We start from the raw sequence: 57,671 nt of genomic DNA, 5'->3' as shown, positions 1-57,671 counted from the left end.
GGCCCCCATCGCGGTGCCCAGGCGGGTGATCTCCGCCAGGCCGCGGGCGATCACCATCGCGCTGGTGTTGACCCCGACCCCGAGGCCGTCGGCCATGCCGGCGGCGATGGCGATCACGTTCTTCAGCACCCCGCCGAGCTCGCAGCCGAGGACGTCGGTGTTCGTGTACACGCGGAAGCGGCCGCGGGCGAAGATCGGCTGGAGGGACGTGGCGATGTCGAGGTCGGGGGTGGCGAGCGCCGCGGCCGCCGCCTTGCCCTCGATGATCTCGCTCGCGATGTTCGGGCCGGCGAGCAGCCCGACGGGGTGGCCCGGCAGGCACTCGCTGATCACCTCGGTCGGTCGCATCCGGGTGTCCCGCTCGAGGCCCTTGGCCAGGGAGATGACGGGGATCCACGGGCGGACGTGCGGGGCGGCGTCGGCCAGGACCCCCCTGATCCCCTGGGAGGGGACCGCGACGACCAGCACGTCGGCCGCGGCGACGGCCTGCTCCAGGTCCGCGGTCGCCTCCAGCTTGGCCGGCAGGGCCACGTCGCCGAGGTACGCCCGGTTGGTCCGCTCGGCCGTGATCTCGTCGGCCACCTCCTGATCGCGAGCCCAGATGGTGGTCGGCGCGTTCGCGGTGATGAGGGAGGCCAGCGTCGTCCCCCACGACCCCGCACCGAGGACGGTGACGTGGATGGGTCGACTCATGTCCTCGGTCCTGTCCGGCGGTCCGCGGGCGGTGGCGCCAGACCATAGCCCGTCCCCCGGAGACGACGGGCGGTTGTTCCGGATGTTACGGAATGCGCAGCGACCTGACAGATGGTGTATACACAGAGCGCTGCTCTTGGTGGGGGGTGGTTCAGGAAAGGTCGCCTGGTGTCACGTCCACGTCCCCGGAGGGCCATCGTCGCCCTCATGGCCGCCATCGCCCTGCTGCTGCCGGTGCTGCCCGCCGGCGCGGCGAACACCGTCCGCACCGCGGAGTCGGCGTTCGCCTACCCCGACCTCGACCGCCACCTGGCGGCGAAGGCGCCGGTGGAGTGCCTCGACGGAGGCGATTGGGAGGACGTCCCCACTCCCGTGGACTGCATCGGCGACCCGAAGGTCAACCAGGCGTACGCCTGGGGCATGACCCAGATCGGCGACTCGCTCTGGTGGGGCACCGCCCCGAACTACCACTGCCTGGTGTTCGCCGACGTGGGCGACGTGCTCGCCGGCGGGATCAGCCTGCCCAGCACGAACTCGTGGGAGTGCGACGGGGACGACACGAGCCCGCGGTACGACCAGGTGCGGCCCCGGATCTTCCAGATGGACATCCACACGGGCGCGGTGGTCGAGCGGACGCCGCAGGACGGCGACCTCGGGTGGGACGAGATCCAGGGCACCGTCGGGCTCCGCGCGGCTGGCGCGATCGGCGACATCGTCTTCCTGTCCGGTCCGACGATCGGCGACCCGTCGCTCGGCACGGGCTCGCCGATCACGATGTTCGCCTACCGCAACAGCACCGGCGAGCTGCTGGGGGCCACGACGTTCGACGGTGTCGATGAGCCCGGCAACTACAGCAACATCCGCGCCTTCGCGACCGCGGGCGGAGCGCTGTACGCGGGGTTCACGACGCCGACGGCCGGGGGGCCGTTCCCGTTGCCGATGACGGGTGGCGACGGGGTCCTGGCCCGCTGGACCGGGTCGTTCGCCGATCCCTTCGCCTTCGAGGTCGTCGGGACCACGCCCGGGACGGGCATCGCCGAGCTCGTCGAGCACGAGGGCCGCCTCTACGCCACGACCTGGCCGACGCGCCTCGGGGCGGCCGCCGATGCCAGCCCCGTCGGGCTGTGGATGAGTCCGCCCACCGGCAGCCTGAGCACCGCCGCGCCGGTGGACCTCACCCAGGTCTGGTCGATCTCGGACTACGAGCCGGACCCCGCCATCGCCGCGGCCACTGCCGTCGGGGCGCTGGCGTCCTACGACGGCCAGCTCCACTGGGGCACGATGATGGTCCCGCTGACCGGCTTCCTCGCGCACCTGCAGGGATCCGGCGTGTTCGATGGCCTGGCGGGACCGCCCGACATCATCGAGTCGGCGCTCAACTCCCACCGCGCCATCTCGGTCTTCCGCGGCGACGGGTTCGACCAGCTCGCAGGGGCCCACTGCACCGACGACGTCGGCTGCGACCTGCTCTACGGCGAGTCGGAGCTCCCCGCATACGACGGCTACGGGACCCTGGATCCACCAGCCCTGCCGGTCCCCGGTGACTGGACCTGGACCGACACCGGGTGGGACCCGTTGTACGGTAGCTCCGGGCTCGAGAACCCGTTCAACACCTACACCTGGACGATGGAGCCCTTCGACGGCCAGCTCTACCTGGGCACGTTCGACTGGAGCTACCTGCTCTACTCGATGCTCGAGTCCCTGGTGACCGGGACCCTGGCGTTCACCGCCGATGCGCCCGCCGACGACCTCTCGACGCAACAGGTCGCGGGGGTCCCGTGGGTGGACGTCCTCGAAGCCCTCGAGGAGGACCTGTCGGAGCAGACCGAGGACCAGCTCTTACCCGAGCAGACCTACAGCCAGATCGTCCCCGGCGTGGACCTCGACTGGCACCAGTTCTTCGGCGCCGACCTGTTCCGGTTCCCGTCCGGTGACCGCAGGGCGATCCCGGACTCCTACGCCGGCGTCGGCAACCACCTCAACTACGGCATCCGGACCATGGAGTCCTTCGGCGACGACACCCTGTTCCTCGGCACTGCCAACCCGATGAACCTCGAGACGGGTGTCCCGACCCTCGGAGCGGACTGCCGTCCGTGGCTCGCACCCGACCCGGTCGACGGCCTGTGCCCCCAGGGCGGCTTCGAGATCCTCGCCCTCGGCACCTGGCCGACACCGGTGCCGCCCACCCCGTCCGGTGGCGGTGGCGGCGGCCCCGCGTACGCTCTCGCGCTCGACCCCGCCGGGGCCGAGGCGTCGGTCGGCGAGGTCCACGAGGTCACGGCCACGCTCACCCTCGGGGGCGCGCCCGCCGGGGACGAGCACCTCACCTTCGACGTCACCGGCGCGAACGACGTCAGCGACATCATCCGCACCGACGCCGACGGCCGGGCCGTCCTGACCTACACCGGTACCGAGGATGGGACCGACACGGTCACGGTGTTCCGCGATGTCGACACCGATGGGGTCCTCGATGCGGGTGAGACCCGGGCGACCGCCACGGTCGACTGGACCGAGTTGGTCCCGGCTGGGGTGGCGTTCGACCGGCTGGCTGGTGATGACCGGATCGCGACCGCGATCGCGGTCAGCCAGGACAGCTACGACGACGGTGCCGCCGGCGCGGTCGTGCTCGCGACCGCCGATGACTTCCCCGACGCCCTGGCCGGCACCCCCCTCGCGGTGGCGTTGGACGCCCCGATGCTGCTCACCCACCCGACGGTGCTGCCACCCGCGGTGGCCGAGGAGATCAGCCGGGTCCTGCCCACCGGTGGGCGGGTCGTGATCCTCGGCGGCGACGGCGCGGTCGACCAGACGGTGGCCGACGCGCTGACCGGGCTCGGCTACACCGTCGATCGGATCGCCGGGCCGACCCGGTATGAGACCGCGCTGGCGATCGCCGGTGAGTTGGGCGACCCCGAGGTGGTGATGATCACGACCGGGGAGGACTTCGCTGACGCGTTGTCCGCCGGCGTGGCCGCCGCGGTGGCCGATGCCGCGGTGCTGCTCACCCCGTCCGAGGTGCGCCACGCCACCGTGGAGGGGTACCTGACCGACACGACGACCGCCTACGCCGTCGGGGGGCCGGCCGCCCGCCCCTACGGCGAGGCGACCGCGCTGGTCGGGGCGGACCGGACCGAGACCGCCACGATGGTGGCCGAGGCGTTCTTCGACGCCCCGACCACCGTGGGGATCGCGCGGGCGGATGTGTTCGCCGACGCGCTGTCCGGCGGACCGCACATCGCACGTGCGGGTGGGCCGATGCTGCTCACCGCACCCACCACCGCGTCGGTGGCGACCACCAGCTACCTGACCGGGCTGGCCGGCAGCCTCACCGACCTGGTCGTCTACGGCGGCGAGACCGCCATCACCACCGCGGTCGTCGATGCGCTGATCACCGCCGCCACGGGCTGACCCGCACGTCGTCGGGTCAGCGGGCACCTCCACCTGCACGTCGTCCCGGAGGGTGCGGGACGACGTGCAGGTCACCCGCGACGAGCACCGGATGACGTGCAGTGCGGCGGCACTCGGACACCCTCTGCACGTCGATCACCACGCTGTGGTACACCGAAGGGCATCGTCCCCCTGCGGCGCATCGATTCCTCACCTCAGGTAGTCGAACTGCACCTCAGGTGACACGGTTGGTGATCGCAGTCGCTCAACCGCCTGCTGACCGGGACGATCCTCTCCGTGATGCCCGCTCCCACCCCCGCCCGATCGCAGGACGCCGTGTGCGTCCTGCTGGTCGAGGACGACCCGGTGATGGCGGCGCTGATCACCGAGCTGCTGGCCGACCACCCCGTCGAGGTGGCGCGCGCCGGCCCCCTCCGCGAGGCGCTCGAGCACCTCGACGCCTTCGACATCGACTGCGCGGTCATCGACCTCGGCCTGCCCGACGCGCACGGCAGCGAGTCGGTCGCAGCGATCCACCGGGCGTTCCCCTCGGTGCCGATGCTCGTGCTGAGCGGCGTCGACGGGCACGAGCTCGCGCGGGTGTCGGTGGAGCACGGCGCCCAGGCCGGGTTGTCGAAGGACGACATCGACGGGCCGCTGCTGTGGCGCGGCATCTCCGCGGCGATGACCCACCACCGCGGTGACGAGCGCCAGGTGCAGGACGAGCGGCTCGCCGCGCTGCTCCAGATCGCCGCGGTGCACATGCCGCTCCACGACCGGCTGTCGCAGGCGCTCGCGGCGGCCCGCACCGCCCTCGACGCTGACGTGGCGGTCCTCTCGTCGGTGATCGGCGACCGGCCGCTCGTCACCCACGCCGCGGGCGACGTCGACGTCATGCCAGGCGATGCGGTCCCGGTCCTCGCCCCCGGCGGCTGCCTCAGCGCCGCGGTGGTGATCGACGGCGAGGTGGCGGGGAGCGTCGACGTCGGCTCCTCCCACCCCACGGTCCGCCGCTGGAGCCGGCACGACCGGGAGTACCTGCGCCTGCTCGCGAACGTGGTCAGCGGCTGGCTGACGGACCGCCACCACGTCGAGCAGCTCGAAGATGCGCGAGCCCGCTTCCAGCTGGCCTTCGACCGGGCCCCCATCGGCATGGCGCTCGTCGACCTCGACGGGCGGTTCCTCGAGATCAACGACGCCTTCGTCGCCCAGGCGGGTCACGCGGTCGCGGCCCTGACCGCGGGCGGTCTCGCCGACGTCATCCACCCCGACGATGCCGAGGACACCCAGCGGTTCGTCGCCGACGTCCACGACCCCCGGACGCCCGACCACGCCGTGGCCGAGCGTCGCTTCCTGCGCGCCGACCGGACCGAGTGGTGGGGCAGCGTGCACGCCAGCCTCCTCCGCAACGAGTCCGGGGAGCCCCAGTACTTCATCGCCCAGGTCATCGACGTCACCGAGCGCCGCCAGGCGCACTCGGAGCTGACGCACCTGGCCCTGCACGACGCCCTCACGGGGCTGCCCAACCGGACCCTGCTGGAGGACCGCATCGACCAGGAGCTCGCTGGCGCGCACCGCACCGGGGCCACGACCGCGCTCCTCTTCCTCGATCTCGACGGCTTCAAGGCGGTCAACGACCGGCTCGGCCACGCCGCTGGAGACGAGCTGCTCCGCGTCGTCGGCCGTCGGATCGGTGAGGTCATCCGGCCGCGAGACACCGTCGCGCGGCTGGGCGGCGACGAGTTCGTCGTCCTCTGCGGCGGCATCGACGACGAGTCCCACGTCGACGTCATCGTCGACCGCATCGCCACCGCCGTCGAGGACCCCGTCCGCGTCGACGGCACGGACGTCCGGGTCGGCGTCAGCATCGGCGTGACGATGGCAGCAGCCCGCGTCCGGACCACCGCCGCGGACCTGCTCCGCGAGGCCGACACGGCCATGTACCGCGCCAAGGCGCGCGGCCGCGCCACGCAGGCATCCTGAGCGGCTATCGTCGCGGGCCCAGCCCACGGAGCGAGCGGAGGCGACCATGCTGTTCGGCCAAGAGCACGTCGAGAGGTACCGCGAGACCGACGGCGAGGTCGGTCACGAGTGGCAGCCGGGGGTCTTCACCCTCCTCCTCACCACCACGGGTCGCACCAGCGGGCAGCCCTTCACCACCCCGCTGATCTACCGCGAGGACGGTGCGGACTACGTCGTCATCGCCTCCAAGGGCGGCGCAGACGACCACCCCGACTGGTACCTGAACCTGGAGGCGAACCCCCAGGTCATCATCCAGGTCGGCAGCGAGGTCATGACCGCGACCGCCGAGACCGTCGACGGCGAGCGTCGCCAGGCGCTCTGGTCGTCGATGGCCGAGGTCTGGCCGCAGTACGACGAGTACGCGCAGAAGACCGACCGCGACATCCCCGTCGTCGTCCTCCACCCCGCCGGCTGAGCCGCCGGTGGCCGAGCCGGCGCTCGTCGCCCGGGCCCGCGGGCACGGCCCCCGACCGGCCGTCCACGCCGACGACGGGTCCGCCACCCACGCCGACCTGGTGGCCGGCGCCGAGCGCGTCGCCGCCGGGCTGCTGGCCCACGAGCCGTCCGCCCCCACCTCCCTGGACGGCGCCCGCATCGCCCACCTCGTCGCACCGGGGGTCCCCAGCACCACCGCGCTGTGGGGCACCTGGCTCGCGGGCGGGGTGGCGGTGCCGCTCGCGCTGTCCCACCCCCGGCCGGAGCTGCGCCGCACCCTCGCCGACAGCGGCGCGTCGGCGCTGCTCGTGGACCGGGACCGGCGCGACGACGTCGCCGCCCTCGCAGACGACCTCGGGGTGCGGCTGCTGGTGGTCGAGGACCTGCCGCCCGCGGGGGAGGGCTGGGCCGGCGCCGACGTCCCGGGCAGCGCCCCGGCGCTGATCGTCTACACCAGCGGCTCGACCGGGCCACCGAAGGGCGCGGTGTGGACCCACGACGCCCTCATCCAGGAGGTCAGGACGCTCGAGTCGGCGTGGCGGTACGAGCCGGACGACGTGTGCCTGCTGGTCCTCCCCCTCCACCACATGCACGGGCTCGTCAACGTCGTGACGACCACCCTGTGGGCCGGCGGCGCGGTGCGGGTCATGCCGCGGTTCGACCCGGTGGCGGTGTGGGACGCCATGGCCGACCTCACGGTGGTCATGGCGGTCCCGACCATCTACCACCGGCTGATCGCCGCGGTCGAGGAGGCGCCGGCGGCGTGGCGCGAGCGGGTCTGCGCCGACGCCGCCCGCCTGCGACTCATGGTCTCGGGATCGGCCGCCCTGCCGGTCGGCGTCCTCGAGCGGTGGGAGGAGCTCACCGGGCACGTCCTCCTCGAGCGGTACGGCATGACCGAGATCGGCATGGCCCTCTCGAACCCCCACGACGGCCTGCGCCGGGCGGGGACCGTCGGCAGGCCCCTCCCCGGTGTCGAGGTCCGCGTCGTCGACGACATCGGTCGGGACGTCCCCGACGGGGAGGCCGGCGGGCTGCTCGTCCGCGGCGACGGGATGTTCCGCGGGTACTGGGGCCGACCGGATGCCACCGCCGAGGCCTTCCGGGACGGCTGGTTCGTCACCGGCGACGTCGTGGTCCGCGACCACGACGGGGTGTTCACCATCAGGGGGCGCGAGAGCGTCGACATCATCAAGACCGGTGGGTTCAAGGTCTCGGCCCTCGAGATCGAGGAGGTCCTGCGCGACCACCCGGCGGTGACCGACTGCGCGGTCGTGGGGCTCGCCGACGACGAGTGGGGACAGGTCGTCGGCGCCGCACTGGTCGCCCCCGCGGACGGGGAGCCACCCGACGGCGGCGCGGTGGTCACCTGGGTCGGCGAGCGGCTCGCACCCTACAAGGTGCCCCGCCGCGTCGTCGTCGTGGACGACCTCCCCCGCAACGCCCTCGGGAAGGTCGTCAAGCCGCGTGTGGTCGCCGAGCTGTTCGGGCGTCCCTGACCCCGTCCGCGTCCACGCCCGCCTGCAACGACCGGGCGACCAGCGCGGCGCCGGCCAACGCGGCCGCGCACATCAGCCACAGCCACGGATAGCCCAGCGCGTCCGCGACGAGGCCGCCGACAGCCGGGCCGGCCCCCGCCCCGACGTACACGCCGGTCTGGGTGACGCCGGTGGCGGCCGCCGGCGCCGACGGGTTGCGCTGCACGACGGACAGGTTGAACAGCCCCGGCCACGCCCACCCGCAGGCGAACGCCGGCACCACCCCGACCAGGTAGCCCCAGGTGGTGTCGACCGCCAGGACGGCGAGCCCTGCCGCCCCGAGCGCCAGCAGCCCCGTCGCCCGGGGCAGCGGCACGAGCCGGCCCCGATCGGCGAGCTGGCCGTGGGCCCGCCGCGACACGATGCCGAGGAGGGCGCCGCCGGTGAGCAGCAACCCGGCGGCGGACTCGCTGAGCCCCGCGTCCTCCGCCGCGGAGACGAGGAACGTCACCAACCCGGCGGCGGCGGTCGCGCCCAGCAGGCCTGCCAGGGCATAGCGCCGCAGCACCCAGGGGGGCAGGTCCGGTCGTGGGCGGACCCGCCCTGCCGCAGCGCGGACGCCGGGGTCGCGCGGCACCACGAGCAGGACCGCGACGGCCAGCACCGCCCCGGCGGCGTACGCCGCCTGCCAGCCGATCGTCAGCGCGAGGGCCGGCACCGCAACCCCGCCGAGCAGCGACGCGAGCGGCATCCCCGACTGCTTGAGCGCGAAGGCCAGCCCGAGCCGTCGTGCGGGCAGCCGGCCGGCGAGCAGCAGGTTCGCCGCCGGCTGGGTCAGCGCGTTGGCGCAGCCGCCGACCAGCAGGACGGCGGACAGCGCCACGGCGTCGGACACGGCGGTCGCGACCGCGACCTGGGCGATGATCGTGATCACCAACCCGGACCGCATCGCGGTGGCCGGGCCGATCCGCTCCGCCGCGCGGCCGAGGAGGGCCGAGGCGAGCGAGGCGCTCGCGTAGAAGGCCCCGATGGCCAGCCCGATGCCGGCGTTGCCGATGCCGAGGTCGGCGCCGAGCTGCACGGCGACCGCACCGGTGAGGAACGCGGGCAGCACGCTCGCGGTCGTACCGACGACCGTGACGGCCACGGCGCGTCGGGTCGGGGTCACGCGCAGGATCGTAGGTCTGCGTCGGAGGCGGACCCAACCCAGAGCCGGCTCGACTGGGGCGTCGGGGTGGCGGCGGCATAGCCTGTCGCCATGCCCGCGTACCGCTCCCGCACCACCACCCACGGACGCAACATGGCCGGAGCCCGCGCGCTCTGGCGGGCGACCGGGATGACCGACGAGGACTTCGAGAAGCCGATCATCGCGATCGCGAACTCCTTCACCCAGTTCGTGCCGGGCCACGTGCACCTGAAGGACCTCGGTCAGCTGGTCGCCCGCGAGATCGAGGCGGCCGGCGGGGTCGCGAAGGAGTTCAACACGATCGCCGTCGACGACGGCATCGCGATGGGCCACGGCGGGATGCTGTACAGCCTGCCCAGCCGCGACCTGATCGCCGACTCCGTCGAGTACATGGTCAACGCCCACTGCGCCGACGCGCTGGTGTGCATCTCGAACTGCGACAAGATCACCCCCGGGATGCTGAACGCGGCGTTGCGCCTGAACGTCCCGACGGTGTTCGTGAGCGGTGGGCCGATGGAGGCCGGGAAGACCCAGCTGGCCGGCGCGGAGGTCAAGCTCGACCTGATCGACGCGATGATGAAGGCGGGCGACGCCCGGGTCAGCGACGCCGACGTCGCCGCGGTCGAGCGGTCCGCCTGCCCGACGTGCGGGTCCTGCTCGGGGATGTTCACCGCCAACTCGATGAACTGCCTCACCGAGGCGCTGGGGCTGAGCCTGCCGGGGAACGGCTCGACGCTGGCCACCCACGCCGACCGGCGTGAGCTGTTCCTGGCCGCCGGCCGCACGATCGTCGACCTGGCCCGCCGCCACTACGAGAAGGACGACGCGTCGGTCCTGCCGCGCGCGATCGCGAACCGGACCGCGTTCGAGAACGCGATGGCGCTCGACATCGCGATGGGCGGGTCGACCAACACCGTCCTCCACATCCTGGCCGCCGCCCAGGAGGGCGGGATCGACTTCACCATGGCCGACATCGACGCGATCAGCCGGCGCGTCCCGAACCTGTGCAAGGTCGCCCCGAGCACCCCGCAGTACCACATGGAGGACGTCCACCGGGCCGGCGGGATCATGGGGATCCTCGGCGAGCTCGACCGCGGCGGCCTGATCGACACGTCGGTGCAGACCGTGCACGCCGACACCCTGGCGGCCGCCCTGGACCAGTGGGACGTCGTGCGGCCCACCGCGACCGCGGAGGCCCACCGGCTGTTCAGCGCGGGCCCCGGTGGCATCCCCACCCAGGAGGCGTTCAGCCAGGACACCCGCTGGCCCTCGCTCGACCTCGACCGGGAGGGGGGCTGCATCCGCGACGTCGCGCACGCCTACACCGCGGAGGGCGGGCTGGCCGTGCTGTACGGCAACATCGCCGAGCGCGGCTGCATCGTGAAGACCGCCGGTGTCGACGAGTCGAACTTCACCTTCAGCGGGACCGCCAAGGTCTACGAGAGCCAGGACGACGCGGTCGCGGGCATCCTCGGCGAGGAGGTGCAGGCCGGCGACGTGGTCATCGTCCGCTACGAGGGCCCGAAGGGCGGCCCGGGGATGCAGGAGATGCTGTACCCCACCACGTACATCAAGAGCCGGGGGTTGGGCACGCAGTGCGCGCTGCTGACCGAAGGCCGGTTCTCCGGCGGCACCTCCGGGCTGTCGATCGGCCACGCCTCGCCGGAGGCCGCCGCCGGCGGGGCCATCGCGCTCGTCCGCGACGGCGACGTGATCGACATCGACATCCCCGCCCGCTCGATCCAGCTGCGGGTGGACGACGACGAGCTGGCCCGCCGCCGCGCGGAGGAGGAGGCACGCGGCGACGCGGCCTACACCCCGCGCGACCGCACGCGCGTGGTCAGCCAGGCCCTGCGGGCCTACGCCCGGATGGTGACCAGCGCCGACACCGGCGCGGTGCGCTCGCTCGACTAGGGCCGTCGCCCGCTGGCTGCCGGCGGGGACGTGAGACCGCGGAGGCGTGAGCCCCGGAGGGGTCTGTCACCTTCGTTCCGGTCTGCGCAACGAACCCGACAGACCTCCGGGGGCGACAGCGCGCGACGGCCAAGGCCTGTCACCTTCGTTCCGGCCTGCGCAACGAACCTGACAGACCACCACCGTGGTGCGGGCACGACCTCGTGGTGACGAGCGACATCGGGGACCTGCGGAGAACTTGGTAGCCAATCGCTTACCGTTCGTGCTAGCTTACGGATATGGACGGTTGGAGCGCGTTGGCGGACCCGACGCGGCGACACATCTTCGAGCTCGTGGTCGCTCGCCCCCGGGCGGTCGGCGAGATCGCCGACGTGATGCCGATCAGCCGCCCCGCGGTCTCCCAGCACCTGAAGGCGCTGAAGACCGCCGGCCTGGTGCAGGACCGGCCCGAGGGCACCCGGCGGATCTACACGCCGGACCCCGAGGGGCTGCGCGCGCTCCGTGAGCAACTCGACCGCTTCTGGGACCAGGCGCTCACCACCTACGCCACGCTCGTCGAGGACCCCGAGGAGGACACATGACCCCCCAGACCACCGCCACCACCGTGCGCCACGACATCGTCGTCGACGCCCCCATCGACCGGGCCTTCCGGGTCTTCGTCGAACGCTTCGACGCGATCAAGCCGCGGGAGCACAACCTGCTCGCCGTCGACATCGCCGAGTCCGTGCTCGAACCCCGCGAGGACGGCCGGGTCTACGACCGCGGGGTCGACGGGTCGGAGTGCGCCTGGGGTCGCGTGCTGGCCTACGAGCCGCCGGACCGGCTGGTGTTCACCTGGGACATCTCCCCGCGCTGGCAGCTCGAGACCGACCTGGCGAAGGCCAGCGAGGTGGAGGTCCGCTTCGTCGCCGAGTCACCCGACCGGACCCGGGTCGAGCTCGAGCACCGCCACCTCGACCGCCACGGCGACGGCTGGACCGACCTGGCGGACGGTGTCCGCGACACCGAGGGCTGGCCGCTGTACCTCGAGCGGTTCCGTAGCGCGGCGGTCCGGGCCTAGCCAGCAGCCGCCGACTCGCGGGCGGCCAGCCCGAGGTTCTCCCCGGTGTCGGCGTCGAAGACCAGGACCTTCGAGGTGTCGAGGACGAGGTCGGTGCGATCGCCCTCCTCGACCTCGGCCGCGGCGTCCAGCCGGGCGACGACGGTCATCCCCTCCTCGTCACCCATGTCCTCGAGCTCGAGCTCCTCGGCGAGCTCGCGCAGCTCGCTGGTCATCTGGCCCTCGGTCTGGAAGTGGATGTAGAGCTCGGAGCCGAGCCACTCGACGACGTCGACGGTCGCGCTGAACGCCATCCCCCGGTCCCCCTCCACCTGGGAGGCGTGCTCGACGTGCTCGGGCCGGAACCCGACGATCAGCGTCCCGGAGGCGCTCGCCACCGGGTCCCGGAGGTCCTCGGGCAGGTCCATCGTCCCGAGGGCGGTCTCGACCTTGCCCTCGCCGGCTGGTTCGGCGGGCAGGAAGTTCATCGACGGGGACCCGATGAACCCGGCGACGAACAGGTTCTTCGGTCGCGTGTACAGCTCCCGGGGCGAGGCGACCTGCTGCACCTCGCCCTTGCGGAGCACCGCGACGCGATCACCCAGCGTCATCGCCTCGACCTGGTCGTGGGTGACGTACACCGTGGTGGTGCCGAGCCGGTTCTGGATCCGCGAGATCTCGGTGCGCATCTGCACCCGCAGCTTCGCGTCGAGGTTGCTCAGCGGCTCGTCCATGAGGAACGCCTGGGGCTCGCGGACGATCGCCCGCCCCATCGCGACGCGCTGCCGCTGACCGCCCGACAGGGCGGCCGGCTTGCGGTCGAGCAGCTCGGTGAGCTCCAGGGACTCGGCGGCCTCCTCGACCCGCCGGTCGATCTCGGACTGCTCCACCTCGGCCAGCTCGAGGGGGAAGGCCATGTTCCGGCGGACCGTCATGTGCGGGTAGATGGCGTAGGACTGGAAGACCATCGCCATGTCCCGGTCCTTCGGGTCCACGTCGTTCATCTTCTTGTCGCCGACCGTCAGGGTCCCCGAGGAGATGTCCTCCAGCCCGACGATCATGTTGAGCAGCGTCGACTTCCCGCAGCCCGAGGGGCCGACGAGGATGAAGAACTCGCCGTCCTCGATCGTGAAGCTCGCGTCGGACACCGCGACGGTGCCGTCGGCGAACTGCTTGGTGACGCCGTCCAGCTCGATGCTTGCCATGTCTGCTCCTATCCCTTGACGGCGCCGGAGGTCAACCCCGACACGATGCGGCGCTGGAAGAGCAGCACCATGATGATGATCGGGACCGTCACGACGACCGATGCGGCCGCCACCGATCCGGTGGGCTGCTCGAACTGGCTCGACCCGGTGAAGAACGCGATCGCGGCGGGCACGGTCCGCGCGCTGTTCGTGGACGTCAGCGAGGTCGCGAAGAGGAAGTCGTTCCAGGCGAAGATGAACACGAGGATCGCCGAGGTGAACACGCCGGGGGCAGCGAGCGGGGCGATGACGCGCCGGAAGGCCTGGAACGGCGTCGCGCCGTCCACGCGGGCGGCCTTGTCGAGGTCCCAGGGGATCTCCCTGAAGAACGCCGACAGCGTCCAGATCGCGAGCGGCAGCGTGAACGTCATGTACGGGATCACCAGGCCCGCCCAGGTGTCGAACAGCCCCAGCGACCGCCACATGTTGAACAGCGGACCGATGACCGACACCGGCGGGAACATCGCGATCGCCAGCGCCCCGCCGAGGACCAGGCGCCGGCCCGGGAAGTCGAGCCGGACGATCGCGTAGGCGGCGAACATGGCGAGGATGACCGCCAGCACCGTGGAGATCAGCGCGATGCCGATGGAGTTGCGCAGCGCCGCGGGGAACTGCGGGTCCTCGAAGATCGCCGCGTAGTTGTCGAAGCTGACCGTGGCGGGGATGAACCGGCCGTCGGTCAGCTCGCTGTTCGGCTTGAGCGACAGCGACACGATCCAGGCGACCGGGATCATCGCGTAGACGATCACCGCCACCGAACCGATCGCCCACAGCACCTTCTCGCGCGTGCTCGCGTTCCGGTCGTCCACGTCAGATCTCCCCTCGCTGCTGGTCCAGGTTGGCGCCGAAGCCCTTGACGAAGAGGAACGCGATGAGCAGGACCATCAGGAACATGAGCACCGAGATCGCTGATCCGAGCCCCAGGTTCAACCGGATGACGAGGGTCTCGTAACCGGTCACCGACACCGTTTCGGTCCCCCTCGCCCCGCGGGTCATGACGTAGACCGCGTCGAAGATCCGGAAGGCGTCGAGGGTCCGGAACAGCAGCGCCACCAGCACCGCGGGCTTCATCATCGGGAGGGTGATCCGCGTGAACCGCTTCCAGGCGGTGGCGCCGTCGACCTGGGCCGCCTTCAGCAGGTCGGCGGGCACCAGCGTCAGGCCGGCCAGCAGCAGCAGCGCCATGAACGGCGTCGTCTTCCAGATCTCGGTGAGGATGATGACGAAGAACGCCGACCAGGTCTCGCCGAACCAGATCTGGTCGATGCCGAGGAGCGGGTTGACGAACCCGGTGGAGGGATCGAAGGCGAACTTCCACGCCAGCGCCGCGACGACGGTGATGATGCCGTACGGGATCAGGATCGAGGCGCGCACGACTCCTCGGCCGAACAGCGCCCGGTGCATCACGAACGCGAGGGCGAACCCGAGGATCAGCTCCACGGTGACCGACGCGACGGTGATGATCACCGTGGCCAGGACGACGTCCCACCACGTCGACGAGGTCAGCACCGAGATGTAGTTCGCGAACCCGACGAACGACGCCTCGTCGGGGAAGCGCAGGTCGTACTCCTGCAGGCTCAGCCAGCCCGCGTAGAGGATCGGGTAGCCGGTCACCAGCACCATGACGAAGACCGCGGGGGCGCACAGCATCCACCCGAGCTTGCGCTCGGCCTTCTGGCGATCAGACCTCCCCCCTCCTCCTCCCGAGGACGTGGCGGTGTCGACCTCCGCGTCAGCCGTGCTCGTGCTCGTGCTCGTGCTCACAGGAGCCCCTCTCCCTGGAGGGCGCGCTCGACGGCCTGCACCAGCTGGTCGTAGGTGTCGTCGTCGATCTGCGCCATCGGGTGCAGGCTGCCGGAGATCGCCAGCGACACGTCGTTGTAGCGGGGGCTCTTGGGCCGCACCGCGGCGTTCTGGAGCGTCTCGAGCACCGTCCCGATGAACGGGTACGCCTCCTGGATCTCCTCGTCCTCGTACAGCGCCTCGGACGTGGGCGGCAGCCCGCCCTCGAGGTTGGCGACCTTCTGGTTCTCCTCGCTGGCGATGCAGTTCGCCGCCTCGAACGCCCGCTCGGGGTCGGCGGTCTGGGCGCCGACGCCGACGTTGATGCCGCCGATCGTGACCTGCGCCGGCTCGCCCTCGACGACGGAGGGGAACACCGCGTACTCCATGTCCTCGAAGATGTCGGGCGCGTTCTCCTCCGCGGAGGGGTAGACGAACGGGTAGTTCAGCATGAACGCCGATTCGCCGGCCTCGAACTCGAGTCGTCCGGTGTCCTCGAGCGACGTCGACAGGGTGTCGGCGGCGGCGACGGAGTTGGCGAAGCGCGCCATCGTGTCCAGCGCGGCCCTGGTGGGTTCCTCCTCGAGGACGACCTCCTCGCCGTCCTCGCCGAGCACCTCGGTGCCGGCCGACTGGATCATGGTGTTCGCGAAGACCGTCAGCCCCTCGTAGCGCTGCCCCTGCGCTTGGATGAGGTGCGGCTCACCCTCCTCGGCCAGCCGCTCCGCCTCGTCGAGCATCTCGTCCCACGTCTCCGGGGCCTCGTCGACCAGGTCGCTGCGGTACCACAGCAGCTGGGTGTTCGAGGTGAACGGCGCGCCCCAGATCTGGTCCTCGTACGTCGCGGTCTGGACCGGCGCCTCGAGCCGGCCCTCCGTCGCGGTCTCCGCCGCCTCGCCCTCGAACGGCAGGATCCACTCGGCACCGGCGAACTCGGCGGTCCAGATGACGTCCATGCCGATGAGGTCGATGGAGGTGTCGCCGGCGGCGAGCCGGCGGACCAGCTGCTCGCGCTGCTGGTCGGCGTCGGAGGGGAGCGTCTCGACGTTGATCGTGTAGTCGTCGCCGCTGCACGCCTCCGCGGCCGCCTCGAAGGAGCCGGACGGCTCGTCGAAGATGTAGAAGTTGAGCTGGTCGCCCTCACCTCCCGAGGAGCCGCAGGCAGCCAGGAGCAGGGCCAGCACCGACACCGTGGCGACCACCCGCCCAGGTCGGTTCCGCCGTCCACCCGGATGCGCCATGGGCCCTCCCGAACCCCCACCCGCGGCTCGTCCAGCGGAGCGGCCGTCGGGTGGGACCGGCCGCTCCTACCGGGCCCACGTACCCCCTCGTCAAGAGGGGGAAACGGACAGTGGTCTGACGGCCCGACGGGGCTCAGCCGTCGTCGGCCACCCGAGGGTCCTCGTCACGCCCGACGTGCGGGTGCGACAGGCCCAGGGTGGCCGCCGCCACGTCCGACATGTCCCGGACGATGCCGAAGCTGCCGAACGCGTAGCGGATCACCGCCAGGGCGAGCTCCTGCTCGGCGAAGACCGCACGGCCCACCCCGAGGGCCTCGAGATCTCTGCGGCCCTCGTCGGTGTGGGTCCGGACGACGACGTCGATGTCGGGGTTGACCGTGCGGGCGTGGTCCACGATGCGCCGCGCCTCGAAGGCGTCGGGGGTGGTGACGATCAGCAGGCGGGCACGTTCGAGGTGGAGGTGCCCGAGGATCGCCGGCCGGGTCGCGTCGCCGTAGACGATCGGCACGCCCTCGTCGCGCAGGGCCTCGACCACCTCCCGGTTCCGCTCGACGACGAGGTAGGTGATGCCCTCGGCCTGCAGGGCCGCGGCCACCGGCTGGCCCACGCGGCCGTGCCCCACCAGGACGGCGTGGTCGTCGAGCGGCGCCCGCCCGACCGCCTCCGGCAGCGCGGAGAGGCTGCCCGAGGGCCGTTCGAGCAGGTCCGCCAGCCTGGGCCGCGCCCGGATCCACCTGGCGATCGGGTCGACGGTGCTGAAGATCACCGGGTTGGCGGTGATCGACAGGAGCGCGCCGGCCAGGATGAGGCTCTCGCCGCCCTCGGGGAGCAGGTCCAGGGAGGCACCCAACCCCGCGAGGATGAACGAGAACTCGCCGATCTGCGCCAGGCTCGCGGCCACGATGAGGGCGGTCCGGACGGGGTACCGGAAGGTGAGCACCAGCACGAGCGCGGCGAGGGACTTGCCGACCAGGATGATCACGAGGACGCCGAGGACCCGCAGCGGCTGCTCGACCAGGATCGCCGGGTCGAAGAGCATGCCGACGGCCACGAAGAAGAGGACCGCGAAGGCGTCCTGGAACGGCAGCGCATCCGCCGCGGCCTGGTGGCTCAGGTCCGACTCGCTGATCACGACCCCGGCGAAGAACGCCCCCAGGGCGAACGACACGTCGAACAGGGCGGCCGCGCCGACTGCGATCCCGACGGCGGCGGCGAGGACGGCGAGGGTGAACAGCTCCCGGGAGCCGGTGCGGGCCACGTTGCCGAGGAGCCACGGCACGACCCTGCGGCCCGCGACGAACATGATGGCGAGGAACGCGACGACCTGGGCCAGCATCCACGCGACGGCGGGCCCGATGGCGGTGGGACCGTCTGCCATCGGGGTGCCGCCGAGCGGGAGGGCGAGGGTCGGCAGCAGGACGAGGGCGAGCACCATCGCCAGGTCCTCGACGATCAACCAGCCGACGGCGATGCGCCCGTCGACGGAGTCGACCAGGCCGCGCGCGTCGAGTGCCCGGAGCAGCACGACGGTGCTGGCGACCGACAGGGAGACGCCCAGGACCAGCCCCTCCCCCCACGTCCAGCCCCACGTGCGGGCCATGACCGCACCCATCGCGGTCGCCGAGACGATCTGCACGATGGCGCCCGGGAGGGAGATCCGGCGGACGGCCAGCAGGTCCTCGACGGAGAAGTGCAGACCGACCCCGAACATGAGCAGGATGACGCCGATCTCGGCGAACTGGCCGGCGATCTCGGCGTCGGCGACGAAGCCCGGCGTGAAGGGACCGACCGCGACGCCCGCGAGGAGGTAGCCGACGAGCGGCGGCATGCGGAGGCGCTGGGCGATCAGCCCGAGCAGGAACGCGATCCCGAAGCCGACCGCCAGGAGCGCGATGACCTCGGTCTCGTGCGGCATCCGGGGCCCTCAGCCGCGCAGGTCCTCGACGATCCGCACGGCGTCGGGCGCACGGGCGGCGACCACCACCCGGTCGCCCGGCTGTGCCCGGTACCGGGTCTCGTCCTCGACGATCTCCGGGGTGGACCCCGAGAGCACCGCGAGGACCACGGCCTCGGCGTGCAGGCCCGCGATCTCGGTCTGGGTGAGGCCCACCGCCGAGGACGTCGGGCCGAGCGCCACGATGTCCACGACCGCCTCGTCACCCTCGTGGCGGGCGTCGTGGCGGGTGTCCAGGGAGAAGCGCGCGCCCAGCAGCAGCGACGCGACGACCACGGCCTCGTCGGGGTCGAGGGAGACCTGCTGGACCGGCTCGTCGTCCGGCCCCGGCACCCCGATCGAGCGGCGCCCGTCACGGTCGACGATGACGTAGAGCCGGCCACCGTCCGGGCCGTGCAGGTCGTAGCGGACCCCGACCCCCGGGAGGGACTGCTCGTGCACGTCGATCCTCATGGCCTGAGCGTAGCGACGCGGTCCCCGCGCACCTACCCGTGAACGGGGAGCCCGGCCGATCGGGGTCCGGTCAGTCCCGCAGCGCGCGGGCGAGCAGCTCCGCCGGGTGGTGGATCTCCCAGCCGGCCCGGGCGATCTGCATCGCACAGCCGGCGTTGCCGGACACGACGCCGTCCGCGCCGGCCCGCCCGATCGCGGCGTCCTTCGCGGCCAGCAGCGCGTCGCCGAACTCCGGCTGCTCCATCGAGTAGATGCCGCCGGATCCGCAGCAGCGCTGCTCGTCGTCCGGCTCGATCAGCTCGAGCTCGGGGATGGCCCGGAGCAGCGCGAGGGGCCGATCGGCGATCCGCTGCCACAGGCTGGCGAGCGTCACGCGCCTGGCCGGGCGCAGCCGAGATCCGAGCACCCGGTCCAGGCGGAGCAGCTGGGCCAGCGACAGGCCGGTCACCGCGGCGCGGAGCCAGGCCGGGCGGGCGAGCACCCAGAAGCCGACCCGGTGGGCCAGCCCGCGCAGCCCGGTCGGCGGCTCGCGGCGGGTCAGCTCGGTGCGGGCGGTCTCGATGAGGGACCCGTACTCGACCAGGGAGGGGCAGACCGCCTCGCAGGCCCGGCACTGGATGCAGGTCTGCAGCGAGTCGGCGACGGCCGGGTCGGTCAGCTCCACCTCGCCGGCGGCCACCAGCCGCATGGCCAGGATCCGGCCTCGCGGGCCGTGCTCCTCGAGGTGGGTCTCCTCGTAGGTCGGACAGGACGACAGGCAGAACCCGCACTGGACGCACTGGGCCAGCTGGTCGGCGTCGAAGATCGAGGCGGCGGGGTCGCAGGCGCTCGGGTCGATGGCGGTCATCGGCGGTCAGCCTCTCATCGGGTCCAGCGGTGGGGCGCCAGGACGCCGTCGGGGTCCAGGGCGGCGCCGATGCGGTCGGCGATCACGTTGCGGCGCGGGCCGCCGAAGGCGGGAAGGCCGAGGGACGGGACGAGGACCACCAGGCGGCCGCCGCGGTGCTCGCCCGCCGCCCGGGCCGCGGCCAGCTGCTCCGCGTCGCCGTCGAGGTGGCACACGCCGACGCCGTCCTGGGCGGCCCAGCGCAGGCCGAGCTCGCCGAGCTCCGCGGCGAGGGACGGCAGCGCGGCCGGGTCGACGGCGGCGCGGGCTGTGCCGGGCAGGTCGGGGGGATCACCCGCCTCGAGGCCGACGGCGGCGGCCTGGTCGGCGGCGTCGTCGGGGTGTCCCTCCAGCAGCACGTGCGTGCGCGTGGGGGTGGTGGTGCAGGCGGACGGCCGGTACAGGTGCCGGTCGAGGGCGTGGCGGGGTCCGTCGCTGACGTACCAGCCGCGGTGGCGTGCGAGGGGGCGGACCTTCAGCGTCACCTCGGTGATGACGGCGAGCGTGCCCCACGACCCGGTCAGGAGCCGGCAGATGTCGTAGCCGCTGACGTCCTTGACCGTGACCCCTCCGGCGGCCGCGACGTGGCCCGCCCCGGTGACGAACGCGACGCGGAGCACCCAGTCGCGGACACGTCCGGCGCCGAGCTGGCGCGGACCGGCCAGACCGGTGGCGATCCGGCCGCCGACAGTGCCGGCCGATGCGGCGCCCGCCGGGCCCGCGGGCTCGATCGGGCACTCCTGGCCGACCTCGGCCAGCACGGCCGCGAGCTCGGCCAGGGGCGTCCCGGCGCGGACCGTGATCGTCAGGTCGTCCGCGGCGTGGGAGACCACGCCGGTCATGCCGGCCACGGAGAGGACCTGCTCGCCGCCGGTCGGGAGCCGGTCGAGGACCGATCCGCCGCCGCGAACGTCGAGGGGCGTGCCGGCGTGGCGCGCGTCGGCGATGACGTCCCGGAGCTCCTCGGCGGTGGTGATCGACGTGGTGACGGCGCTCATACCCATGCTCCCTCGGGGACCATGCGGACCTCCTGGCAGCCGACGGTGCTGGGGAGCACCTTGTCGGGGTTCGCGAGGCCGCTCGGCTCGACCGCGTCGCGGACCAGCCGCTGCACGGCCAGGTCGTCGGCGGTGAACACGTGGGACAGGAAGTCCCGCTTCTCGATGCCGACGCCGTGCTCGCCGGTCACGGTGCCGTCCAGGCGCAGGGCGGTGGCCACGATGTCACGTCCGGCGGCGAACACGCGGTCGAGCACGCCCTCCTCGCGGCGGTCGAACAGGACGAAGGGGTGCAGGTTCCCGTCGCCGGCGTGCACGGCGTTGAGGATCACCAGGTCCTCTCGCTCGCCGATGGCGACGACCTCGTCGAGCATCTCCCCGAGCCGGGAGCGGGGGACGACGACGTCCTGGAGGAAGTAGTCGGGGCTGTGCTTGGCGATGGCCCCCGCCACCGCCTTGCGGCCCTTCCAGATGCGGGCGCGCTGCGCCTCGTCCGCCGCGGGTGGTGGAGGTGGCGCCGTTGCGCTCGGCCAGCCGGACCGCGGCGGCGTCGACGGGGTAGCCGGCGCCCGCGTACCCCTCCACCAGCTGGACGGCTCGCGCGTCCATCAGCTCGACGGCGTCGGGCAGCCGGTCGGAGGTCACCAGGTCGCCGACGGTCGCCGCGGCCTCCCGGAGCGAGCCGAAGCCGGCCAGCACGGTGCCGACGGCCGGCGGGATCGGCAGCAGCCGCAGGCAGGCGCCGGTGACGATGCCGAGCGTCCCCTCCCCGCCGACGGAGAGCCCGCGGACGTCGAGGCCGGCCAGGTCGGGGGCGCGGCCGTCCAGCAGGTGGGTGACCCCGTCGGCGTCGGTGAGCTCGACGGCCAGCACGTGCTGGCTCATCACGCCGTAGGTGAGGACGTGGATGCCGCCGGCGTTGGTGGCGACGTTGCCGCCGAGGGTCGCGGCGATCTGGCTGGCGGGGTCGGGCGCGAACCGCAGGCCGTGCGCCGCCCCCGCGCGGCCGAGGCGGGCGTTCACGAGCCCCGGCTCGACCCAGGCGCGACGGTTGGCCACGTCGAGCTCGCGCAGGGCGTCCATCCGGGCGACGCTGACGACGAGGGGCCGCACCCCTCCCTCCCCCGTCGGCGTGGCACCCCAGCCAGGCCGGTGCCGGCCGCCCGGGGGGTGAAGGGGACCCCGTAGTCCCGGCAGGCCCGCAGCACCGCTGCGGTCTGCCCCACGGTGCGGGGCAGCGCGACCGCCAGCGGGTCGGCGTTCAGGAACGACGCGTCCCGCCGGTAGGTGGCGCGGCCCAGGTGGCCCGCGCGGAGCCCGTCGTCGCCGAGGAGGGCGTGGAGGTCGGCCAGCAGCCGGTCCTCGCGACCGGTCAGCTGGCGGGAGGGGTCGTGCCAGGCCGGGACGGCGGGCGGGCGCCGCCCCGCCCCACCCCTCCGGGACAGCCTCACGCCGCCACCTCGACGCGCTCGTCGATGCCGAAGCGCTCGCGGCGGGCCCGGTCGACGGTCCACGCGCCCGCGGCGGCGAGGAGGACCAGGCCGATGGTGCCGGGGTTGAACCCGACGCCCCACACCATCACGTACGTGAGGGTGCCCGCGAAGGTGATGTAGTAGAGGAACGGGATCGCGACCTTGCGCATCAGGTCGCCCTCCCGGCCGATCAGGCCCACGGTCGCGGCGGCCGCGACGACGTTGTGCACGGCGATCATGTTGCCGCCTGCGCCGCCGACGGCCTGGGCGGCCACGATCGGGATCGTCGCGACGCCGATGCCCTCGGCCGTGGCGAACTGGAACTGGGCGAACATCAGGTTCGGGGATGCGGGTGATGACCAGGACGCTGGCCAGCAGGACGTAGGGCGCCCACGCCCGTGTGGTGCCGATGACCTGGCGGGGGGCCGCGGTGTCGGGCTCCAGGTCGCCCATCCAGGTGTCGAGCCAGCTGTCGCGGGGGGCGAAGGTCCACGGCTCGCGGGGCATGAGGATGCCTCGGCGTGCGGCGGTGATGACGACGGCCAGCCCGATGAGGGCGCCGAACAGCGACGGGAACTCCGGTCCGAGCAGGGCGGCGGTGGTCCAGTACGGGACGATCATGGCGAGCGCCGCGAAGATCGCGAAGCGCCAGATCGCCAGGCCCTCGCTGAACCGCTTCCGCTCCCCGAAGAACCGGGCGAGCAGGCACACCATGAACAGCGGGATGAGCGTGCCGACGATGCCGTGGACGGTCGCCGCGCCGACGGCGAGGTCGCCCAGGTAGCCGGGGAGGGTCCCGCCGGCGGCTTCGATGCTGGACTGCGCCGCGGTGTTCGACAGCCCGCCGTTGACGCCGATGAGGAGCGGGGTGCCGAGCGCACCGAAGGTGACGGGCGTCGACTGGATGATGAGGCCGCACATGACCGCGGCCATGGCCGGGAACCCGAGGGCGAGCAGGAGCGGGGCGACGACCGCGGCGGGGGTGCCGAAACCCGATGCGCCCTCGATGAAGGAGCCGAAGAGCCAGGCGATGATGATGGCCTGGATCCGCGGGTCCGGGCTATGCGGGTGAACGCCGCCCGGATGCTCGACATGGCCCCCGATGCCGTCAGCGTCGCGAGCAGCAGCAGCGCCCCGAACACGATGTAGAGGATCTGCACCGAGAGGCCGACGAGCAGCACGCCGATGACCAGCACCGGGAGGAAGGCCAGAAGGCTGAGAACGGCAAGGTTGTCCAAGGGGATCCCCTCCTCGAAAGGGTCCCGGCGGGCCGGCCTCGCACCGGCCACGGGTCACGTCGGCTGAGAGTCGCTCGGGGTGACCGTTCGGACTCCCGATGGACGCAGCATGGCTGCCCGCGGTGGCCCTCCGGAGGTGCCGAAGGTCCCGGTCGGCGCGGGTCCTCGTCTCCGGGTCCGTCCCGCTCGCCGCGACGTGCGGCGGCCCGCCTCCCTGCGGCTGCGGGGGTCCCGGGACCGTCCCGGACCGGCCGGGGACGGACTGGCCGGGCGGTCAGGATCCCGCGGCGCTCCGCGGCCGCACCACTGCGGTCGCCCAGGCTGCGGTGGCCCCGGCTGGTGATGCGCTGGTGAGGGCGATCAGGCCTGGTCGACGCGGGTCGGCACGCGGAGCACCGCGATGATCCCGATGGCGCACAGGACCGCGAGCACCCCACGGGCCACCGGCGTGGTCAGCCCGAACACGGCCCCGGCACCGCCGAAGACCACGATGCTGGTGATCGCGATCACCTTCGCCCGGCGCGGCATGCCCCGTCCGGCCCGGAAGTCCGCGACCGTCTGACCGACGCCGGGGAGGTTGAGGACCCAGGCCTCGAGGCGTGGGCTCGAGCGGGTGAAGCACGCTGCCGCACCGATGAAGAACACGGTCGACGGGAGGCCGGGCACCACGACGCCGATGCCCCCCACCGCCACGCAGAGCAGGCCGAGGGCGATCCACAGGCCACGCACCAGCGGTGATCGCCCGCGGTCGACGTCCGGGTCTGCGGGACCTTGGAGTTGCACGACCACCCACGGTACGCCCTCGTGCCGTCCGGCCCCCAGCGCGCAGCGCTCCACCGCGCCCGCCATCGCTCCACGGGCGCACGACGAGCGTCCCCCACACCCCCGACCACCCGCCAGCGCCCCACGGGCGCACGACGGCACCGGCCACGGTCACCCCCACCGGGAAGCGACGGGACCCCCGAGCGGTTGCACCCCCGACCACGCACCCGCACGAGAGGAGCCCGCCATGCCGACCGCCACCTGGAACGGGAGGGTCATCGCCCGCTCCGACGACACGATCGTCGTCGAGGGCAACCACTACTTCCCGCCCGACAGCGTCGACGCCTCGGTCCTGCGGGACAGCGACACCACGAGCCGGTGCCCGTGGAAGGGCCTCGCCAGCTACAAGGACGTCGTGGTCGACGGAGACGTCAACGCCGACGCGGCCTGGTACTACCCCGAACCGAGCGAGGCCGCGTCCCAGATCGCCGGCTACCTCGCGTTCTGGAAGGGCGTCCAGGTCAGCACATGACGCGGTGCGCCGGCGGGTAGACGTGGCACATGGTCGACCACCGACCCGTCGCCCACCTGCGGCCCGAGACGGGGTGGATGAACGACCCCATCGGCCCGATCCGCTGGCGCGGCCGGACCCACCTGTTCCACCAGGCCAACCCGGCCGGCGGGTTCTGGGACCGGCCGCACTGGGGGCACTTCGCCACCGCGGACCTGGTCCACTGGGAGCGCCGGCCGCTGGCCCTCTCCCCCGATGCGGACGGTCCCGACGCCGACGGGTGCTACTCCGGTTGCGTCGTGGACGACGACGGCGTGGCCACGATGCTCTACACGGGCGCGCGTGGCCCGCTGGGGCACTCCCAGGCCCAGACCACCTGCGTCGCCCGGAGCACCGACGACGACCTCGACACCTGGACCAAGGACCCCGAGAACCCGGTCGCCGAGCCCCCGCCGGACCTGGACCTGCTGGGCTACCGCGACCCGTTCGTCTGGTCCGACGGCGGACGCTGGCACCAGCTCATCGGCGCCGGCATCGTCGGGCAGGGTGGTGCGGTCCTGCACCTGACCTCCGACGACCTGCGGTCCTGGACCGACGAGGGTCCGCTGCTCACCGGCGCGACCCTCGATGCAGCCGACGTCGACGGGGCCGCCTGGACCGGGACGATGTGGGAGTGCCCGGCATTGCTGCGCGGCCCCGACGCCGACGCCCTGATCGTCAACGTCCACGACGACACGACCGCGAGCCCCAAGCCGACCCACCACCCGGTGGCCGTCATCGGGCGGCTCGCCGACGGGGCGTTCACCCCCCGGCGGCTGCAGCGCGTCGATGCCGGGCCCGACCTGTACGCGCCCTGCCTGCTCGTCGAGCCGTCCGGGGCCGTCATGTGGGGGTGGTCGTGGGAGGCGCTGCCGGTCGAGGCCCAGCGGGCAGCCGGCTGGTCCGGCGTCCTGTCCCTCCCCCGGGCCGTCCAGGTGGTCGATGGCCAGCTGGTCGTCACCCCGCTGCCCGAGCTCGACGACCTCCGGACCGATGCCCGGCGCATCACGCGGGTGGCCCGCGACGGGGGGTGGCGCGCCGAGGGGGCGGTGGGGGACGTCGTCGCCCTCGTCCTCCGCGTGGCCGTCGACCGCGGCCCGGTGGAGCTGGCCGTCCGCTGCGCCCCGGACCGCGCCGAGGTCACCACGATCGGGTTCGACCCGCAGGCCGGGCGGCTGTGGCTGGACCGGGACCGGTCGAGCCTCGACCCGGCCGCGACGGGCGGGACGCACACGGCCGCGGCCACCGTCCCCGACGAGGTGGTGGAGCTCCGCTGCGTGGTCGACCGGTCGATCGTCGAGGTCTTCGTCGCCGGCGTGGCCCTGACGGCGCGGATCTACCCGACCCGCCCGGACAGCGTGGGCGTCGAGGTCACCGGCCCCGGCGCGGACGCGGTCGACCTGGCCGCCTACGACCTCGGATCGGTCTGGGTCTCCTCCACCTCCGGCTGATCGCCGGCGGCCCCGCCGGGGGGGTTCCAGCCCACCGCCTCACCGCGAGCCCAGGCGACCATCTCGGCGGTCGCCTCCTCGCGGCGCGGCACCGCGACGAGGACGAGGTCGCCGGGCTGCAGCACCGTCTCGCCGTCGGGCAGCACGACCTGGTCCTCCCGCAGCACGGCGGTCAGCCGCGCCCCCGCGGGCAGCGGCACGTCCCTGATCCGCTGGCCGGACACCGCCAGTCCGTCGACGATGTCCACCTCCATGAGGTCCGCGTCCACGCCGTCGAGCGGCACCGCCTCGGCGATCGGTGCCCAGACGTCCGGCCCCTCGGGCAGACCCAGCCATCGGGCGAGGAACCCGACGGACGAGGACTGGAGGACCGAGGAGATGAGCACCACGAAGAACACCACGTCGAAGATCGTCTGCCCGCCCGGCACGCCGGCGGTGAGGGGGAACGTCGCGAGGACGATCGGCACCGCCCCGCGGAGCCCCGCCCACGACACCAGCGTCACCTCGCGCGGCGTGAACCCGAACCAGGGGAGGCACAGCCAGACCGCGACGGGGCGGGCGATGAAGACGAGCACGGCCGCGACCGCCAGGGCGGGCAGGGCCACGCCGGGCAGCCGCGAGGGGAACACCAGCAGGCCCAGGACCAGGAACATCATGATCTGGGCGATGTTGGCGATGCCCTCGTGGAACTGGCGGATGCCCCGCCGGTGCCGCGGGACCAGCGCCCCGACGAACAGCCCGACCACGTAGACGGCGAGGAAGCCCGACGCGCCCAGCGCCGCGGTCGTGCCGTACGCGACGCCGGCGAGCGCGAGCGCCCCGACGGGGTACAGCGCGGTCGGGCCCCTGCCGAGGTGACGCATGACCGTGGCGCCGAGGACCCCGAAGAGCACCCCGCCGAGCACGCCGCCGAGGAGCTGGCGGATCGCGAAGGTCGCGATGTCCGGCGCGGACGCCGGTGCCTCGACGGTGGCGAGGACGGCGAGGGTCAGCACGATCGCCGCCGGGTCGTTGCTCCCGGACTCGACCTCGAGCAGGGCGCTGAGGCGACGCGGCAGCGGGGCGCTGCGGAGCACGGCGAACACCGCGGCGGCGTCGGTGGAGGCGACGACGGCGCCGATGAGGAGCGCGGTCCGCCAGGTGACGTCGAGGATCAGCCAGGCCCCGAGCGTCGTCAGGCCGGCGGTGACGACGACGCCGACGGTCGCGAGCACCAGACCGGGGCCGAGCGCCCGGCGGACGTCGCCGGGCTTGGTGGTCAGACCGCCCTCGAACAGGATCATGACCAGCGCGATGACCGCGCCGAACTGGGCGACCTCGGGGTCGGAGAGGCTGAGCAGGTTCAGCCCGTCGTCCCCGATGGCCATGCCGACGGTGAGGAACACCAGCAGGCCGGGGACGCGTGCCCGCTCGGCTGCGCCCGCCGCGACGACGCCGAGGAGCAGCAGCAAGGCGCCGATCAGGACGAAGTCGTCGCCGGGGAGCGACATGGCATCCACGGTGAGCCTCCTCGACGTCCGACCTCAGGGCGTGCCAGGATGCCAGCCCTCCGACCCCCTGCCCGTCAGCCCTGCGCGCGGCGGCCTTCACGTGCGGCGTCGACGATGGCGGCCACCCGCCGTGCGCGGGTGTCGTCCCGAGCCGCGCTGACCACCCACCACAGCATCTGCTTGCGGGCGGACGGCGGGAAGGCGTCCCAGCTGGCCCTCGCGGCCGGGACGGCGTCCAGGGCGCGGGCCAGCCCCTCCGGTTCTATCAGGTCCTCGACCGCGTCGAACCGCATCCACCAGCCGTTCGCCTTGGCGACCTCGACCGCTCGGCGTCCGGCGTCGGTCATGAGCCCGGCGGCCTCCATGCGGTCGACTCGCTCGCGGTTCAGGCGCGTCCAGCTGCTCCGCGGCTTGCGCGGCGTCATCAGCTGCAGGTTCCGCTCGTCGTCGAGGCGGTTGACGGTCGAGTCGATCCAGCCGACGCAGATCGCCTCCTCGACCGCGTCGGGGTACGGCACCGCCGGACGCCCGGTCGCCGACTTCCAGGTGGCCAGCCACACCCCGCGCTCGGTCAGGTGGTGGGCGGCGAGCCACGCCCGCCAGGCCGCACGGGTCTCGGCGTGGTAGATCGGCATGTCGAAGGTCCACGTCGGGGGGTGGTCGGACGCGGACGGCGGCGGTCCCTGGTCGGTCATGGCGCGATCATGCCGCTCGGCGACCGGAGCGCGGCGGCGAGCTCGGCGCCGGTGCGCACCACCACGTCCGCGACGGGTCGCCGGTTCGCGACGCGGGCGCCCTGCCGTCCGCTGAGCCCGAGCACGGCGGGATCGATCCCCGCCGGATCACCCAGCGCCATGATCAGCGCCGACTCGGGGTCGGCGGCGTGGCGGCTGTCGGGCTCGGGTCGGGGCACGACCAGCCGACGGCCGTGGACCAGCGCGAAGCGGACCGTCGCGGAGGTCCCCCCGCCGAGGCCCGCCTGGGCCACGACGACGGTGTGGGAGAGGCCGCTCTGGATGCGGTCGCGGGCGTCGAGGGACGGGCGGGTGGGTGCACTCCCCGGGGGCTGCTCGGAGATGACCGCACCACCGGCGGCGAGGATCGCGTCCCGGTGCTCGGCCAGTCGCGGGGGCACCCGGTCGAGGCCGCCGCCGAGGACGCTGACGACCCGGCCGCCCGCGTCGACCGCGGTGCGCTCGGCGATCTGGTCGACCCCGTCGGCCATGCCCGAGATCAGGACCGCGCCGGTCGCCGCGACCTCGTGGGCGGCCCGGTGCGCGACGCGGCAGCCGTAGGCGGATGGCGTCCGCGTGCCGACGACGGCGATCCCCGGGTCCGGCGGGAGGCTGCCCTCGACCCAGAGCAGCGCCGGGGGGTTCGGGATGGCCGCGAGGTGGGCGGGGTAGCGGGCGTCGAAGGCGGACAGCACGATCCCGTCGAGGGTGCGCGGCAGCGACACGTCCGGCACCGTCCGCAGCCGGTCCGCCAGCCCGGCGACACCGAGCCGGAGGAGGGTGGGGCGGTCAGCGTCGGCGAGCGCCGCCCACGTCGGGAGGGCGTCGGCGATGCGGCGTGCCCGGACCGCGTCCACGCCCGGGATGCGCGTGAGCCGCCACAGCCCCCGCGCCGACCGGGGCCCGTCGGGATCGACGGTGCCGGGTCCGCGGTCGGTCTGGACGGCCACGCCACCATCATGGCCGGGGGGTGCGACACCCCGACGTCGCCGGTCAGGTCACCTCGTCGGCGACGAACCGATCGAGCGCCTCGGTCAGCCGCCGCCGGGTCGCGGTGTCCGCGAACGACGCGGTGATGCCGGTCCGGGCGATCGCCACGAGTGCGTCGCGGTCCAGGCCGAGGACCTCCGCGGCCACCAGGTACTCGCCGACCAACGTCGTGTCGAACATGCCGGGGTCGTCGCTGCCGAGGGTGACGGGCACGCCGGCGTCGAGCAGCTTCGGCAGCGGGTGGCCCTCCAGCACGTCGACGGCGCGTGTCCGGAGGTTCGAGGTGGGGCAGACCTCCAGGGTGATGCCCTCCCCGGCCAGCCGCGCGAGGAGGTCCGGGTCGTCCGCGGCGGCGATGCCGTGGCCGATCCGCTCGGCGCCCAGCACGTCGAGGGCATCGCGGATGGTGTCGGGACCCGTGGTCTCGCCGGCGTGGGGGACGCTGTGCAGCCCCAGCGCGCGGGCCCGGGCGAAGACCTGCTCGAACTGGGGTCGGGGGACGCCGACCTCCGGTCCGCCGAGACCGAACCCGACGCTGCCCTCGGGCGCGTGGGCCTCGACCCAGTCGATCGTCCGCTCCCCGGACTCGAGGCCGAGCTCACCGGGGATGTCGAAGACCCACGCGAGCTCGACGTCGTGCTCCGCCCGCGCCCGGCGGCGACCGGCGGTCAGCGCCTCGGCGACCGCATCCGGCGCGATCCCCATGAGGAGGTGGCTGTCGGGGGTGACGGTCAGCTCGGCGTAGCGGATCTGCTGCGCCGCCATGTCCCGGGCCGCGCCGACCACGAGGGCCTCGACGTCCTCCGGCGCGCGGACCAGCGCGTTGACGCTGATGTACACCTCGATGAAGTGCGCGAAGTCGGTGAACTCGTAGTAGGCCTCGAGGGCGTCCCGCTCGGTCGGCACGCCGACGTGCGGGTGGCGCCGCGCCAGCTCGAGGACGGTGTCCACCGAGGCGGCGCCGACCAGGTGGACGTGCAGCTCGGTCTTCGGCATGGCAGCCGCGAAGGCGGCCAGGTCAGATCCCATGCGCACCATTCGACCACGGCCCTCAGGACAGCGGCGGCAGGCGGTCGATGACGTGCTCGGCGATCGCCAGGCTGGACGTGGCCGCGGGGGACGGGGCGTTGCGCACGCTCGTCACGCCGTCGGCGTGGTCGATGCGGAAGTCGTCGACCAGCGATCCGTCCCTCGCGAGTGCCTGCGCACGCACGCCGGTGCGACCCCGGACCACGTCGCGGGAGCCGATCGCGGGCACGTACCGGCGCGCCCGGCGCATGTACGCGCGGCGGGACAGCGACCCCACCAGCTCGGCCACCCCAGTCCGCCAGTGGGCGCGGGCGAGGCGCCAGGTGCCGGGCCAGGTGAGGGTGCGCAGCACGTCGCGGACGTCGACGTCGCGGCGGCGGTAGCCCTCGCGGCTGAGGGCGAGGACGGCGTTCGGGCCGACCTCGAGCCCACCGCCGACCAGCCGGGTGAAGTGGACGCCGAGGAACGGGTAGCGGGGGTCGGGCACCGGGTAGACCATGCCGCGCACAAGGTCCTGCTTGGCCGCCGCGACCGCCATGTACTCGCCGCGGAACGGGACGATCCGGAGCTCGGCGCTGCCGGCGGCGTCGATGCCCACCCGGTCGGACTGCAGGCCGGCGCAGACGACGAGGTGGCGGACGCGGTGCGGGCCGTCCGACGTCCGGACCTCGACCGTCCCGCCGCGACGGGCCACGGCCTCCACCCGCACCGACCGCAGGACGGACCCGCCGGCGGCCTCCACGTCGGCGGCGAGTGCGCGCGCCACCGCCGCGAAGTCGGTGATGGCCGTCTCCGGTGAGTGCAGTGCGGCGATGCCCGTGGCGTGCGGCTCCACCTCCGGGATCGCCGCCCCCGGGAGCCTGCGCAGGCCGGGGACGCCGTTCTCGAGGGCGCGCGCCTCGAGGTCGTCGAGGCGGCCGAGCTCCTCACGGTCCACGGCGACGACCAGCTTGCCGCAGACCTCGTACGCCAGACCCCGGTCGGCGCAGTACTCCGCGAGCATCGCCCTCCCGGCGGTGCACAGCCGAGCCTTCAGGCTGTCCGGCGGGTAGTAGACGCCGGCGTGGACCACGCCGGAGTTGTGCCCGGTCTGGTGGGCGGCCAGGTCGTGCTGCTTCTCGAACACCACCACCTCGACGCCGGGCAGTCGGCGGGTCAGCTCGCGGGCGACGGCCAGGCCGACGATCCCCCCGCCGACCACGCCGATCGGGAGGTCCACGACCCGACGCGCGACGGCCACGTGCGACGACCCCGTCAGCCGCGGCAGCGCTGGCAGAGGCCGTAGATGTCGGCCCGGTGCCCGGTCACCTCGAAGTCGTGGGCCGCGGACACCTTCGCCACCCACTCCTCCACCAGCCCCGCCTCGAGCTCCTCCACCTCGTTGCAGGTGGTGCAGATCAGGTGGTGGTGGTGGGACGTCGAGCAGAAGCGGTACGCCTGCTGGCCCTCCCGCTCGATCACGTCGAGCAGGCCGGCCTCCTCGAGGGACTCGAGCGCCCGGTAGACGGTGGACAGCCCGATGGGGTCGCCGTGGGCGCGGAACTCCATGTAGAGGTCCTGGGCGCTCAGCGCCTCGGTCCGCTCGCGCAGGGCCTCGAGCACCGCGGTGCGCTGCCGGGTGACCCGCAGGCCCGCATCGCGCAGGACCTTCTCCTCCATGTCGGCTGCTCCGTCCACCGGTGTCACGCTGCGGTCGAGGCCGAGGAGGGTACCCCCGTGCGCCGCTGGCGGAGCCCCTGGCGGACCGAGGTCACGCCGAGGACGAGGAAGAAGATCGCGACCGACGAGCCGGCGATGGCCGCCGAGCCGGCGAGGTCGAGGTGGTAGCTCAGCTCGAGGCCGACGACCACCGCCAGGACCCCGAGGAGGAGGGAGAGGGCCATGACCGCCGGGACGCGCCGGACCACCTGGGTGGCGGTCGCCGCCGGGGCGACGAGCAGGCCGAAGACGAGCAGGCTGCCGACGGTGCGGAAGGACGTGACGACGGTGAGGCCGATCAACCCCAGCAAGGCGGCGCGGGCAAGGCGGGGGCGGAGCCCGAGCAGCACCGCCTTGCGCTCGTCGAAGGACAGGGCGAGGAACGCGCGGTAGCCGACCACGGAGGCGACCACCGCGACGGTCGTGGCGATGGCCTGCAGGCGGATGTCCGCGGCGGTCACGCCGAGCACGTCGCCGAAGAGGAACGCGGTGACGTCGACGGCGAAGCTCCGCGACCGCGAGATGATCGCGACGCCGAGCGCGAGCATGCCGGCGAACAGCAGCCCGGTGCCGGTGTCCTCGGGCAGGCGAGCCCGCTCGGAGACCACCGAGACGCCGGCCACGGTCACCACCGCCGCGATCGCCGCGCCGAGGGTCAGGTCCGCGCCGGTGAGGGCCGCGATGGCGATGCCGGGGATCACGCCGTGGGCGAGCGCGTCGCTCATGAAGGCCAGCGAGCGCAGGACCACCCAGACGCCGACGGTCGCGCACATCACCGCGACGAGCAGACCGGCGACCAGGCCGCGCTGGGTGAAGCCCGACGCGAACGGCTCGAGCAGGAGGTCCACCATCGGCTCAGAGGATGCCAGGCCGTCAGCCGAGCGCCTCAGCGATCGCGGTGGCGTTGGACCGCAGCAGGTCCTCATAGGTCGCCGCGGGGCCGTCGGGCTCGCTGAGGGACTCGGTGTGGAGGGTCACGACCTCGACGTCGCCGCCCACCTCCTGTGCCACGACCTCGGCGAGCCGCGGCGCGGCGCTGGTCTCGGCGAAGATCGCGGGGACACCCGCCTCCTCGATCGCGTGGACCACCTCGTCGAGGTCGGCCGCGCTCGGCTCGGCCAGGGTGGTGGCGCCGGGGATCACGGTGGCGACCACCTCGAAGCCGTACCGGTCGGCGAAGTAGCCGAGCGCGTCGTGGTTGGTGACGAGCCGGCGTCGGGCGTCGGGCACGGCGTCGAGGATCTCGACGACCTCCGCGTCGACGGCCTCGAGCTGCCCCGCCAGGTCGTCGGCCCGCGCCGCCCAGTCGATGTCGCGGTCGTCGCTGTCGGCCAGCGCCTCCCCCAGGGCGGTGACGACGTCGGCCATGCGGAGCGGGTCGGTCCAGAAGTGGGGGTCCGCGCCGTCGTGGTCGTGCCCGTCCTCGTGGCCGTCCTCAGGTGCCTCCGCGTGGTCGTCGTCCGCTCCGAACTCGATGACGTCGACGTGGTCCAGCGCGTGGACGACCCTGACGCCGTCCTCCTCGGCCGCCTCGATCGCATCGAGCAGGCCCTCTTCCAGGTCGCCGCCGTTCGTAACGAGGAGGTCGGCGGCGCGCACCGCCTCGGCTTGCGCGGCGCTGGGGGTGAAGGCGTGCGCGTCCGCGCCCACCGGGAGCAGCACCTCGACGTCGGCGTCCTGCTGGACGAGCTGGCCAACGACGTCGCCGAGCACCGTGGTGGTCACCACGATCGACGGCCGGCCGTCCTGCGCGGCGTCCCCGGACGGGCTGGGCGTCGCCTCGCCCCCACCGCAGGCGGCGAGGGTGAGGACGAGCAGGACGAGCAGGGCGACCGGGATGGCGGTGCGCGGCAGGCGGGGCACGGGATCTCCAGACGGGCGGCGAACATGACAACGGATCTCATGTTCAGTTGCTCGGGAGTGTGCCACTCCTCCCTCGACGGCGCAGCGCGGACCCCGGCGGTCAGGCCGGTCGGGTCACCGCCCGCGCCATCACCCGGCCAGCAGCGCCACCACCGCATCGACGACGGCCTGGCCGATCGCGGCCACCCCGCCCACGACCAGGACCCGGTCCACGTCGACGGCGGCCTCCCCCAGGTAGGTTGCGATCGGCTCCGGCAGCGCACCGTCGGCCGGGACGAGGAGGAGCGGCCCGCCGGCATCGTCGCCACCGGGACCGGCGAGGGGGATCGAGGCGAGGGCGTCGGGGAAGTCGTCGGCGCTGGCGAGGTGCACCGCGGTGGGGTCCTCCCAGGCGTGCTCGGCGACGGCGACCGACAGCGCTGCCGGGTCGGCACCCGGGATCGCCTGCGCCTCTGGGTCTGCGGTCACCGCGGCGTCACCGATGGCGACGACCTCGCGGTCACCGGCCGCCTCGAGCCACGTCGCGGTCGCCGTCGGCATCGTCGCGCCGTCGGTCAACAGCACCACGCCGTCGATGGTGGTGGCGGCGGACCCGGCCAGCAGTGCGGGGGCGTACCCGCCGCCGTCGGCCAGGTGGACCGGGCCACCGCCGGCATCGGGGTGGTCGGCGATCTGCGCCGCGGTGTCGAACCGGGTGGCCCCGCCGACCCGCTCGACGGTGCGACCGGTGTCGGCGAGCGCCTGCTCGACCGCGGGGCTGATCGCCGCCTCGCCACCGGCGATCAGGACCGTGCCGGCCCCCTCCCCCAGCAGGCGGTCGAGCTCGCCGGCCACGCGGGCGTCCAACTGGTCGCGGGGCGTGAGCAGCACCGGTGCGTCGAGGCGGTCCGCGAGCGGCCCGACCGCCAGCGCGTCGGCGGCCACGTCCTGGCGGGCGATGACCGCGGTGTCCGCGCCGCCCAGCGGGTGCTGGTGCCGGCTGGCCGCGATGGCCGTGGCGATCCGGTCGTCGCCGGCCACGCGCTCGACGGCCAGCGGCGCCTGCCGGGTGGGCACCGACACGGTGGCGGCGACCTCCACCTGCGCAGGGACGCGCGCCGGCAGGTGCATCAACGACGTGGTGGTGACCTGGAGGTCCAGGTGGTCGCCCTCCGGGAGGGTGTAGGCGATGCCGGACATCTCGAGGGTGACCGGCTCGGGGTCGGCGGTCAGGTCGACCCGCAGCGGGGTCTCCTGGAGGTTCACGACCTCGCGGGCCTCGCGGTGGACGAGCTTGGCGAACACGTGGGCGAGCGTGCCCTGGCCGCTGACTTCGATCTCGAGGGTGGGCATGCCGAGGAGGTCGACCGGGCCGTCGTCGGCCGCCAGCACCTCCACCGATGCCATCTGCGGGTCGCCGTCGGTGGAGGGCAGCGCGATCGTCGGCAGGCCCTGGGCCTGGGAGGGATCGGGCAGACCGGTCTGGACCAGGCTCGCCTCGAGCGACGCGGTGGCGACGTCGGTACCGGTGAAGTCCTCGACGCCGCGCCAGACGCCCTCGTTGGTCCGGTACTCGACGGTCGGGCCGGTGTCGACGTCCTCACCGCGGAGGTACCGCGCGAACCAGGTGAGGATGGCCTCGTCGAGGTGGCGGCGGTCGTCTAGCTCGGCGTAGCTGGCCGGGCAGGCGACGTGGCCGCCGCAGAAGGCGATGTACCGCGAGGGGATGCCCTGGTCGCGGACGTGGCGGTGGATGCGGTAGCCGTCGGAGAGGTCGAAGAGGGTGTCGACGCTGCCGTTCATCACGAGGGTGGGGACGCTGACCGGGGTCTCGATGCCGTAGTGGTCGAGGCTCGAGTCGGCGAAGAACTCGAGGGAGGACTCGCTCGGGGTGCCGAGCAGCAGCCCCTCGATCTCGGCCTGTGCGAGCTCCGGCGCGTAGATGCCCGGCTCGACGCCGGTGGCGTTGCCCGGGTTCAGCCCGCCGGTGCCGGCCGTGGCGGCGCCGGCGACGAACAGCAGCTGGGACCACGCGAAGTTGACGACGCCGTTCTCGTACAGCGAGTACCGCAGGTCCGACCAGCTGATCTCGGGGGCGATCGCGTCGATCCGCGGGTCGATCGACGCGGTCGCGGTCTGGATGCCCCCGGCGTAGGACCCGCCGGTCATCCCGACGACCGGGTCACCCGGCGCCTCCTCGGCGATCGGGGCATTGGCCACGACCCAGTCGAGGACCGCCATCGCGTCCCGCCCCTCGAACTCGGGCTTGTCGACGTGGGCGACGTCGCCGGACTGCCCGAACCCGCGCTGGTCCCAGGTCACGACCGCGTAGCCGGCGTCGAGGAGGCGCTCGAGCGTGCCGCCGACCGTCGTCTCCCCGGTCCCGCCCCACCCGTGGGTCCGCATGACGAGGGGCACCGGGTCGTCCTCGGTGGTCCCTGGGGGCAGGAACAGCGTCGAGAAGATCTCGGTCCCGTCGAAGCTGGTGATGACCTGTGAGGTGATCGTCGGCTCGTCGTCCTGGCCGACGGCGTGCGGGGCCCCGAGGGCGAGCAGGGCGAGGGTGAGGAGGACGGCGGCCCGGCGGCGGGCGGTGCGGCTCATGGGGTGGAGTTCGGCGTCGAGCGCGGCGACTCCTGCTGCGCTCAGGCCGTCGCGATGGACAACAGGGCGACCCCGAGCCACCCCGTCGCGGTGGCGGTGGCGGCCTGGCTGCCGCGTGCGGCGCGACGGGCCCGGGTCAGCGCGACCGCCCCGCAGGCCGTGACCACCGCGACCTGGACCCAGACCCTGGCTGCGTCACCGAAGGGCCAGGGGTGCAGCGGCCACGACGCCGTGCCGAAGAGGTCGACGTCGCCCCCGAACGGGCTGCCGGCGCGGATGACCAGCAGCTGGACCGACGTCCACAACCGGTCCCGCTCGATCGCCAGCGCGAGGCCGAGGGCGACCACGACCCCGGCGTGCACGTCCGCCACCGCGGACTCGGCCGACTCCCGACGGCCCCACGCACCCGCGGCCAGTGCGAGCGCGCCCCCCAGGGTGACCGCGACCGCGAACCCGATGCCGACCGCCGCGTCGCCGTAGGGGTCGGCACCGAGCTGATCGAGCTGGTGCAGCCACCAGCGCGAGAACCGCACCTCCCCGAACAGCAGCCCACCGGCGAGGATCCCCATCGTGGCGTGGACCGCGCGGGGCTGGGCGGCCCGCGATCGGTGTCGTCCGGACCGGCCGATGGCCCCGAGGGCCACGGACATGACCTCGGCCCGGTCCAGCCAGGTGCGACGACCGGTGACCAGGCAGCCCGCCAGCGCGAAGATCGTGTAGCCGCCGAGGGCCAGCGCGATCGAGCGCGGCGCGAGCGCCTGCGGGAACACCGTCAACCACCAGGTCCACGTCACCGCCCCCACGGCGGCCACCCACCCCAGGCGCGGCGTGGATCGGTTGGCGGACCCGCCGGTGACGGCCTCGAGACCGCGCGCGAGGGTGTCGAAGGGGTTCAGCAGCCGCCAGACGTCGCCGGCCACGAAGCTCACGAGCAGGAGCAGCGGCCAGCCCGCGCCGATCACCAGCGCGGTCGTGATCGTGTCGAGCTGGCCGGGCGGCCCCAGTCGGCCCGCCAGGATCGCCATGGCGAGTAGCCCCAGCCCGACGGCCCGGCCGACGACGAGCCGTGCACCGCCGGCGCCCCCCACCCCGCGACCTAGCCGCGGCGTGCGCGCACCGGCACGTGACGAGATCAGGAGCACGACCAGCAGCGCCGCGGCCGCGACCACCGCTGACGGCACGCCGAGTCCGGCCGCGTCGACGAGCGGGTGGGCCAGGACGATCATGCGCGCGCCGGCATCGAGGACATCCGATCGCAGACTACGGCAGGGATGGCGTCCGCCGACGGCGAACCCTCCACGCACGGGGTCGCCAGCGAGCCGGCGGTGTGGTTGGTTGGTGGACCCCACCCGCAGTCAGGGCGAGCCGAAGGCGAGGCAGGCCATGGGACCACGTCGAGCGACCACGACGGTGCTGGTGGTGACCGCGCTGGCGGTCGCGACCCTCCTGGCGGTGCCGGGCATCGCCGCAGCCGACCACCCGGCGGTCGGGGGCGCGACCTTCGCGCCTGCCGGCGGGACCGGCATCAACAGCGGCGGGGAGGGAGCGGAGTGGGAGCACCTCGGCTCGTTCACGACCGGGAACCCGCACTCCGACCTGGACTTCTTCACCCAGGGCGGCATCACCTACGCCTCGGTCGGCACGATCGCCGCGGGAGGGAACTCCGCCGGTCAGACGATCGTCCAGCTGACCGACGAGGACGGGGCCGTGGCGCCGTCGTTCGTGGCCGGCCACCCCTCCGCCACCTGCATCACCGACCCGGCCTCCGCGCTGGGCCTCCAGCACGACGTCGAGGCGACGCCGAAGGGGGACGTGCCCCTCAACACCGATTGGGGTGACCTCGCGGTGCGGGAGGACGCCCAGCTGCTGATCGACGCCTCCGACGCGCCGGGCCGCTGCCACGACGGCGGCCTGACCGGGCAGGGCCTGCTCGACGCGCCCCAGGGCGGGCTCGAGCTGATCGACATCACCGATGTGACCGCCCCGGTCGAGATCGCGCTGGTCAGCCACATCGGGGAGTCCCACACCGTCAACGTCGACCCGTCGCGACCACACATCGTGTACTCGGTCACCTCCGACTCGATCGGGGTCGCCGCGGACGCCGACGACTGCGACGACGACGGTGACACCGGCGAGCTGATCCGCGGCAACGAGTGCGGCGGGCTCGGGCTGGACGGCTTCGAGGTCCTCGACATCTCGAGCTGCCTCGACTTCCCCGCCGACGCCACGACCGAGGACAAGCGGGGCATCGCCGCCGACGGCGGGTTCGCCGAGGACGAGGGCTGCCGTCCGCTGGTCTACCGCTACCGCTACGACGACCTCGACATGGCCCTCGGCCACACCAACACGGGCAGCATCTACGGCTGCCACGAGCTCGAGGTCTTCCCCGACGACACCCTCACCTGCGCGGGTGGCGCGGCGCTGATGACCTTCGACATCTCCGGCATGTTCGACGACGCGGGGACACCGGAGGATCGGACGGACGACACGATCAACGGGGACCCACTGCCGTGCCGGCTGCGGGCGAGCACGTCCGGTCCCGACCGGGCCACCGGGGCACCGGTGCTCGACTGCGTGCAGGGCGGCACCGACACCGACCCGATCGACCTGAGCGTCGCCGGGTGGATCGAGGCGGGCGCGCCATCGGTGGCGGGCGTCGAGCACATCGCCAGCGCGTACCACATGGGTCGGGAGAGCACGACCGGCTCCGCCGACCCGTCCCAGCCCGCCACCGAGGACATCGACTTCAACCACGAGGCGGAGTTCACCCACTCCGGGGACTTCGTGCTGACCACCGACGAGCGTGGCGGCGGCGTGCTGCCACCGGGCGCCACCTGCGTCCAGGGCGTGGACAACACGGCTGGCAACGGCGGGATCCACGCCTACGCCACCGACCGGCTGCTCGCCGAGCGGCCCGAGCCGGTGACGACCGCCGAGGAGTCGTCCTTCGACCCGGAGGTCGCCTTCGAGAGCTACGCGAGGACCCCGGCCGACCCCGAGACCGGCGAGGGCGGCGACAAGGCCATCTACCGCGCCCCCGTCCGCACCGGCGCGCAGGCGACGATCTGCACCGCGCACGTGTTCCACCAGATCCCGGGGCAGAACCGGATCTTCATGGGCTGGTACTCCCAGGGCACCCAGGTGGTCGACTACATCGAGCACCCGGACGGGACCTTCGAGTTCACAGAGGTCGCCTGGTTCATCCCCGAGGCTGCCGACCAGTGGGTCTCGGCGATCTTCGACATCACCGAGAACACCGACGGCACCTGGACCTACACCGGCGCGACCGGCGACTTCCGCCTGACCGAGGGCGGGCGGAACGCGATCGACATCTACTCCGTCACGCTGCCCGCGCCGGCGCAGTTCGCGGGCGGGTCCCCGATCCCGATCGAGCGCATCGACGGCAGCGGCGCCATCGACACCGCGATCGCGGTGAGCGTCGACGCGTTCGGCGACGGCGCACCGGTGGCCCTGCTCGGCCGGGTCGACGACTACGCCGACAACCTCGCCGGCGGTCCGCTCGCAGCGGACCTCGGCGCGCCGCTCCTGTACACGCCGACGGACGCCCTGGACCCGGCCACCGAGGCCGAGATCGAGCGGCTGGGCGCCGAGGAGGTCGTCATCCTGGGCGGCGTGGCGGCGGTGAGCCAGGCCGTGGAGGACGCCCTGGTCGCCGACGGGCTGACGGTGCGCCGCATCGGCGGCGAGAACCGGTTCGAGACCGCGGCGCTGAGCGCGGCCGAGCTCGGCAGCGCCACGGGGACCGCCTTCGTGGTGGAGGGCGAGCACACCGACCCCGCGCGCGGCTGGCCCGACCCGGTCTCGGTGGCCCCGTACGCCGGATTCCGCGGCGACCCGATCCTGCTGGTGAACCGCGACCGGCTGCCCGAGGCGACCACCGCGGCGCTGACCGACCTCGGCGTCGACGAGGTCGTGATTGCCGGTGGCGACGCCGCGGTCAGCGCGGCGGTGGAGCAGGGCATCGCCGACGGGGCGGGCGTGACGACCCGCCGCCTGGCCGGTGACACGCGGTACCAGACCTCCCTCGCGGTCTACGACGAGGCCGTCGCGGAGGGGATGGACCCCGGGGCGCTGACGCTCGCGACGGGCCTGGACTGGCCGCAGGCGCTGGCCGCCGGCCCGCAGTCCGCCATCGCCGGGACCAGCTTCGCGTTGATCGACGGTCAGGGCGGTGCCGACGAGCTCGAGGCGTTGCTGACGCGCAACCGCGAGGCCCTCCGACTGATCCGCCTCGTCGGCGACACCTCCACCATCACGGCCGAGGTCGAGGACGCGATCGTCGCGATCCTGCTCCAGACGGCACCCGCGGAAGACGCCGAGCCGCAGACCGCCGGGGTCGCTTCCCTCCCACGAGGGGACGCCGCGCTGGTGGTCGGGGCCGTCGCGCTCCTGGCGCTGGCGATCCGTCGCCGCCGGCGGACCGGGGGCCAGCTGGGCTAGCCGTGGACCAAGGGCGTGGTGGTCGGTGGGTGGCGGTCGTGGTCCACGGCCACCCTCGGATGACGGTCGACCTCGACCTCGTGGTCGATCTCCAGGAGGCGAACGTGCGGTGGGCCCTCGAGGTGTTCGACGCGATGGGCCTCGTCCCGCGGCTGCCGGTCCCGGCCGTCCAGTTCGCGAACCCGGAGATCCGCCGCCGTTGGGTGGAGCAGCGCGACCTGACGGTCTTCTCACTGCACGACCCGCTGGACCCGCGCCGCGAGGTGGACCTGTTCGCCGAGCCGCCGCTCCCTTGGGACCTGGCGGACATCGACGCCCTGCGGCGGCTTCAGTCCCATGGATGAAGTCGACATCCCCGCCCTGGGCGACGGGTGGGCGTACGACATCGACGTGAAGTCCCGGGCATGGGCGCGGCGAACCCCGACCGAGCGGTGGGAGTGGCTCCTCGGCACGATCGATCTCGCCGTCGCGACCGGAGCCCTGGCGGAGGACCGGCGGCGGCGATCGGAGGACGCGTCTGCCTGGTGGGCCGACGACGCCGCGCTCTGACGGCGCTCCTGGCCCAGTGGTCAGGCGTCCGTGATGGTCCGACGAGCGACCTCGCGGCGGTGCCCGTCGGGGTAGGTGGCGACGTGGGTCGTGACCACCTGATGCCAGCCGTCGTCGAGGTCGGTGCGCTCGTTCGTGACCATGACCTCGACGTGGTCAGGGCACCAGACGGTGGGCTCCTCCGGGCAGACGAACCGCAACCCCCACCGGAGCTCCCGCGCCAGGGTCGACACATCACGCGCGTCGAAGGCGGCGCCCTCTGGTCCCTGCCCCGAACGATGCCCCATCGGGATGCCGGCGGCGGGGTCCCCGACGAGCAGGTGCCCGCCGTCGGGATCGACGCGGAACCTCCCCCGAACGTCCGCGCACGGCCACAGCGGCGGGACCTTCGTGATGGTCACCACGTCCGCGCCGCACTGCGCGCAGATCAGCGTCCAGGGCTCCGACGGCCCGCCGAGCAGGTCGCGGAGGGTCTGGCGGCCCTCGTCGGTCTTGACCAGGATGCGGGCCAGGGACGTCCGCCCCTCGGGCGTCGCCGCCGACCACCGGCGGGCGATGTCATCGCACATGGCGTCCAGGGCCGTCTGCGTCGTCCACGGGTGGAACCGCCCGGCCGCGACCGCGTCGAGGGCGACGTCGAGGGCCTCCGGCGTGCCGATGCGGAGCAGCTCGCGGCACGTGCGGTCCACCAGCAGATGATCCCGGTGCGTCATGGCCCGCTCCCTCAACCGGTCGACCCCCGTGCCGCCGGCGCGGCTCCGCGACAACCACCCCATGTCCTGCCCTCTCCGCTCCCGCGCGCGCCCTGCCCACGTCGCCACAGTCTGGCATCGGGCGGGGCGCCGTGCGCGCTCGCCGACGGCGGCGTCACCCCACGGGCATCGACCGCGTGCGAGCCTGCCCCGTCGTGCCCGGGGCGTCGACGAGGTGCTGGCGGAACCGGTCACGGCCGGCGGCAGCCGCGCGAGACCACCGCTGCGACCTCGGCGTCCGGCTGCGCCGGGCGCCTGTGGCCATCTGCACCTCGGCCAGGCCCGTCGCCCGCGTCATCGTGCCGCTTCCACGGCGGCGAGCTGGGCGTCGGAGACGAGCGCTGTGGAGGCGTACGTCGCGACGGGTCCGCTGAGCGCGTCGGCGGCGTCCAGCACCGCCCGGCCCGGCGGAGCGGGCGGGTCCTCGACGCCGAGCTGGGGTGCGTTGGCCAGCGCCGACACGCCGGCGGCCGCGCGCGCCGCCGGCCAGCCGCGCTCATCGCGGACGTTCACGAGCAGCACGCCGCCACCGGCGAGGCCCTCGGACTGCCACAGCTCGGTCGCGATGGCCGCGCTCGTCTCGGTCCGGTCCGCACCAGCGACCCGCCGAACCGTCGCGGGGAGCGCGTCGGCCACCGCGTCGGAGACGGCTGCGGTGCCGCCCAGGATGATCACCTCCTCGATGCCGCGGTCGCGGATGACCGCCTCGGTGCCGGCGTCGAGCTGCGTGGACGGGGTCAGGAGGATCGGGATCCCGGCCTCCGCGGCGTATGCGCCGCCGGTGATCGCGTCGGCGAACGCGTCCCCGCGGGCGAGGAGGACGACCCCGAGGTCGCCGTCGCGGTCGAGCACGGTCGACGCGATCCGCGCGGCGGTGTCCTCCCGGCCGGTCCCGGCGTAGCGGCAGTCGGTGGGGTACGGCGCCGGGCAGCTCGTGGCACCCGCCGCCTCCCCCGCCGCGGCGGCGGCGCCCTCGCTGACGGCACTGGTCCCACCGAGCACAAGCGCGATGCCGTCACCGCCTGTGACGCGGGCGATCTCAGCAGCGACCCGGGCGTCGAGCTGCTCCGCGAAGGGCGTCACGAGGATCGGCCCGCGCTCGCCCGCCAGGGCCGCGCCGGCCAGCGCGTCCGGGAACCGGTCGGCAGTGGCCAGGACCACCAGCTCGGCCTCCCCGTCGCCCCACGCCGATCGGGACGTGGCGATCGTCTGGCCGACGGGGTCCTCGGCACCGCCGCCATCGACCCGGCCGCCGTCGGCCAGCGAGATCACCGGGGCGTCGGGCGCGGGTCCGCCGCCCGGCGCAGGCGGCCCACCGCCACCGGCCGGGTCGAACGGCGCCGGGGACCAGTCCAACGTGGTCGTCGTGTCGCCGAGCACCACCGGCGCATCGAGGTCGCAGGACCGGACGTCCGCATCGGGGTGGACCACGACCTGCGCGACGACGGAGTCCGGTGGCCTGATCGCGTACGCGACCCCCCCTCCGCCGGGCGACAGGGCCACCGCGTCGTAGACGTGGCCGTCGGGGTGGGTGATGCGACAGCTGACCGGGACGGTCGCCGCCGGCGGCGGGCCGGAGAGCTCGTGCAGCTCGATCTGCTCGCACGTGTCCCCCGACGATCCGAAGTCACAGCCGGCGATGGCCATCAGGGCCCCGTCACGGCTGACGTCGATGTCGTTGGGCACGAGGTTGTAGCGGTCGATCCACTCCTCGCTGGCGTCGCGGCCGGGAAGCAGGTAGCGGATCGTGTCGTACTCCGACGTCACCAGCACGTCGGTACCCGGGTACCAGCCGTACGCAGCCTCCAGGCCGACGCCGGCGACGGACGTCGGCGGCTCGCCGGCAGCGTCGACGACGTACGTCGCCCGCTCGACCGATCCGAGATCGCCGCCGATCGTGCCGTAGGCGACCAGCTCGCCGCTCGGCTGCACCTCCGTGCCCGTGAGGCCGAGGTCGAACTGCACGTCGGGCACGAACGCGGACAGGACCTCGCCGCCCTGTGTCATGCGGACCAGCAGGCCCTCGTCGGGTTCGGCCCCGTCCGTTGCCGCGATGATCGTCCCGTCATCGGCCATGGACGGGCCGAACCAGCGGCCCTCGGTGGTGACCTGGTGCCGTTGCGAGCCGTCGGGCGTCGCGATCCAGATCTGGTCGTCCTGGACGTAGACGATCGTGCCCGAGCCCGGCTGCGCCACCGCGATCGGCGCCACGGCGGTCGAGGCCGCGGTCGCGCAGAGCAGGACGGCGAGGAGGAGGGGACGCGGACGTCCCCGGCGGTGCACCGGTCCGTGCGGCATGGCTGCTCCCCTCGTCGTGTCCGCCACCCCGCGCGGATGGCGCGAGCAGCCTGACGCGGTGGGTGAGGACCGGGCAACCGCGTGCAATCGACGTGCAATGATCGGGGGTGCAGTCGTCGAGGTGCGGTCGCCGGCGTGGAGTCGGCCCGGCATGGGAGTCCGTTCGTGCCACAGCTCGAGGTGGGTGTCCTCGGTCCCGTCGAGGTCCGCATCGACGGTGTGCGCATCGAGGTCCGTGGCGCGCTCGCGGCGGCCGCGCTGGCACACCTGGCGCTCCACGTCGGCGATCCGGTCCCCGCCTCGCGCCTGGCGGCCGCCCTGTGGGGTGACGCCGCGCCGCCGTCGGTCCGCACGACGCTGCCCGCGCACCTCTCCCGGCTCCGGTCCCGGGCGGTCGGCACCGCGCTGGTCCACACCGCGGGCGGGTACGTCCTCGACATCGATCCCGCCCACGTCGACGCGCACCGGGTGGCGCGCGACCACCGCGAGGCCGCAGCCGTCCGCGACCGCGATCCCACGGCCGCGCTCCGGCTGCTCGACGGGTGCCTGGCGCAGTGGCGCGGTCAACCGCTGGCCGGCCTCGACGACATCCCCGTCGTCCCGTCGCACCGGGTCCGGCTCGAGGCGCTGCGCACCGCGATCCGCACCGACCGCGCCGACGTGCTCGTGGGGCTCGGTCGCGGCGGCGAGGTGGTGGAGGACCTCCGTGACCTCGCCGGTGCCCACCCCCTCGACGAGCGCGTGCAGGAGCTCCGGCTGCGCGCGATGTACGCCGCCGGGCGACGCGACGACGCGTTGCAGGCGTTCCGCGCCCTGGACCACCACCTCCGGGCGGAGCGTGGCGTCGACCCCGGCCGCCGACTCCGCGACCTCCAGCAGGCGATGCTCCGCGGCGACCTCGACCCGACGGGCGGGCCCCTCGTCGCCGCGCGTCGCGAGGTGACGACGGCCGCGCCGTCCGCGACGTCGGACGGCCTTCGTCGGCCGCCGCGCCGAGCTGGCGGCCCTGGCCGATGCGGCGAACCGGCCGGGGCTCGTCACCGTGGGGGGGGTGTCGGGGATGGGCCAGACCCGGCTCGTGCGCGAGCACGCGGCCGCGGCCGTGGCCGCGCAGCAGGGGACGGAGGGGCCGTGGCATGCCGAGCTCGGCGCCCTGGTCGACGACGGTCACGTCCCCCAGGCGGTCGCCGCCGCGGTCGGGGTGGCCACCGGTGACGTGACGTCGGCTGCTCTGGTGGGCGCCATCGGCGACCGGCGCGGGATCCTGCTGCTCGACGGCTGCGAGGCGGTCGCCGACGGCGCGGCGGACCTCGTGGAGACCCTGACGGCCTGCTCCGAGCTGCGCATCGTGGCGACCGGTCTCGCGCCGCTCGGCGTGGATGGCGAGCGGCTGCTGACGCTCGGCCCCCTCGACCTCGCACCGGACGGCGAGGCCGTCCGGCTCTTCATCGCCGCGGCACGCCGCGCGGTCCCCGGCTTCCGGCCCGGCCCGGGCGCGATGGCCCACATCCGCACCGTCTGTCGGGAGCTCGACGGCATGCCGCTGGCGATCGAGCTGGCCGCCGGGCAGGTCGACCGGCTGGAGCCCGATCAGATCGCCGCTGCACTGGACGACCGCCTGCGCCTGCTCGGCGGCGGTCCCGCCACGCGGCGTCACCACCGCACCCTGCACGCGGCGATCGCGTGGAGCACCGACCAGCTCGGTGACGCGGCCCGAGCGGCCCTGGCGGCCGCGGCCGTGTTCACCGGCGGCTTCGTCCGACCCGCGCTGGTCGGCGTGCTGGGAGACGTCGGCACGTCGCCGGAGGACGTGGGACGCGGGCTCGGCGAGCTGGAGCTCCGTGGCATGGTCGTGCCGGGACGCGGCGGTCCCGGGCGCAGGCTGCGGCTCCTCGACAGCGTCCGCCGCCATGCGATCGACGGCCTGCCGGCACGACGGCTGGCCGACCTCCAGGACGCCCACGCGCGTTGGGTCGCGCGCCTCACGGCCCGCGCCGACGCGGGCCTGCGGACGTCCGAGGGCGGCCGGTGGTGGCGGAGGCTCGCCGACGAGCAGGCCAACATCCGGCGCGCCCTGTCCCACGGACTCGACGGCGGGGACCCCGCCGTGTCCCTCGCGGTCGCCGGTCACATGGGTTGGTACTGGTACCGCCTCGGGGACGTCGCTGAGGGTCGCCGCTGGCTCGGCCTGGCACTGGCCGCCGCGCCTTCGGCCCCTGACCCCCTGCGGGCCAGGGCGCACCTGGCCCTCGCGCTGCTCGAGTACCTCGGGGGACGCGTCGACGAGGTGCACGAGCACGCCGGGTTCGCGATCGCGCTGCGCGCGGACGACCCGGTGGTGGCGGCCCGCGCGCACGGCTTGCGGGCGCTGGTCGCAGCGGGGGCCGGGGACGTGACCACTGCGGCCGATGTCCTCGGCGAGATCGACGTGGCCGCCCTCCCGGGTTGGGCTCGCGCGGAGATCGAGATGGTGGCCGCCCAGCTGCTCGCCGTCCGCGGTGACCCGGCCGGGGCCCTCGACGGGCTGCGTCGAGCACGCGCGACCGCGGAGGTCGCCGGCCACCAGTGGGCGGAGGGATCGAGCGCCTGGTTCGCCGCCAAGCTCCTCATCGACCTCGGCCGCCCGACCGAGGCCGGCGTCGAGCTGCGCGGGGTGCTCCCGCCCGCGATCGGCAGCGGCGAGCGGACCGGGCCCCTGGCCGCCATCAACACCCTCGCCGTGGCCGAGGCGATGGCGGGGCAGAGCACCCGGGCCGCGACGCTGCTGGCGGAGGTTGAGCGCTGGGGACCGCGGCTCGGCTTCGACCCCGTCGCGATGGATCCCGTGCACGGACCTGTGCACCGCGCGCAGCTCGAGGGACTGCTGGACGTGGACACCCGACGCCGCGGGCGGGAGCAGGCGACGTCGACGACGTTCGCCGAGCTGCTCGAGTACGCGACCGGCTCGGGGCGGACCAGCCGCTCATGACCCACTGCGCCAGCGATCACCACCAGCAGCAGCTGCGGGCCACGGTTCACATCTTCGTGTGCTCGAGGGCGGTTGCGAGGGCGAGGGCGACCTCGTCGTGGGTGGGGCGAGCCATGATCTGGACGTTGATCGAGAGCCCGTCGCCGGCGGTGCCGAAGGGGACCGACAGCGCGGGGTGCCCGGTCAGGTTGAACGGGACCGTTGCGCGCATGATGGCACGCGCGGGGACCGACTCGTCGCCGATCTCGAGGCGTGGTCGGTCGTGGGGTGGGGCCGTGGTCGGGCACACGGGGCACAGCAGGATGTCGAAGTCGGCGAAGAAGTGGTCGAGGATGCGCGCGATCCGGTCGATCGACTCGTGTGCGTCTCGTCGGTCGTCGCTCGAGACGATGTCGAGATCGAGCAGCGGTCGGATCCGATCCCCGAGGCGAGGACCCGCCGGGTCGACCTCGATGCAGCCACGGTCGAGGCACTGCGACGCCACAGCGCCGAGCGGCTCGAGGAGCGCGCCGTGACCGGCCGCGGACTCCGGCCAGATGGCGGCTGGGTCTTCGACCTGAGGGACGGCTCACCGATCGATCCGGACGGGCTGGCGCAGCGCTTCGCCCGCCACGTCCGTGAGTCCGGTCTGCCGCGCATCAGGCTGCACGACCTGCGCCACAGCTCGGCGACCGCCGCACTCGCCGCAGGCGTCCACCCGAAGATCGTCCAGGAGCGGCTCGGACACGCGAGCGTCACGACGACGATGAACACCTACTCCCACGCGATCCCGACGCTGCAAGCTGCGACCGCCGACGAGATCGCCCGGGCGATCGACCTCTGAGGGGTCCCCGAACCCTCCCGCACCAGCGCCACATGCCCGCGGGCCAGCCGGGATGACCTTGCCCCGAACTCCTGTGACCATTCTGTGACCAATGGCCAAAAACCGGAGAGGCCCTTCCGATTGGAAGGGCCTCTGACCTGGTACTTCGTCGTTGCGAGGGCAGGATTTGAACCTACGACCTCCGGGTTATGAGCCCGGCGAGCTACCGAACTGCTCCACCTCGCACGAAGAACTGTAGCGTGCTCGACGAGGTGTGCAAGCCGTGCCCGGCGCGCGTCTGACGACGGCCAACTGCACGTCGTCCGGCTCTGCGCGGGGCCCGGCTGCACGTCGTCCGGGACAGTCCGGGACGATGTGCGGTCCGCCGCCGTGGCGGACCCGAGAACGTGCGGTCAGAGGCGGTCAGCCGCCGTCCGGCGACTCCGTGGCCTGGTCCCCGCCCGAAGCCTCCGGGGCCTCCGTCCCGGCGGTGCCACTCCCCTCGGCGCCACCCCCCGCGGACCCGACCTGGCCGGTCCCGCCCAGTGCCTGGTCGATCTCGCTGAGGAGGTCCTCGGCGATCTCGACCTGCTCCTGGTACGTCCCGAGGTCGCCCTCGGACAGCGCCTGGTCCGCCAGGGCGAACGCCTCGATGGCCTGGGCGATCAGGGCCTGGACGTCGGCGTCCACCTCGACGCCCTCGGCGCCGTCGCCCTCGTCGCCGGGGATCGGCGTGGCGTCGACCTCGCCCTCCTCCCCCTCGGGCAGGGCCTCCGCCTCGACGACGTCGTCGGGCAGGTCGCCGAACAGGGTCTCCAACCCCTCCTGCAGGCTCGTGCCCATGACCACGTCGTCGCCGTACACCAGCACGACGCGGCGCAGCTCGGGGATGTCGAACTGCTCGGCGCGGAGGAATAGGGGCAGGGCGTACAGCAGGGAGTCCTCGACGGGCACCACGATGAGGTTGCCCCACACGACGCCGGACCCCTCCTGGTTCAGCAGGGTGAGGAGCTGGGCGACGTCGTTGTCCTGGTTGATCCGGGCGAAGACCTGCTCGGGCCCGAAGACGGTCCGGTTCGGAGGCATCTCGAGGATGCGGATCTCCCCGTAGGTCTCCGGATCGCTGGACGCCGCCATGTAGGCGCTGAGCACCTCGCGCTCGGCGGGGCTGAACGGCTGGATCAGGCTGAAGGTCTCCTCCTCCTGCTCGGGCAGGCGGATGAGCTGGTAGGTCGGCGGGAACGTCCGCTGGTTCAGCCGGGAGTCGGCGTTGTTGTCCGCGAAGGCGCTGTCGACCGGCAGCTCCCACAGGTCGGAGTTGTTGTAGAAGCCGTCCGCGTTCGGGATGTGGTACCGCAGGAGGACGCGGGACTGGACCCTGAACAGGTCCTCGGGGTAGCGGAAGTGCGCGCGGATGTCGTCGGGGACCTCGTCGGCATCGACGAAGACGTTCGGGAACGCCCGCTGCCACGCCTGGATGATCGGGTCGTCGGGGTCGGTGATGTACAGGTCCACGGTCCCGTCGTAGGCGTCGACGACGGCCTTGACGGAGTTGCGGATGTAGTTCGCCTCGCCCTCGAGGGCGGGGATGCCGACGACCTGCTCCTGGGTCTGGACGCCCTCGGGGGTCTGGACCAGCACGGTCTCGCGCTCGATGTTCTGGGTCGCCGCAGCGAGGTCGATCCGCTGGGAGTACGGGACCATGTCGCTGATCGTGTACGCATCCTGGACCCACTTGACCCGGCCGTCGACCACGATCGGGTACGCGTCGTGGTCGAGCTGCAGGAACGGGGCGATCTCGCTGACCCGGTCGCGGATGCGCCGGTTGAAGAGGATGCGCGAGTCGCCGTCGATCAGCCCCGACAGCAGGATGTTCGGCTCGGCGTAGCGGATGGCGAAGGCGATGCGGTTGAGGAGGCCGCCGACGTTGACCCCGTCCGCGCCGTCGTAGCGGTTGAACACCTGCTCGACGTCGGTCTCGAAGTCGAACTCGTCCTCCTCGGTCCCGACGATCGAGTAGGGCGGGGACACCTCGCCGAAGTAGATGCGCGGTTGCTCGAGGTCGAGCTCCTCCACGCCCTCGTTCGGGATGTCGCGTGACACGAACTCCGGCTGGCCGTTCGCGGCGGCCGTCGACACCGTCGAGGACACGACCCCGTAGCCGTGGGTGAAGATGAGGGCCTGGTTCTGCCACGACGGCTCGGTCAGGTCGTTGATGTTCAGCTCGCGGGCGCTGATCATCACCTGCTGGGGGTCACCGGCGATGTCGTAGCGGTCGACGTCGACGTCGCGGAAGTCGTAGTAGGGGCGCAGCTCCTGCAGCTGGTTGTAGGTGTTCTGCAGGGTGGCGGGGTCCCACAGGCGGATCGCCTCGAGGGTGGTGGAGTTGTCGATGATGTCGTCGCGCTCGAGGTTGGTGGTCGCCCCGAACTCCTCGTAGACGACGTCGCCGTCCCCGTCGAGGGCCTGCTCGTCGGTTGCGACCCCGAACGCGTACCGGGTCATCTGGAGGTTGCGCTCGATGAAGGGCCGCTCGCGGGGCAGCTCCTGGGGGTTGACGCGCAGCGCCTGGATGGCGGCGGGGTAGGCGCCGCCGAGCACCAGGGACGCGACGAGCAGGATCCCGACGCCGGCGCTCGGCAGCACCCAGCCGCGGAACCGGATGTTCGCGAGGAACAGCAGCACGCAGACCGCGGCGATCACCGTCAGCAGGGTGAACGCGCGCAGCTCGGCGTTGACGTCGGTGTAGCTGAGCCCGGTGACCAGCCCGCGCTCGGAGTAGCTGAGGTGGAACCGGTCCAGCCAGAACCCCCACGCGCGGACCGCGACGAGGGCCGCGAGCAGCACCGAGAGGTGGATGTTCGCCCCACCGGTGATCTTCTGGCCCGGCGACTGCGGGCGGATGCCGCCGAACAGGTAGTGCGCCGCGGCGGTGGCGACGATCGTCACCGCGACCGCGCCGAACAGCCAGCCGTTGACCATGGTCCAGAACGGCAGGTCGAAGACGAAGAACCCGAGGTCCAGCCCGAACTGCGGGTCGTCGATCCCGAACGAGCCGCCGTTGGCCCACAGCAGGTAGGTCCGCCACTCCCCCACCAGCGCGGCGCCGCCGACGATCCCGACGGCGATGGCCAGGACGATGATGGCGACCCGCGTGAACGGCTCGACCGCCCGTCGGTACCGCTCGATGACCTCCTCGGCCTCGGTCGGCAGGCGGAAGTCCGGTGCCGCGCGCCGGGCGAGCCAGAGGTTCACCCCGATCAGGACGGCCATCACGATGCCGGCGGCGATCCCCAGCCCGAAGCGGGTGTACAGGAGGCTGAAGAACCGCTCGGTGTACCCGACGGACCGGAACCACAGGACGTCGGTGTAGAAGGTCGCGACCCGCGGCCCCACGAGGGCCGCCAGGACGACCACACCGATGAGGACGAGGAGCCACCGTCGGCGCAGCTCAGTGAGGAGGTTCATGGTTGACCGCCCAACCTAACGCGTCCCACCCCGGACGCCGGGGTGGGTGCGGCGGCGCTAGCCCTCTTCGTCGGCGTCCACGACCTCGTCGTCTGCGGCCTCGTCGTCGACGTCGCCGAGCGGCAGCTCGTCGGCGCTGGCCCGGGACTTGGGGGTGGCCGCGGCCGGCCGCGCGTCGGCGCCGACGGGGTCCGGCTCGTCCGGCGCGACGACCTCCACGTCCGTCGCCACGGCCTCGCTGGCGAGCACCGAGTTGGTCGCGTCCGCCGGTGCCACCTCCGGGGTGGTGTCGTCGAGCTCGGCGAGCGCCACGTCCACGCGCTCGCGAGCCTCGCGCAGGCGGTCGGACAGCTCCCCGCGGCGCTGCTCGAGCAGCTCGATCTGCTGTTGGGTCGCGACGGCCTGCTGGCGCAGGTTGTCGACCTCCTGGCGGGCCTGGGCGAGCGCCTCCTCCCGCGCCTGGTCGGCTTCGGCCTGCGCCCGGCGTCGGATCTCGTCACCCGCCGCCTGCGCCGCCTCGAGGATGCGCTGGGTCTCCGCGCCGATCGCGGCGAACGGCGACTGCTCCGCCGCAGCCGGCGCGGCCGGTTGCGCCGGCGCGGGCGCTGCCTCTGCCGCGGGTTCCGTGACGTCCCCCCGCTCCGCGCCGTCCTCGGACAGCAGCTGGGCGAAGGCCTCGGCCACCTCGTCGAGGAAGGCGTGCACCTCGTCGCGGTCGTAGCCGCGCAGGGACACCAGGAACTCGCGGGATTGGATCTCCTCTGGAGTCAGCACCCCGTACACCTCTTCCGTCTCGTCGGTTTGCGGGAGTCTACGGCCTGCGCGGGGCGACGGCGGTGTGGCGCACCGGCACCCCGCCCGACCCCGCCGGTCATCCCCCGAGCAGGCCGCCGAGGGGGACGTCGACGAGGTCGACGACGTCCTCGAGCAGCTCGCCGACGATCCCACCGCCGTCTCCGCCACCGCTCGCGGAGGGGACCTCGGGGGCCGGGGGCGCCGGCGCCGGTGCGGGGGCGGGCGCAGGGGACGGAGCGGGCGCGGGGGCCGGGGCGGGCGCGGGGGCCGAGGCGGGTCGGGACGCGTCGCCCGGGGACTGCGCCGCGGTCCCAGGTGGCGGCGCGGGCGGTGCGGGGGCGGTCGGGGCGTCGGCGACCTCGACCGGCGCTGCGGTGGCGGTGACTGCGGCGTCGACGATGCCCGCCAGGTCGACGCCGGTGACGTCGAGGGCGAGGGCCACGAGGCCCCACCGAGCCCCCTCGTCGCGGAGCGCGGCGATGCGCTCGGCCGCCTCCACGACGTCCGCACCGGTCACGTCGGCCGCCGCGCGGGCGAGGAGCAGCGCGACCAGGGCGTCCGCCGGCGGTCCGATGCGGCCATCGGGGCCGCCGGATGCCGTCGACCCGGTCAGCACCACGACGTCCTCCTCGGCCACCGCCGCGAACGCGGTGTAGAACGACGGCGGCCGCGGCTCGGCGCCGTACGTCGCGTCCAACCCGGCCACCAGGCCGGCGACCTGCGCGTCGAACGCCAGCGCCGCGCCCAGCTGCTGGGCGTCGATCGGGTCGGCGGCGGCGTAGGCCAGCGGGCGGTCGGCACCGGCCAGGCGGCGGGCCGACAGCGGCAGCTCGCGGAGCGCGGGGAGCTGGCCGCGCTCCCCCGGCCGCCGCACGTCGACCTCGCCGCGGTACACCGCCACCCGCGGCGCGACGCCGGCCGACACCCGGTAGGCGCCGACCCCCTCCACCTCGACGTCGTCGAGGGCCACGACCAGCCCCTCCCCCTCGACCAGCACGTCGCCGAGCCGCACGACCACCCCGTCGTCGCGCACCTCGAGCTCGGTCCCCGGGAGAGCCCGCACGACCGTCCCGTCCCCTTGCAGCGTGCTGTCGGCGACGGCGCGCACCCGGTCGCCGACCGCGACGGCGTCCACCGCCGCCCAGCCGCCGTCCGCGCGACGCTCCACGGCACCCGAGGCGACGCGCATCTCCGCCGCGTCGCCACCGAAGGCCGAGCAGGCCGGCACGACCATCGCGACGACCAGCCACAGGACTGCGGTGCGGCGCATCGCCATCGAGTGTGCCACCGCCGGACTACGCGGGCGGTGGTGGCGGCACGACGACGTCGGGGACGACCTCCGGCAGCGGCGGGACCGGCACGGGGCCCGCGGGCAGGAGGCGCACGGTGACCGTCGTCCCCCGGCCCGGTGACGAGCGGACGTCGGCCGTCGCGCCGATGCCGTCGAGGATGCGCTTGACGAGCCCCAACCCGAGGCCCAACCCGCCGTAGTGGCGCGTCTCGGTGCCGTCGACCTGGACGAAGTCGCCGAACAGCCGGCCGGTCGCCCCACCGTCGATGCCGACGCCGTGGTCCAGGACCTGCAGCTCGACCTCGCTGCCGTCGTGGCGGGCGCACACCTCGACCGGCTCGCCGTCGGGGGAGAACTTGACGGCGTTGTCCACCAGCTCGTCGAGGCAGCGGCGCAGGTAGGCCGGGTCGGCGGACACCGGGGGGAGGGGCGGGTGGACGCGCAGGGCGAACTCCCGCTCGGGGAGGGCCGCGCGCCAGGCCGCCACCGCCTCCTCGACGACCTGGGCGAGGTCGACGGCGCGGACGTCCTGGCGGACGCGGCCGCTGTCCAGGGCGGCGAAGTCGACGATCATGCCGACGATCCGCTCGAGCCGGTCGGTGGCATCCAGGATCTGCGCGGCGAACTGCCGGGTCCGGTCGGGGTCGAGCTCCCGCCGGGCGAGCACCTGCGCGTACCCCTTGATGGGGGTGAGGGGGGTCCGCAGCTCGTGGGAGACGTTGGAGAGGAACTCGGTCTTCATCTGCTCGACCTCGAGCTCGCGGCTGATGTCGCGGAGCACCAGCACCCGGCCGAGCACGGCTCCCTCGCCCGTGCGGACCGGCGCGGTCGTCGCCGCCACGGGGATCCGGCTGCCGTCGGCGCGGAGGAGGAGGAGGCGGGCGGACCCGACGTGATCGGCGACGTGATCGGCGACGGGGTCGGTGACGGGGTCGGTGACGGGGTCGGCGACCCCGGTGTCCCCCAGCACCTGGGCGACCAGCACGTCCTCGAGTGGCCGGCCGACGGCGTCGGCGGCCCGGCGACCCGTGAGCACCTCGGCGGCCGGGTTGAACGTGATGATCCGCCCGTCGACGTCGACGGCGACCAGCCCGTCGCCCATCGACGTGGTGACCGACTCGAGCCGGCCGCGGAGGCGTGCCTCGCGGTCGGCGGAGTCGGTCAGGTCGCGGCGCTGGGCGTCGAGGGAGACCGCCATCTCGTCAACCGTGGCGGCGAGCACGCCCACCTCGTCGGCGCTGGTCAGACCCGATCGTGTCGTGAGATCCCCCTCGCCGATGCGGCGCGCCACGTCGGTCAGCTGGAGGATCGGACGGGTCAGGCGGCGGATCACCACGACCGCGACGAGGAGCGCCAGCGCCGCGCCGACGATCGCGGCCAGGAACACCCGCTGGTTCTGTCCTCGCTCGAGCGCGGCGATGACCTCCGGCGTGGACGTCACCACCAGCCGGCCGAGCTCGTCGCCGCGCTCGGGGTCCGCGAGCGGCGCGCTCGCGGCGAACACCACCTGGCCGGCCACGGCGAGGTCCGCCCGGGTCGCCTCGCCCAGCCCGTCCAGGACCGCGACGGCGTCGTCGCCCGCGCCGTCGGACGTCACGGCCGGCTCGCCGGCGATCGCGCCGATGACCCCCACGTCCAGGGCGGTGGCCTGCTGGGCCGCCCAGAGGTCGTCCAGCAGGCGGCCGGTGACCAGCACCCCGGCGGGGGGGTCCTCCGGACGGGTGGAGGGGTCCCGGAGCGCGACGGCGCCGAAGCCCACCAGCGTCCCACCCGTCGACAACAGCCCGCCGGCCTCCGCGGTCGCGCCCCCCTGTCGCAGGTCGGCGACGACGGGGTCGCCCAGCAGCGCCAGGCGCACGGAGGCGGCCAGGCCGGGGGGGTGGCTGTTGACGACGTCGCCGGCGCGGTCGACGGTGAGGAAGAAGTCCTGGCCCGAGAGGCTCAGGTCGTAGACGTCGGCAGCGTCCTGCGGGCTCAGCACCGCGCCGACGAGCGACGTGGCGGAGCGCGACAGTGGCTGGGCGTCGGCGACGGCGTCCGCGGGCCAGGAGCGGACGGCGCCGGCGAGCTGGTCGGCCAAGCGCCCCAACCGGTCCAGCTCGTCGGCGGTCAGCTCGGCGGACGACACCGTCGACAGCACCGCCGCGGTCAGGATGGCCATGGCGAGGAGCGCGGACACGAAGGCGGTCAGGAGCTTCGCCAGGATCCGCCGGCTCGAGATCGTCCACAGCCAGGCACCGATCAGGAGGGCGCCGACGACGACAGCCCACTCGGCCCAGACCGGCTGGGTCGGCTCGAGTGCGTGGCCCACGCCGAGGACGGCGAGCCCGAGTGCGAGGGGCAGGGCGAGGCGGCCGGCCCAGGCCGCGCGCGTGGCCGCGACGGCCGCCATGGCCGCTGCCGCGTAGGCGGGGACCGTGGGGGCGAGGGGGACGAGGAGCCCGGCGCCCGGCAGTCCCGCCCCCGGCAGCCCGGCGAGGCTGGCAGGCCCGAGCCCCGCGGCGAGCCCGGCCAGGCCCGCCACCTGCAACCAGGCCCAGACGGCCTCGGGGCCGAGCAGCGCCCCGCCCAGCAGCTGCCCGATGGCGTACGCGAGCGCGCCGGCCACCCCGACGCGCCGGAGCGCGCCTGACGGTCCGGTGGGCGTGCGCGCACCATCGACGGGACGCCGTCCACCGCCGGCCAGCGCGAGCGCCACCCCGGTCGAGGCGGCGATCGCCAGCAGTCCGGCCGCCAGGTGGAGGGCTGATGGGACTGCGACCATGTCGGGCGAGTGTAGGCCCGTGGTCGCGCGGGTCAGGTCACGCGGCTGAAGAGGCGGCGCCCGTTGGTGCCCTGCGGGTCTCCGTCGGCGTGGACGTCACCGCTGTGGCCCTCGTGGTCGAGTGCGGACGGGGCCAGCGGACCGTGCGCGGCGGGCAGGTGCGCGGGCGGGCTCGGCTGGTGGTGCTCGCCGGCGTCCACGGCCCCGACCTCGATGCGGTAGTACGGCTTGAACTCGATCGGCACCTCGGTCAGCCGGTGGAGGCGGACCTCGGTCGCCCCCTCGGTGTTGCGGATGCGCTCGGCGAACGCGACGGCCTCATCGAGGGTCGCGGCCATGTGGGTGCCGTCGATGCCCTCCGCGGTCGTGAAGCGGATCAGGTGTTCCATGGTGACCTCATCACCCACGCATCGGCACGCGCAGCCGGGACCTTTACGCGCTGAAGACCGCTTCGAGGTCCCAGTCGGCGTCGACGGCCGCACCCGCACCGATGATGACGACGTCGAGGGGGTCGGTGGCGACGCCCACGTCCACCTGGGTCTCCGCCGCGATCCGCTGGTCGAGGCCGCGCAGCAGCGCGCCGCCGCCCACCAGGAGGATGCCCTGGCTCATCACGTCCTGTGCGAGCTCGGGCGGGCACTCGCTCAGCGTGTCGATGACCGCACCCGCGATCGCGGTCGCGGGGCGCTCGAGGGCGATGCGGACCTGCTCGGAGTCCACCCGCACCTCGCGGGTCAGACCGGTCTCGAGATCGCGTCCGCGGACCTCGGCGACGTCGACCGGCGCGGCGGGGAACGCCCGTCCCAGCGCGATCTTGAGCTCCTCCGCCGTGCGGTCGCCGATGGCGATGTCGAAGTGGTCGCGGACGAACTCCTGGACGGCGGCGTCGAGGTCGAACCCGCCGACCCGCACGGCCTTCGACACGACGACACCGCCGAGGGAGATGACCGC

At 73.8% G+C, this 57,671-nt stretch carries 45 protein-coding genes, 1 tRNA gene and 2 pseudogenes (2 of these 48 running past the window's edge); 14 read left to right on the top strand and 34 right to left on the bottom strand.

Annotated features, from left to right (window positions below):
• Positions 1-693, bottom strand: partial view of an NAD(P)H-dependent glycerol-3-phosphate dehydrogenase gene (locus ACEQ2X_RS01275; protein ID WP_370323920.1) — the 5' portion only. The gene continues 315 nt to the left of window position 1, outside the view; only the first 693 of its 1,008 coding nucleotides appear in the window; the start codon lies at positions 691-693; its stop codon lies off the left edge, out of view.
• 207 nt (positions 694-900) lie between these two features.
• Here ACEQ2X_RS01275 and ACEQ2X_RS01270 point away from each other — a divergent pair, with 207 nt between their 5' ends.
• From ACEQ2X_RS01270 to ACEQ2X_RS01255, 4 genes are all read left to right on the top strand, one after another.
• Positions 901-4,101 (top strand): cell wall-binding repeat-containing protein, encoded by a 3,201-nt coding sequence (locus ACEQ2X_RS01270; RefSeq protein WP_370323919.1) that lies wholly within the window; start codon positions 901-903, stop codon positions 4,099-4,101.
• Positions 4,102-4,380: 279 nt separating this feature from the next.
• Entirely contained in the window at positions 4,381-6,063 is a 1,683-nt protein-coding gene (locus tag ACEQ2X_RS01265) for a diguanylate cyclase domain-containing protein (RefSeq protein ID WP_370323918.1), read from the top strand.
• 46 nt (positions 6,064-6,109) lie between these two features.
• Positions 6,110-6,517, top strand: a complete 408-nt coding sequence (locus ACEQ2X_RS01260; protein WP_370323916.1) for a nitroreductase family deazaflavin-dependent oxidoreductase — start codon at positions 6,110-6,112, stop codon at positions 6,515-6,517.
• A 7-nt stretch (positions 6,518-6,524) separates the two neighbouring features.
• Positions 6,525-8,036 (top strand): AMP-binding protein, encoded by a 1,512-nt coding sequence (locus ACEQ2X_RS01255; protein WP_370323915.1) that lies wholly within the window; start codon positions 6,525-6,527, stop codon positions 8,034-8,036.
• On the opposite strand, the gene ACEQ2X_RS01250 is transcribed toward ACEQ2X_RS01255, so the two are convergent.
• Complete coding sequence (locus tag ACEQ2X_RS01250) at positions 7,996-9,183, bottom strand: MFS transporter (RefSeq protein ID WP_370323914.1); 1,188 nt, start codon at positions 9,181-9,183, stop codon at positions 7,996-7,998. The two genes, ACEQ2X_RS01255 and ACEQ2X_RS01250, sit on opposite strands and share 41 nt — an antisense overlap.
• Positions 9,184-9,273: 90 nt before the next feature.
• On the opposite strand from ACEQ2X_RS01250, the gene ilvD reads away from it, so the two are divergent.
• The 3 genes from ilvD (at position 9,274) to ACEQ2X_RS01235 (ending at position 12,175) form a co-directional block, all read left to right on the top strand.
• Complete coding sequence (gene ilvD / locus ACEQ2X_RS01245; RefSeq protein ID WP_370323913.1) at positions 9,274-11,115, top strand: dihydroxy-acid dehydratase; 1,842 nt, start codon at positions 9,274-9,276, stop codon at positions 11,113-11,115.
• Between the two features lie 278 nt (positions 11,116-11,393).
• Positions 11,394-11,696: an ArsR/SmtB family transcription factor gene (locus tag ACEQ2X_RS01240; RefSeq protein ID WP_370323912.1), complete on the top strand. Its 303-nt coding sequence runs from the start codon at positions 11,394-11,396 to the stop codon at positions 11,694-11,696.
• A complete protein-coding gene (locus ACEQ2X_RS01235) occupies positions 11,693-12,175 on the top strand; it encodes an SRPBCC family protein (protein ID WP_370323911.1) in 483 nt (160 codons plus the stop codon). Before ACEQ2X_RS01240 ends, ACEQ2X_RS01235 begins: the two co-directional genes overlap by 4 nt.
• On the opposite strand, the gene ACEQ2X_RS01230 is transcribed toward ACEQ2X_RS01235, so the two are convergent.
• From ACEQ2X_RS01230 to ACEQ2X_RS01175, 12 genes and pseudogenes are all read right to left on the bottom strand, one after another.
• Complete coding sequence (locus ACEQ2X_RS01230) at positions 12,172-13,359, bottom strand: ABC transporter ATP-binding protein (RefSeq protein WP_370323910.1); 1,188 nt, start codon at positions 13,357-13,359, stop codon at positions 12,172-12,174. The genes ACEQ2X_RS01235 and ACEQ2X_RS01230 overlap by 4 nt on opposite strands.
• 8 nt (positions 13,360-13,367) lie before the next feature.
• Positions 13,368-14,132 carry a carbohydrate ABC transporter permease gene (locus ACEQ2X_RS01225; RefSeq protein ID WP_370324062.1) on the bottom strand — a complete coding sequence of 255 codons (765 nt, stop codon included), beginning with the start codon at positions 14,130-14,132 and terminating at the stop codon, positions 13,368-13,370.
• Positions 14,133-14,208: 76 nt separating this feature from the next.
• Entirely contained in the window at positions 14,209-15,048 is an 840-nt protein-coding gene (locus ACEQ2X_RS01220) for a carbohydrate ABC transporter permease (RefSeq protein WP_370324061.1), read from the bottom strand.
• A 110-nt stretch (positions 15,049-15,158) separates the two neighbouring features.
• Complete coding sequence (locus ACEQ2X_RS01215) at positions 15,159-16,382, bottom strand: ABC transporter substrate-binding protein (RefSeq protein ID WP_372530531.1); 1,224 nt, start codon at positions 16,380-16,382, stop codon at positions 15,159-15,161.
• Between the two features lie 172 nt (positions 16,383-16,554).
• Positions 16,555-18,336: a YbaL family putative K(+) efflux transporter gene (gene ybaL, locus ACEQ2X_RS01210; protein ID WP_370323908.1), complete on the bottom strand. Its 1,782-nt coding sequence runs from the start codon at positions 18,334-18,336 to the stop codon at positions 16,555-16,557.
• Positions 18,337-18,345: 9 nt separating this feature from the next.
• Positions 18,346-18,828, bottom strand: a complete 483-nt coding sequence (locus tag ACEQ2X_RS01205) for a hypothetical protein (RefSeq protein WP_370323907.1) — start codon at positions 18,826-18,828, stop codon at positions 18,346-18,348.
• A 70-nt stretch (positions 18,829-18,898) separates the two neighbouring features.
• Complete coding sequence (locus tag ACEQ2X_RS01200) at positions 18,899-19,675, bottom strand: (Fe-S)-binding protein (protein ID WP_370323906.1); 777 nt, start codon at positions 19,673-19,675, stop codon at positions 18,899-18,901.
• Positions 19,676-19,689: 14 nt separating this feature from the next.
• Positions 19,690-20,712 carry an FAD-binding protein gene (locus tag ACEQ2X_RS01195; protein ID WP_370323905.1) on the bottom strand — a complete coding sequence of 341 codons (1,023 nt, stop codon included), beginning with the start codon at positions 20,710-20,712 and terminating at the stop codon, positions 19,690-19,692.
• Positions 20,709-21,164, bottom strand: a complete 456-nt coding sequence (locus ACEQ2X_RS01190) for an FAD-linked oxidase C-terminal domain-containing protein (protein WP_370323904.1) — start codon at positions 21,162-21,164, stop codon at positions 20,709-20,711. The genes ACEQ2X_RS01195 and ACEQ2X_RS01190 overlap by 4 nt, the downstream gene beginning before the upstream one ends.
• Before the next feature lie 70 nt (positions 21,165-21,234).
• A pseudogene (locus tag ACEQ2X_RS01185) lies at positions 21,235-21,909 on the bottom strand (FAD-binding oxidoreductase); the annotation flags it as partial.
• Positions 21,910-22,159: 250 nt separating this feature from the next.
• Positions 22,160-23,422 (bottom strand): annotated as a pseudogene (locus ACEQ2X_RS01180) (L-lactate permease).
• Positions 23,423-23,782: 360 nt separating this feature from the next.
• Entirely contained in the window at positions 23,783-24,205 is a 423-nt protein-coding gene (locus ACEQ2X_RS01175; protein WP_370323903.1) for a YbaN family protein, read from the bottom strand.
• A 226-nt stretch (positions 24,206-24,431) separates the two neighbouring features.
• On the opposite strand from ACEQ2X_RS01175, the gene ACEQ2X_RS01170 reads away from it, so the two are divergent.
• Both ACEQ2X_RS01170 and ACEQ2X_RS01165 read left to right on the top strand, forming a co-directional pair.
• A complete protein-coding gene (locus tag ACEQ2X_RS01170; RefSeq protein WP_370323902.1) occupies positions 24,432-24,716 on the top strand; it encodes a DUF427 domain-containing protein in 285 nt (94 codons plus the stop codon).
• A gap of 29 nt (positions 24,717-24,745) precedes the next feature.
• Positions 24,746-26,185: a glycoside hydrolase family 32 protein gene (locus tag ACEQ2X_RS01165; RefSeq protein ID WP_370323901.1), complete on the top strand. Its 1,440-nt coding sequence runs from the start codon at positions 24,746-24,748 to the stop codon at positions 26,183-26,185.
• On the opposite strand, the gene ACEQ2X_RS01160 is transcribed toward ACEQ2X_RS01165, so the two are convergent.
• The 10 genes from ACEQ2X_RS01160 to ACEQ2X_RS01115 form a co-directional block, all read right to left on the bottom strand.
• A complete protein-coding gene (locus ACEQ2X_RS01160) occupies positions 26,143-27,675 on the bottom strand; it encodes a potassium/proton antiporter (RefSeq protein WP_370324060.1) in 1,533 nt (510 codons plus the stop codon). The genes ACEQ2X_RS01165 and ACEQ2X_RS01160 overlap by 43 nt on opposite strands.
• Positions 27,676-27,749: 74 nt before the next feature.
• Positions 27,750-28,370, bottom strand: a complete 621-nt coding sequence (locus tag ACEQ2X_RS01155; RefSeq protein WP_370323900.1) for a YdeI family protein — start codon at positions 28,368-28,370, stop codon at positions 27,750-27,752.
• Positions 28,367-29,359, bottom strand: coding sequence for a DNA-processing protein DprA (locus ACEQ2X_RS01150; protein WP_370323899.1), 993 nt, complete (start codon positions 29,357-29,359; stop codon positions 28,367-28,369). Before ACEQ2X_RS01150 ends, ACEQ2X_RS01155 begins: the two co-directional genes overlap by 4 nt.
• A gap of 43 nt (positions 29,360-29,402) precedes the next feature.
• A complete protein-coding gene (add, locus tag ACEQ2X_RS01145) occupies positions 29,403-30,428 on the bottom strand; it encodes an adenosine deaminase (RefSeq protein ID WP_370323898.1) in 1,026 nt (341 codons plus the stop codon).
• A gap of 22 nt (positions 30,429-30,450) precedes the next feature.
• Positions 30,451-31,668, bottom strand: a complete 1,218-nt coding sequence (gene lhgO / locus ACEQ2X_RS01140; RefSeq protein ID WP_370323897.1) for an L-2-hydroxyglutarate oxidase — start codon at positions 31,666-31,668, stop codon at positions 30,451-30,453.
• A 14-nt stretch (positions 31,669-31,682) separates the two neighbouring features.
• Positions 31,683-32,105 (bottom strand): Fur family transcriptional regulator, encoded by a 423-nt coding sequence (locus ACEQ2X_RS01135; RefSeq protein WP_370323896.1) that lies wholly within the window; start codon positions 32,103-32,105, stop codon positions 31,683-31,685.
• Between the two features lie 5 nt (positions 32,106-32,110).
• The gene (gene aztB / locus ACEQ2X_RS01130) at positions 32,111-32,977 is read right to left on the bottom strand and encodes a zinc ABC transporter permease AztB (RefSeq protein ID WP_370323895.1); all 867 of its coding nucleotides are present in this window, start codon (positions 32,975-32,977) and stop codon (positions 32,111-32,113) included.
• Positions 32,978-32,999: 22 nt separating this feature from the next.
• Entirely contained in the window at positions 33,000-33,989 is a 990-nt protein-coding gene (locus ACEQ2X_RS01125; RefSeq protein ID WP_370323894.1) for a metal ABC transporter solute-binding protein, Zn/Mn family, read from the bottom strand.
• 129 nt (positions 33,990-34,118) lie between these two features.
• Complete coding sequence (locus ACEQ2X_RS01120) at positions 34,119-36,572, bottom strand: cell wall-binding repeat-containing protein (RefSeq protein WP_370323893.1); 2,454 nt, start codon at positions 36,570-36,572, stop codon at positions 34,119-34,121.
• A 41-nt stretch (positions 36,573-36,613) separates the two neighbouring features.
• A complete protein-coding gene (locus ACEQ2X_RS01115; protein WP_370323892.1) occupies positions 36,614-37,798 on the bottom strand; it encodes a hypothetical protein in 1,185 nt (394 codons plus the stop codon).
• 157 nt (positions 37,799-37,955) lie between these two features.
• Between ACEQ2X_RS01115 and ACEQ2X_RS01110 the strand changes: the two genes are divergently transcribed.
• From ACEQ2X_RS01110 to ACEQ2X_RS01100, 3 genes are read left to right on the top strand one after another with little or no spacing between them, the layout of a single operon-like run.
• The gene (locus ACEQ2X_RS01110) at positions 37,956-41,033 is read left to right on the top strand and encodes a cell wall-binding repeat-containing protein (protein WP_370323891.1); all 3,078 of its coding nucleotides are present in this window, start codon (positions 37,956-37,958) and stop codon (positions 41,031-41,033) included.
• Positions 41,034-41,092: 59 nt separating this feature from the next.
• Positions 41,093-41,377, top strand: a complete 285-nt coding sequence (locus ACEQ2X_RS01105; RefSeq protein WP_370323890.1) for a hypothetical protein — start codon at positions 41,093-41,095, stop codon at positions 41,375-41,377.
• Entirely contained in the window at positions 41,370-41,582 is a 213-nt protein-coding gene (locus tag ACEQ2X_RS01100) for a hypothetical protein (protein ID WP_370323889.1), read from the top strand. Before ACEQ2X_RS01105 ends, ACEQ2X_RS01100 begins: the two co-directional genes overlap by 8 nt.
• A gap of 20 nt (positions 41,583-41,602) precedes the next feature.
• On the opposite strand, the gene ACEQ2X_RS01095 is transcribed toward ACEQ2X_RS01100, so the two are convergent.
• Positions 41,603-42,271 (bottom strand): hypothetical protein, encoded by a 669-nt coding sequence (locus tag ACEQ2X_RS01095; protein WP_370323888.1) that lies wholly within the window; start codon positions 42,269-42,271, stop codon positions 41,603-41,605.
• 357 nt (positions 42,272-42,628) lie between these two features.
• Positions 42,629-43,981: a cell wall-binding repeat-containing protein gene (locus ACEQ2X_RS01090; RefSeq protein WP_370324059.1), complete on the bottom strand. Its 1,353-nt coding sequence runs from the start codon at positions 43,979-43,981 to the stop codon at positions 42,629-42,631.
• 732 nt (positions 43,982-44,713) lie between these two features.
• Here ACEQ2X_RS01090 and ACEQ2X_RS01085 point away from each other — a divergent pair.
• Positions 44,714-45,847, top strand: a complete 1,134-nt coding sequence (locus ACEQ2X_RS01085) for a BTAD domain-containing putative transcriptional regulator (RefSeq protein WP_370323887.1) — start codon at positions 44,714-44,716, stop codon at positions 45,845-45,847.
• A 1,799-nt stretch (positions 45,848-47,646) separates the two neighbouring features.
• On the opposite strand, the gene ACEQ2X_RS01080 is transcribed toward ACEQ2X_RS01085, so the two are convergent.
• Positions 47,647-48,084: an amidase family protein gene (locus tag ACEQ2X_RS01080; protein ID WP_370323886.1), complete on the bottom strand. Its 438-nt coding sequence runs from the start codon at positions 48,082-48,084 to the stop codon at positions 47,647-47,649.
• On the opposite strand from ACEQ2X_RS01080, the gene ACEQ2X_RS01075 reads away from it, so the two are divergent.
• Positions 47,998-48,423 (top strand): tyrosine-type recombinase/integrase, encoded by a 426-nt coding sequence (locus tag ACEQ2X_RS01075; protein ID WP_370324058.1) that lies wholly within the window; start codon positions 47,998-48,000, stop codon positions 48,421-48,423. The genes ACEQ2X_RS01080 and ACEQ2X_RS01075 overlap by 87 nt on opposite strands.
• Positions 48,424-48,574: 151 nt before the next feature.
• On the opposite strand, the gene ACEQ2X_RS01070 is transcribed toward ACEQ2X_RS01075, so the two are convergent.
• From ACEQ2X_RS01070 to ACEQ2X_RS01040, 7 genes are all read right to left on the bottom strand, one after another.
• Positions 48,575-48,648 (bottom strand) — tRNA-Met (locus ACEQ2X_RS01070).
• Positions 48,649-48,825: 177 nt separating this feature from the next.
• On the bottom strand, positions 48,826-51,870 hold the full coding sequence (locus ACEQ2X_RS01065) for a UPF0182 family protein (RefSeq protein ID WP_370323885.1): 3,045 nt from the start codon (positions 51,868-51,870) through the stop codon (positions 48,826-48,828).
• Positions 51,871-51,927: 57 nt separating this feature from the next.
• Positions 51,928-52,644: a DivIVA domain-containing protein gene (locus tag ACEQ2X_RS01060; RefSeq protein WP_370323884.1), complete on the bottom strand. Its 717-nt coding sequence runs from the start codon at positions 52,642-52,644 to the stop codon at positions 51,928-51,930.
• Between the two features lie 97 nt (positions 52,645-52,741).
• Positions 52,742-53,935, bottom strand: coding sequence for a hypothetical protein (locus tag ACEQ2X_RS01055; protein ID WP_370323883.1), 1,194 nt, complete (start codon positions 53,933-53,935; stop codon positions 52,742-52,744).
• 25 nt (positions 53,936-53,960) lie between these two features.
• Entirely contained in the window at positions 53,961-56,720 is a 2,760-nt protein-coding gene (locus tag ACEQ2X_RS01050) for an ATP-binding protein (protein WP_370323882.1), read from the bottom strand.
• A gap of 32 nt (positions 56,721-56,752) precedes the next feature.
• Positions 56,753-57,109 carry a hypothetical protein gene (locus ACEQ2X_RS01045; RefSeq protein ID WP_370323881.1) on the bottom strand — a complete coding sequence of 119 codons (357 nt, stop codon included), beginning with the start codon at positions 57,107-57,109 and terminating at the stop codon, positions 56,753-56,755.
• A 43-nt stretch (positions 57,110-57,152) separates the two neighbouring features.
• Positions 57,153-57,671, bottom strand: the 3' portion of a protein-coding gene (locus ACEQ2X_RS01040) for a rod shape-determining protein (protein ID WP_370323880.1). Its footprint extends 477 nt past the window's final position; 519 of the gene's 996 nt are visible here — the last part of the coding sequence; its start codon lies beyond the right edge, outside the window; it ends in the stop codon at positions 57,153-57,155.

This window comes from Euzebya sp., assembly GCF_964222135.1.
Lineage (GTDB): Bacteria > Actinomycetota > Nitriliruptoria > Euzebyales > Euzebyaceae > Euzebya.
Note: the sequence above shows the minus strand (reverse complement) of the source record. Positions and strands in the feature narration are given on the sequence as shown.

What these genes read in the sequence shown, in the direction of transcription:
- ACEQ2X_RS01270 (WP_370323919.1), top strand. Translation starts at nt 901, where the DNA reads ATGGCCGCCATCGCCCTGCTGCTGCCGGTGCTGCCCGCCGGCGCGGCG.
- ACEQ2X_RS01265 (WP_370323918.1), top strand. Translation starts at nt 4,381, where the DNA reads ATGCCCGCTCCCACCCCCGCCCGATCGCAGGACGCCGTGTGCGTCCTG.
- ACEQ2X_RS01260 (WP_370323916.1), top strand. Translation starts at nt 6,110, where the DNA reads ATGCTGTTCGGCCAAGAGCACGTCGAGAGGTACCGCGAGACCGACGGC.
- ilvD (WP_370323913.1), top strand. Translation starts at nt 9,274, where the DNA reads ATGCCCGCGTACCGCTCCCGCACCACCACCCACGGACGCAACATGGCC.
- ACEQ2X_RS01240 (WP_370323912.1), top strand. Translation starts at nt 11,394, where the DNA reads ATGGACGGTTGGAGCGCGTTGGCGGACCCGACGCGGCGACACATCTTC.
- ACEQ2X_RS01235 (WP_370323911.1), top strand. Translation starts at nt 11,693, where the DNA reads ATGACCCCCCAGACCACCGCCACCACCGTGCGCCACGACATCGTCGTC.
- ACEQ2X_RS01230 (WP_370323910.1), bottom strand. Translation starts at nt 13,359, where the DNA reads ATGGCAAGCATCGAGCTGGACGGCGTCACCAAGCAGTTCGCCGACGGC.
- ACEQ2X_RS01225 (WP_370324062.1), bottom strand. Translation starts at nt 14,132, where the DNA reads ATGATCCCGGTCGCCTGGATCGTGTCGCTGTCGCTCAAGCCGAACAGC.
- ACEQ2X_RS01220 (WP_370324061.1), bottom strand. Translation starts at nt 15,048, where the DNA reads ATGCTGTGCGCCCCCGCGGTCTTCGTCATGGTGCTGGTGACCGGCTAC.
- ybaL (WP_370323908.1), bottom strand. Translation starts at nt 18,336, where the DNA reads ATGCCGCACGAGACCGAGGTCATCGCGCTCCTGGCGGTCGGCTTCGGG.
- ACEQ2X_RS01205 (WP_370323907.1), bottom strand. Translation starts at nt 18,828, where the DNA reads ATGAGGATCGACGTGCACGAGCAGTCCCTCCCGGGGGTCGGGGTCCGC.
- ACEQ2X_RS01200 (WP_370323906.1), bottom strand. Translation starts at nt 19,675, where the DNA reads ATGACCGCCATCGACCCGAGCGCCTGCGACCCCGCCGCCTCGATCTTC.
- ACEQ2X_RS01195 (WP_370323905.1), bottom strand. Translation starts at nt 20,712, where the DNA reads ATGAGCGCCGTCACCACGTCGATCACCACCGCCGAGGAGCTCCGGGAC.
- ACEQ2X_RS01170 (WP_370323902.1), top strand. Translation starts at nt 24,432, where the DNA reads ATGCCGACCGCCACCTGGAACGGGAGGGTCATCGCCCGCTCCGACGAC.
- ACEQ2X_RS01165 (WP_370323901.1), top strand. Translation starts at nt 24,746, where the DNA reads ATGGTCGACCACCGACCCGTCGCCCACCTGCGGCCCGAGACGGGGTGG.
- ACEQ2X_RS01160 (WP_370324060.1), bottom strand. Translation starts at nt 27,675, where the DNA reads ATGTCGCTCCCCGGCGACGACTTCGTCCTGATCGGCGCCTTGCTGCTG.
- ACEQ2X_RS01155 (WP_370323900.1), bottom strand. Translation starts at nt 28,370, where the DNA reads ATGACCGACCAGGGACCGCCGCCGTCCGCGTCCGACCACCCCCCGACG.
- add (WP_370323898.1), bottom strand. Translation starts at nt 30,428, where the DNA reads ATGGGATCTGACCTGGCCGCCTTCGCGGCTGCCATGCCGAAGACCGAG.
- aztB (WP_370323895.1), bottom strand. Translation starts at nt 32,977, where the DNA reads ATGGTGGACCTCCTGCTCGAGCCGTTCGCGTCGGGCTTCACCCAGCGC.
- ACEQ2X_RS01120 (WP_370323893.1), bottom strand. Translation starts at nt 36,572, where the DNA reads ATGAGCCGCACCGCCCGCCGCCGGGCCGCCGTCCTCCTCACCCTCGCC.
- ACEQ2X_RS01115 (WP_370323892.1), bottom strand. Translation starts at nt 37,798, where the DNA reads ATGATCGTCCTGGCCCACCCGCTCGTCGACGCGGCCGGACTCGGCGTG.
- ACEQ2X_RS01110 (WP_370323891.1), top strand. Translation starts at nt 37,956, where the DNA reads ATGGGACCACGTCGAGCGACCACGACGGTGCTGGTGGTGACCGCGCTG.
- ACEQ2X_RS01105 (WP_370323890.1), top strand. Translation starts at nt 41,093, where the DNA reads ATGACGGTCGACCTCGACCTCGTGGTCGATCTCCAGGAGGCGAACGTG.
- ACEQ2X_RS01100 (WP_370323889.1), top strand. Translation starts at nt 41,370, where the DNA reads ATGGATGAAGTCGACATCCCCGCCCTGGGCGACGGGTGGGCGTACGAC.
- ACEQ2X_RS01090 (WP_370324059.1), bottom strand. Translation starts at nt 43,981, where the DNA reads ATGGCCATCGCCGGCTGTGACTTCGGATCGTCGGGGGACACGTGCGAG.
- ACEQ2X_RS01065 (WP_370323885.1), bottom strand. Translation starts at nt 51,870, where the DNA reads ATGAACCTCCTCACTGAGCTGCGCCGACGGTGGCTCCTCGTCCTCATC.
- ACEQ2X_RS01055 (WP_370323883.1), bottom strand. Translation starts at nt 53,935, where the DNA reads ATGCGCCGCACCGCAGTCCTGTGGCTGGTCGTCGCGATGGTCGTGCCG.
- ACEQ2X_RS01050 (WP_370323882.1), bottom strand. Translation starts at nt 56,720, where the DNA reads ATGGTCGCAGTCCCATCAGCCCTCCACCTGGCGGCCGGACTGCTGGCG.
- ACEQ2X_RS01045 (WP_370323881.1), bottom strand. Translation starts at nt 57,109, where the DNA reads ATGGAACACCTGATCCGCTTCACGACCGCGGAGGGCATCGACGGCACC.